The sequence below is a fragment of the Rhizobium centroccidentale genome, from assembly GCF_030182565.1.
Lineage (GTDB): Bacteria > Pseudomonadota > Alphaproteobacteria > Rhizobiales > Rhizobiaceae > Rhizobium.
On record NZ_JAQJCG010000021.1, the window covers coordinates 1 to 55,591 of the forward strand.

Consider the following 55,591-nt stretch of genomic DNA (forward strand, 5'->3'; position numbering starts at 1 on the left):
TCGCGGTTTACGCTGGTGACGCGGGGTGGAGCAGCCCGGTAGCTCGTCAGGCTCATAACCTGAAGGCCGCAGGTTCAAATCCTGCCCCCGCAACCAATCCTTCCCCTGAAATCAATTATCGCTGAAACCAAGCATAAGCGCCAATCGCCATCCGTAGCTCTCGGTCGTCCTGCCTCTCACCCTTCAGGCTTCAGAATACAGCATTGCTCCGGCACCGGCACCAGCACCGCGCTGCTTCCGCCAGCCATCGGCTCCGACAAGGCGCCATTGGCGACAATAGCGCCGGCCGCCGTCTCGCATTGATACTGATACGCACGGCCCAGATAGGTACGGGTTCCCAGAACCGCCGGCAACCCATCACCTTCCCCCCGAACCGAAAGACCATCCGCACGGCAGCCAAGAACAAAATTGTCCGCAAGCGGTCCGAAATCTTCCTGCGATACCGTAATGCGCCCGCCGCCTAAAGACCCAGACCGACAAAATTGCGAATGCCGGAAAGCGCAATGCTGCCGTAATCCGTGAGACGTACCTCTGCCTGCAATCTCCCTTCAGTTGCAAAGGACGTTCTGATGGCTATCACTCGCACGAAGCGCCTCCCTGGCGGAATTGCCGCGCTTACAGGCCTGCTGATCCTGTCGGCCTGCGCCTCGCAGATCATGAAGAGCTATATCGGGGCGCCGATCGGCAGCGTGATGCTGGACTATGGTCCGCCGGATAATGTCTATGATCTAGGCCCGGGCGCACGCGCCTATCAATGGCGCAAGCAGAAGACGCAGGTGGTGCCAGGCCAATCCAGCGGCGAAATCCGGGATACGCGTCGCGGCAAGCGTTATGACGTCATCGAAACGCCTGGCTACGTCGAGCATACGGAATGCTTCTACACCTTCTACACTCGCGGCGCCGGTTCCGATCGGTATGTGACGAGCTTCCGTCAGCCTTCGCTTGAATGCGAATGATCTCTTCGGCGACGGAGGATGTGGAGCGCAGTTTCGCGACTATGGCCGCTTTTGCGGGCCTATCGTCCCATGACATCCCATTTGAATGCATAGAAAATTGGATCACGGCGCGCCGGTCTCATCTCAGTTGTCGACAGCCCTCGCAACCCAAACTTGGAGGCAGCGGTCTTCGACGGTCCTATGCTGAGCGTCGACGAGCTGGCTGAATAAAACCGTTGATGCGGATTTCCCGCCGGTAGGTCCGCGATGCACCCGCGTTACTTGGGAGCGACTTCGACTGTCTTCATCTTGATGCTTTGCCATCTGGTCGACATTCAGCGGATCATTGCGGGCCGGTGCCATATCACCACGCCTGCAATTCCCAGTGCCGCCAGCACGAGGGCGACCGTTATCTTCGAAACACGCTCATCACAGCACCCAAAATTATGCTTTCATTTCATGAGCGAGAGCGGCGAGAGGATGGAAGCGGGGTTTCAAAGCCATCCTCCGCCGCTCTCCGTCGGGCACGCCTGGCTTGAAAAGGCGTGCCGACCTCTGCAAATCGGCGATCAGAAGCGATAATTCAGGCCGGCCTTGATGACGTGATCGCGCAGATCGGTCTTCGACTTGCCGCTCGATGTCGTCGTGGAGACGTCGTTGGTCATGACGTAGTTGTATTCGATCTTGGCCGACAGGCCGCCGCCGAAGCCCTGTTCGACGCCACCGCCGACAAGGTAGCCCTGTTTCCAGCCGCCGGAGGTGGAAACGCCCTTGCCGCCTTCGAACTTCGTCATCGTCAGACCGGCCGTGCCATAGACGAGCGTACGGTCGAAGGTCAGGCCGGCCTTGGCCTTGGCGGCGCCGCGGAAGCGTTCTTCCACCCTGCCGTTCGGTACGCGCAGCTCGTTGTTTCCGAGATAGGAGCCTTCCAGTTCGGCGCCGACGATGCCTGGACCCGCCTGGAAATTGTAGCCGGCTTGCACGCCTCCGGTCAGGCCCTTGCCGCTGGCGAAAGGGTTGAACTTCGATGAGGCGATACCGCCATGGGCGCCGAAATAGGCGCCGCTCCAGTGGAAGGCCGGCGGGCTGTCATGCGCGGAATCCGGGGCCTGGTAGGTGGTGAGATCGGCGGCTGAGGCATTGGTCGCGGCCGCCATGGCCAGAGCCGCGAGCAGAATCGATTTTGCGCTGAGTGACATTGCTAACTCCATACGAAACCCATGCGCCATCCCTCGGCGCTCGCAAGGTCTCTGTTGCGTTGGAGAACCGGACATCGGTTCCTGCTGCTCTCCGGGACCTACCGTCTTGTGGAGCGGGTTGTCTTCAGGAGATGGAGGTCATTTTGCCGGTGAGAATTGCGGGTACATTGCAGGGTTTTGAAATATCAAAAAATTATCAAGTAATTTTAGATAATCGAATGGATTTATTTAACTATATTTTAAGAAAGAGCATTAGCAGGCTTGGCCGTCGATCGCAATGGTATTGTCGAAGGCACGCCGATCGACATCATCGCATCAATCCTGCGCAACCGAACTCTGCGGCATCCTCAATCCTTCGCCTACTGATTTCGACGATCATTCTGGATGCATTCCAGCCAGGCCGCGGCGATGACGGCCGCCGGCGACAGCAGGAAGACCAGGAGGATACTGGTGGTGCGGAACGAGGTCAGGCTGATCGCGGCATCCGTCGGCATGTATTCCAGTGACAGAAACAGCAAACACGACCGAATAGGGAATGGACGGCGGCCGAAGACAGCTTCGAAAGACGTGCAATTTCCGACGCCTTCGCTTCGGTGGCGATGGTCGCCGGCCCATCGAGGATCAAGGTGATCATATGTCTGGGTTGAAAGGCCTATTCGCAGCGCTGACCGGTGGCACGATCGAAGAGATGCAGCGCGCTGGCGTCGAAGCCGAGCTTGAGGCTCTGCCCTTCGGCAATCGCGGTGCGCGGCGGCAAGCAGGCCATCAGCCGCTGCGAACCTGCCTTTGCGGTCACGATCAACTCGGGGCCGGTCAGTTCCGCCACTTCGCAGATGGCTTCGAGCTTGCCGCCCTCATCGAGATGCAGAGTTTCCGGCCGGATGCCGATGACCATCTCCTGGCCTTGGTTAATCTCGGTTTTCGTCGACGGCATCGGCAGAATGATCGAGGTTCCGTCGATGCGCAGCGAACCCTGATCGGCAGTCGCGTTCAAAAGGTTCATCGGCGGCGCACCGACGAAGGTCGCGACATAGAGTGTTGCCGGATGATTGTAGATCTCGTCCGGCGTGCCGAGCTGTTCGATCCGGCCGTCGCGCATCACGGCGATCCGGGTCGCGAGCGTCATCGCCTCGATCTGATCGTGCGTCACATAGACGACCGTGGTCTTCAGCATCTGGTGCAGGCGCTTCAGCTCGGTGCGCATCTCCATGCGCAATTTGGCATCAAGGTTGGAGAGCGGCTCGTCGAAGAGGAAGACTTCCGGCTTGCGTACCAGGGCACGGCCGATCGCTACCCGCTGACGCTGGCCGCCGGAAAGCTGACTCGGCTTGCGCTCCAGCAGTGCTTCGATCTGCAAAAGCTTCGCCGCTTCTCGCACCGCCTTGTCGCGCTCGGCGGCAGGCACCTTGCGCATCTCCAAGCCGAAGCCGATGTTGCGGTGGACCGAGAGGTTCGGATAGAGCGCATAGGACTGGAACACCATGGCGATGTCGCGATTCTTCGGATGCACGCCGAGCACGGAGCGATCGCCGATGCGGATATCGCCGCTGGTTGCCTCGGCAAGCCCGGCGATGATGTTCAGAAGCGTGGACTTGCCGCAGCCGGACGAGCCGAGCAGCACCAGGAATTCGCCGCTTTCAAGCGAAATATCGATGCCTTTCAGCGTCTCCACGTCGCCGTAGCTCTTGCGGATGTTCTGGATTTCGAGCGCGCTCATTGAACGGCCTCCTCGGATGCGTTGACCGGGCCATAGCTGCGCGGCAGAGTGGAAATGGCGCGGGACGCGACCGCGGTCCCGGCCGAAAGGCAGGCTGCAGTCGGCTCGCCGCGGACAAGGGCGGCCAGGAAGCCGGCATTGAAGACATCGCCGGCGCCGATCGTATCGACCACCGTAACTTTTGGCGCTGTAGCCGAAACGAGCTTGCCGTCGGCATCAATGGCGATCGCACCATCCGGACCGCGCTTGACGACGAAGATGGCGCCTTCTGGCATCAATGCATGGAGTGCGCGGGCGGCTTCAGCGGGATCGTCCATGCCGGCTAAGGTCGTCGTTTCGACCTCATTCATGAGCGCCACGCCGCAGCGGGAAAGCCACTGTCGCGTGGCATCGCAATTCTCCTTGGTCCAGCCGTCGAGCGGCCAACCGGTATCGAGGGCGACGGTGATTCCATGCTTGTCGGCCCAGTCGAACAGGACGTCGTAATCCCGGGTGAGGTCCTCGGTAAGAAAGGCCCCGCACAACAGCACATAGCCGTCGCTGAGCCTGTTACCATCGAGCACCGCATGCACGTCAGCGAGATTGAAGCGCGGCAGGTGGCCGCGCGTCGTGAAGAATGTGCGTTCGCCGTCGGGATGGGTGATGCCGACCGAGAGCGTCGTCCCTTCCGGCCGCACCGGCCACTTGCTGCTGCGCGCGCCGAAGGCTTCGCTGAGCCAGCGTCCGAACTGGTCGCTGCCGACATTGGCCGCAATTTCATAAGCGATACCAAGACCTTCCCAGGCAAGCGCGCTGTTGCCCGCCTGGCCGCCGACGCGCAGCTCGTCGTGATCGACGATGATCTCGGTGCCGGCTTTCGGCCATGGTGTCGCCGGCCCGAGGATCAGGTCGATATTGACGTTGCCGATGACTGCAAGCGGCTTCATTCATTCGCTCCGGGTAATCTTGGTCGAGCGCACCGGCGTGCCGGCATTCTCCACCCGCTCGTCGGCAAAGGCGATCATCAGCGATTGCGCGACGGGCAGCATCTGGAAGATGGCGGCAAGGCCGGTTTCCGGCTTGAAGCGCAGGGTGACGCAGCCGGGCACCGGCTCTTCTTCGGAACCATCGAAGACGATAACCGGCGCGCCGGTTTCGAGCGCGGAAACGGCCATGGCCGTCACGAGGCCGGCCGTCGCATCATTGCCACGGAACAACACGACGCCGATCGAGGGACCAAGCATTTCCATCGGACCATGGCGCAGCTGGCCGCCTTCAAGCGAGAAGCAGGGACGACGGGAAAGTTCGGTGAGACCGAGCGCCAGTGCCTCGGCAACGCCTTGAAGACGCCGACCGGAGGTGACGACCGTCGCGACATCGGCGAGGGCCGTAAGTGCCGGCTTGATATCGAACGCTTCGGGCGCGCGAAGAACGGCGAGCGCCGGTCCAGGATTTTGCCCGAGGGCGGCGAAAATCGCCAGATGCAGCGCGAAGCTGACGGTAAGGCTGCGGGTTGCCGCAAAGGCAAGCTCGGTGCCGCCGGCGCCGACGAGCGAAGGCACGGTTCTGGCGAGGAAGGAGCCGCCTTCCAGCGTCAGGCCGAAGGTATCGGCGGTGCCGCCAGTTTCCTTGAACCAGCGCACCACCTCGGCGCTCTCGCCGGATTGCGAGGTCATGAAGACGGTGCGGCCCTCCAGCGACAGCGGCTGGCCGAGCTGTTCGGAGAGCGGCAGTGCTATCGCATCGATGCCCGCTGCACGATAGAGCGGCTCGACGGCGCGGTTGACGGCATGCGAGCCGCCCATGCCAAGCAGCAAGAGCTTACCGGTGCGCTTCAGCGAGGCTGCGGCCTTGGCGGCCATATCGGCAGCGGCCTCGAAGGAGGCAAGCGCATCGGCATGCTGGCGGGCCATTTCGCGGTCGATGGCGGCAAGGCCGTCGGGGCGTGTTTTCTCTTGGGTCATGGTCATCCCTTGACGCCGCCATTGGTCAGCCCAGAGATCAGGGCACGTTGCATGACAAGGCCGATCAGCACCGGGGGCAGGGCGGCCAGCACACCGGCAGTCGCGATCAGTCCGTAATCCGAGACACGGCCGCCGGCGAGATCCGCTATGGCGACGGTGAGGGTTTTTGCGCGCTGGTCCGAGGTAAAGAGCAGCGCATAGAAGAATTCATCCCAGGCAAGCAGGAAGGCAAAGAGCGCCGAGGTCGCCATGACAGGCATGGCCAGCGGCAGCGTGATGATCTTCAAGGTCTGGAACAGCCCGGCGCCGTCGATCATCGCGGCGGCCTCGATCTCCTTCGGAATGGAATCGAAGCCGGATTTCATCAGCCAGGTCGTGAATGGTGCCAGGATTGTCAGATAGACGAGCGCCAGGCCGAAGACGTTGTTCAACATGCCGAGATAGGCAAGACCCATATAGAGCGGCACGGCAAGAGCGACTGGCGGCAGCATATAGGTGGCGATGACCATCGAGAGCGACCACCCGACGGACGGCGTGCGCGACACGGCCCAGCCGGCAGGGATAGCGAGCGCGATTGCCGCGATGGTCGCCATGCCTGCGACTTCGATGCTGTTGCGCAGCGACGAGGTGAAGGCGGCACCCTCGCTGTTTTCCAGCGTCGACAGCAGCAGCTTGTAGCGCGAGAAATCCGCCGTCTGCGGCCACCAGCGCAACGGCTTGGCGGCGAGATCCGCAGCCGGCGAAATGCTCATGATGAAGAGCCAGGCGATCGGCGCCAGGATGACGATGGCGAGCAGGATGGCGCAGACATAGATGAAGCAGGTGAAGAGCGGGCTCTTGCGTTCCATCAGGCAGCACTCCCCGCGGTTTTACGGACAAGGGCGGCATAGGCGGCGGCAAGCACCGTGACCAGCAGCGTGACGATGAGGGCAAGCGATGCGCCCGATCCCGCCCGCTGGAAGGAAAAGGCTTCCTGGTAGACGAGGATGGAGAGCGTGCGCGTGCTGTTTGCCGGGCCGCCGCGGGTCATCACCCAGATGATGTCGAACACTTTGAAAGCCTCGATGGTGCGCAGCACCAGCGCGACCATCAATGGCCCGACAAGATATGGAAGGATCACGAAGCGGAAGCGCTTGAAGGGGCCGGCGCCGTCAACCAGCGAGGCGGCGGTGATATCGCGCGGCACGGCTTGCAGCGCGGCGAGCGCAATCAGCGCCACCAGCGGGAAATTCTTCCAGCAGTCGGCGACGATGAGTGCCGTCAGCGCCGTACCCGGCTCGCCAAGCCAGGAGCGGTAGGCGTCGATGAGACCGAGCTGGGTGAGGGCGGCATTCAGCGCGCCATATTCGGGATTGTAGATCAGCCGCCAGAGCGTTGCGTTGACGACGGTCGGCAGCGCCCAGGGCAGGATCATCAGCGCGCGCAGCACGCCACGACCTTTGAAGTCCTGGTTCAGCAGCAGGGCGGCCAACACGCCGAGCACCATTTCGGCGGCAACGGAGACGATTGCGAACCAGGCAGTGGTGATCAGGGTGCGCTGGAAATTGGAGTTCGCCAGCATCTTCGCGTAGTTGTCGATACCGACGAAATTACCGCCGGTTCCCACAAGCTTCGCATCGGTGAAAGAAAGGCCGACCGTGTCGACGAGAGGCCAGCCGATGACGGCGATCATCACCACAAGCAGCGGCAGCATCAAAAGCCAGGCGCGAGTTGTCATAGAGGTGCCGGACATGGCAGGCCCCTTCTTTCATTCTTCATGGAGGAGGTAAGAGGCGGGCGGCGATTCGCGCCGCCCGATGAGATTATCAGAGCCCGCTATTGTCGGCAGCAGACTTCAGCGCATCTTCCGGAGAAGACTGGCCGAGCAGCGATTCCTGGATCGCCTGCTGCAGTGCGGTCGACAGTTCCTGATATTTCGGTGTCGTCGGACGCGGATACATGGCTGCGAGGCCAATCTTTGCGGCCGCGATCAGTTCTTCCTGGCCCTTGGTCACGACCGGATCGCTATAGGACGATGCCCAGATCGGCAGGCTGAGCTTGGCATACTGGTTCTGCGTCGCCTGCGAGGTCATGAAGGTGATATATTTCCAGGCTTCGTCCGGATGTTTGCTGGCCGAGGTGATGCCGAGGCCCATCGAGCCGTTGACGGCAGACGCCTCGCTCTTGCCGGCAACGCCCGGTGCCGGCACGACGCCAACTTTGCCCGCGACCTTGCTGTCCTTCGGGTCGTTCGCCATGTTGTACATGTAGGTCCAGTTCAGCGCGAAGGCGGCATCGCCGTTTTCGAAGACCTTGCGGACATCCTCTTCGAGGAATTCCTTGGAGTTCGGGTTGGTGAGGCCGGACTTGTAGCTGGTGACCATGTATTTCAGGGCATCGAGACCGCCGCCGGTCTGGAAGTCCGGCTTGCCGTCCTTGATGAAGTCGCCTTTGTAGGCGCTGACCAGCGTGGCGTAGTCGCAGATCGCGGCTTCGGCCTGCGACCAGCTCCAGGCGATCGGGGTGGCGAGAAGGCCCTTGTCCTTGATGGCCTTCGCCTGCTCGTTCAGCTCGTCCCAGGTCTTCGGCGGCGTCTTGATGCCGGCCTTTTCCAGGATTTCCTTGTTATAGAACAGGTATTTGGTATCGAGGATCCACGGCATGCCGTAATACTTGCTGTCATACTGAACCGTCGTCCAGGCGCCCGGCAGCACGTTCTTCTTCGTGTCATCGGAGATGCGCGAGGAGACGTCGACCAGAACCTTGTTGGTCGCGTATTCGGCCGGCCAGATCACGTCGAAGAGCACGACGTCATAGCCGCCGCCGGAGCCTTGAGCGAGCACGGTCTTATCGTGCAGGCCTTCATAAGGGACGAATTCAAGATTGACCTTGATATCGGGATTGGCCTTGGAAAAGGCATCCGTCATGGCGCGTACATCGGCTTCGCTATAGGCAGCCTGCGCCATGAAGAGGGCATTGATCGTGGTTTCGGCAAAGGCGTGCGAGGCGAAGGATACGCCGATCAACGCTGCGCCGAGCAATGTCTTGTTCAATGATTTCAACATTCCAACCTCCAGTTTTTTGACACTTACGCGATTTTTCCGATGGCGGCCGAGCGTCGCCATGGTCGTCGAGCAGGCAATTGGCCGGGCTGGTCGCCGAATGTGGAACGGCGCGTCTTCGGAGCCTTACGGCTTCCAATGTTCCCGCGAAACTCTGTGGTTTCTTTTAAGTCAATTGTCTTGACTAATTTGTTCTTCAATATTCTATTGCTGTCAAGAGGCAAAAACAGATGAACGATATTCGCCCGATCAGGGCTACGAGCGGAACGAACCACGAAGGCACCAGCGCCCATAACCGGCGGGTGATCATCGATGCCCTCAGGCTGAACGGAGCGCTCTCCCGCGCCGATCTTGCGCGCGCCACCCGCCTGACGAAACAGACGGTCTCCAACATCATGGAGGAGCTGGAAAATGACGGGCTCGTCACATCAAGAGAAACGGTGCGCCGCGGTCGCGGCCAGCCTTCGACGCCCTATGGCCTCGTGCCGGAAGGCGCTTTCGCCATCGGCCTGCAAATCGACCGGCACATCACCCGCGCCATCGCCGTCGATCTTGTCGGCAATGTGCTGATCCGCAAGGAAGCGAACCTGCCGGCCGGCGGACCCGCGACGGGCACACCCGTCGTCCTACAGCTGATAGAGAATGTGCGCAGCGAACTGAAACAGCGCGTGGCGCAGGCGGAGAAGCGCCTGGTCGGCCTCGGTGCGGCGATGCCTGGTCCCTTCGGCATCGAGCAGGACGATGCCGACAATCCCTGGATGATGGGTGCCTGGCAACGCTTTCCCTTGCTCGAAACACTGTCGGCCGGAACCGGTCTCAATGTGACCCTTCAGAACGACGCCGCCGCCTGCGCGACCGCCGAGCGTATGGTTGGCGCGGCCCATGGCCTCGACCATGCCGTCTGCCTTTATGTCGGCTATGGCATCGGTGCCGGGCTGATCCTCGGCGGCGAGCTCTATAGTGGTGCCCATGGCAATGCCGGCGAAATCGGCATGGCGTTGCTGACATCAGGCGGAAAACAGACCCAGCTGGAGCATCGCGCGTCGCTGGCTTCGCTCTACGATCACCTCGGCGTCGATCCGATGGCGCCTGATATTTACTCGCTGATCAATGATCGAGCTGCCGCCGACGATCCGGATATTCTCACATGGATCGAAAGGGCGGCGATCGATCTGCGCTGGAGTGTCCAGCTCATCGAAACCGTCTTCGATCCGCAAACGGTGATTCTGTGCGGCGGTGCCCCCGTCGCGTTGGCAACACGGCTGATCGCCGCCATGCAGCCGCTCCTGCCCTCCAATGCCGATCGCCCGAGTCGATTGTTGCCGCGTCTGCAGCTCGGCATGACCGATCCCTGGGCGGTGGCGCGCGGCGCGGCGGCTGAGCCGATCGGCCATGCCTTCGATCCGCGTTTCCAGGCGATCTTGAAATCCTAATATTCAGGGATGTCTCGGGCTGGCGCCGAGCCGCGCGAGCACCTTGTTCGGAATGCCATAGCGCTGGATAACATCGCGGCCGTTGCGCAGGCCGCAGATCTCGCGATGAATGAACATGGCCCAGACGGCTTGCGCCGCGGTATCCACCAGCCGCTCGTGCTCGACGCCCTCCTTGCCCTTGGCTTCGCCCTCCTGCAAGGCGGCAAGCGCCGCTTCCACCTTCATGCCATGATGGCCGAGCGTGCTGGCGCGTTCCGACATCATCTCATATTCGAGAATGCCGAGCCCGGTTTCTTTGGTTTGCGATGAATTGAAGTTGCTTGGCGGGCGAACTGTCATATCGGGCTCCGCATGCTTGACGATCTGGCTTTCCGCGATTCTACACAATTCCAGCCCATTCCCCAAGCGCGCACATGGAGGCTGCGTTATCTTGCGGCTGAGCAAATGAATCAGGAAATGCCGGGATTTTCTTGCCCGCCGTCCGTTTTCGGGTGGTTGCGAACGCTCATTTGAGGTCCAATACGGACATCAGCGCTCCATCAGAGGCAATCTCGCCCGATGCCACGAGCGCAATTCAAAGAAAGGATATCGGCATGACCAAAACTCCGAAAAATGCGGAAAAGCAGTATGTCTATCGGATTGTGAATTCGCCCGTTGGCACCTTGAAGCTCGTCGGCAGCGATGATGGCCTTGCTGCGATCCTCTGGGATAACGACCGGCCCGGCCGCGTGCCCTTGCTGATTGTGGCGGAAGACGACAGCCATCCCGTGCTGCTGGAGACAGAGCGGCAACTCCGCGAATACTTCGCCGGCGAACGACAGGCTTTCGATCTGCCGCTCGATTTCGCCGGAACGGAGTTCCAGCAGAAGGTCTGGCAGGCCCTGCTCGCCATCCCCTTCGGCGAGACGCGTAGCTACCGCCAGATCGCAACGGAGATCGGCTCGGCGAAGGCGATCCGCGCTGTGGGCGCCGCCAATGGCCGCAACCCGATCTCGATCATCGCGCCCTGCCACCGTGTTGTGGGATCGGCTGGCGATCTCCGGGGATTTGCCGGCGGTCTCGAGCGCAAGGCCTATCTGCTGCGCCTCGAAGGGGTTGATGCCAAGACATTCGATTTCGCCGCGTGATCTCTCATGCTTGGCACTGTAAACTCCTTCTCCCCTTGGGGAGAAGGTGGCCCGAAGGGTCGGATGAGGGGGTTAACTGCGCTGATTTAATTGGTTTTCATGCTCTTGGCGAATCCCCCTCATCCGCCTGCCGGCACCTTCTCCCCCGAGGGGAGAGGGGTAACAGCGATCTCTTCCCATGTGAAAGCAGCCCATCCGGTTTCCCGGATGGGCTGCTTTCATTTCTCGAGCCCCGCCGGCCGACTGTCTTATCTCAGCCTTCGAGCCACTTCACCTGTTCCGGCGTCAGCTTGATGTCGAGCGCCGAAAGGCTGTCTTCCAGCTCGGCGATCGTGCGCGGTCCGATCAGCGGTATCACAGGGAAGGGCTGCGCGACGACATAGGCAAGCGCGATATGGATCGGGCTGCGGCCGAGCTTCTGCGCCAGTTCGATCGCCCGGTCGCGGCGGCCGAAATTGCGGTCGGAATACCAGACGCGAACCAGTTCCTCATCGTCTCGCTTGTCGCGGCCGGCGCGGTCGGTAAAGAACCCGCGGCCCTGGCTCGACCAGGCGAAGTTCGGGATCTGCTTGGCGTTGAGCCAGGCTTTCCACTCATCGTCGGAGGCGGCAACGCATCCGGCCCAGATCGGGTCGAGCATTTCCGCCAGCGAGAAGTTGTTGGAAAGGGCAGCCGGCGCCGTCTTGCCGTTCTTCTGAGCATAGGCGATCGCCTCGTCGAAACGGGCGCGCGTCCAGTTCGAGCCGCCGAAGATGCCGCGGATGCGGCCGGCCTTCACCTCGGCATCCATGGCATCGACGAACTCGCCGACCGGAACCTCGGTATTGTCGCGGTGCATGAAGTAGATATCGACATAATCGGTCTTCAGGCGATTGAGGGATTGGTCGAGCTGCTTGGCGATCACGTCCGGATAGCAGAGCGGCGAATGCGCACCCTTGCCGATCAGCACGATCTCCTCGCGTGGCACGTTACGGCTGGTGTGCCAATCGCCGAAGATGCTCTCCGTCTTGCCGCCACCATAGACATAGGCCGTGTCGAAGGCATTGCCGCCAGCTTCATAGAAGGCGTCGAGCGTCAGCGATGCGGCTGCGAAATTCGGGAAGAATTCGAAGCCGAGCGTGACGATCGATGCCGGCTTTGAGATACCCGGAATGCTGCGCTTCGGAATGCTGTTGCCCTTGGTGACGGTCGCGCCGGCGATGTTCTGCGTCCGTTTTGCTGCCTTCTCGACGCTATATTCCAGGCCGATCGACGTGCGCCATTGGTCGAGCACCTTGAGGTTTCCGATCGAATCGACCCAGCTGATGCCGGGATATGCGAATTCCTTGTTTCCGGCGCGGATGGCATCGCCGGCCGCATCGACCTCGAAAGAATAGAGCCAGCGATCTTCCTTGACCTCGATCGTCTCTGTCTCGCCACCCTTGATGACGTCGATCTTGCCGATGCCGCCCTTGTGGCCTGAGGCGAACCAGAAGTCCTTGACTTCGATACGGCCTTCGGAGCCGATGATGCGCAGCGTGTTGTCCTGGTTCGCCATGATCGAGCAGGACACTTCGGCGATGATGCTATTGGGGAACTTCAGGACGGCGGAAGCCCATTCGTCAACGCCGGTTTGGCCGAGATGGCCGACGCCGGAGACCTTTTCCGGATCGAGGAACGGCTTGCCGTCGACCGCGCCGGCGATCAGGCGGGCCATCGACACAGGATAGCCGCCGACATCGAGAATGCCGCCGCCGGCCGTCTCATTGGCAAACAGCCGGTGTTCCGGATTGACCTTGCCCATATTGAAACCGAAGGAGGTGCGGATGATGCGCAGCTCGCCGACCACGCCGCTCTTGACGAGCTCGATCAGCTTCGCCGTCTGCGGATGGACGCGATACATGAAGGCTTCGCCGGCGAAGACACCGGCCTTTTTGGCCTGGTAATAGATGGCCTCCGCATCGAAGGCCGAAAGCGCGATCGGCTTTTCGACGAGCACATGCTTGCCGGCGCGGATCGCCTTGATCGCCCATTCGGCATGGCCGGTGTGCGGCGTGGCGATGTAGACGGCGTCGATCTCCTTGTCGGCGAGCAGGGCTTCATAGCCATTGACGATGCGCGCGCCCGGGAAACCGTCGCCGAGACCCGGCTTGTCCGGGTTGCGGCTGGCGATGGCCACCAGCTTGCCGCTGCGGGAATGGGCAATACCATCGGCAAAAGTCTGTGCGATCCTGCCGGGGCCGATGATGCCCCAGCGGATTGGTGTCTCAGTGGTCATGGAACGATCCTTTCCTAAATCTGCATGCTGTCTTGGGAGAATAGGCAGCGCTTACCGCAATCGGTTGCCAGCGCTGTCGAACAGGAATGTCTTGGCGGCCGAAAGCGCCACGGTGAGCTTGTCGCGGTTGCCCGTGTTGCGGGACTCCTCGCGCTCGATGACGATCTGCTCGCCGCCTTCGATATTGGCGTAGATGTAGCTGGTATTGCCGAGATGCTCAGCGACATCGACATCGACGGTCATGTCGACGTCGCCGCGCCCCGCTTCGAGGAAATGTTCCGGACGGACGCCGAGCGTCACCGGCTGGCCGACTTCCACCTTTGCCGAGGAAACGGGCAACGTCAGGCGGATGTTGCGCTGGCCCTTGAGCACGACGGCGATGCGGCCCTGCTGATTGTCAGCCACCTCAGCCTGCAGGAAGTTCATTTTCGGCGAGCCGACGAAGCCTGCGACGAACTGGTTGGCCGGGTCGTCATAAAGGTCAAGCGGCGCGCCTACCTGCTCGATATTGCCGCCGCGCAGCACGACGATCTTGTCGGCGAGCGTCATGGCTTCCGTCTGGTCGTGGGTGACGTAGATCATCGTCGTGCCGAGCTTCTTGTGAAGGCGCGAGATTTCGACGCGCATCTGCACGCGCAGTTCGGCGTCGAGGTTGGAGAGCGGCTCGTCGAACAGGAAGATCTGCGGTTCGCGCACGATGGCGCGGCCAATGGCGACGCGCTGGCGCTGACCGCCGGAAAGCTGCTTCGGCCGACGCTGCATCAGCTCCGTAATCTGCAGGATCTCGGCGGCCTGCTTGACGCGACGATCGGTGTCGGCCTTCGGATTGCCGTTCATGCGCAGCCCGAAATTAAGGTTCTGCTCGACGGTCAGGTGCGGGTAGAGGGCATAGGACTGGAAGACCATGGCGATGCCACGATCGGCCGGTTCCACGTCATTGACGATACGGCCGCCGATCTTGAGCTCGCCGCCGGAAATATCCTCCAGCCCGGCGATCATACGCAGCAGTGTCGACTTGCCGCATCCGGACGGCCCGACGAAGACGACGAATTCGCCGTCCTTCACCTCGAGATTGGCGCCGTGGATGATTTCCAGCGAACCGTAGCGTTTGACGATATTGGTGAGAGAAAGTTCAGCCATACGGATCTCCCGGAATTATTTGATTGCGCCGGCGGCAATGCCGGCGATGAAGTGGCGTTGCAGGAGAACGAAGATGATGAGGATCGGCGCCGTCAGCATTACGGCACCGGCCATGATGCCGCCCCAGGAGACCCTTGTGAGGCCGATCAGCGTTCCGAGCGCCACGGGTGCGGTCATCATCCCCGGCCGGGAGTTGATGAGCAGCGGCCATAGGTAGTTATTCCAGGAGGCCAGGAACAGGATGATGGCGAGTGCCGCCATCGTCGGCCTTGCGAGCGGCAGGGCGATGCGCAGGAAGATCTGCCATTCCTTGACGCCCTCGACGCGGGCGGCGTCAAAGAGCTCGCCTGGCATCATCGAGAAGGCCTGACGCATGAACAGCACGCCGAGCGAATTGAAGAGCGGCGGTACGATCAGCGCAACCCATGTATTCGCCAGCCCGAAATCGCGCGCCACCATGATGAATTGCGGAATGATGACGACTGAGTAGGGGAGCGTGATCGTGCCGAGGATGATGCCGATGACGCCCGAACGGCCGGCGAACTGGTAACGCGCCAGCGCCCATCCGGCCATTGATGTCAGCAGCACCGACAGGAAGGTGTAGACGACCGCAACGACGATGGAGATCGTCATCGCGCCGATGAAGTTGGTGTCGGCCTGCAGGTTCCGGAAGTTGTCCATGAAACCGGTCGACGGTGTCAGGATGATGCCGGGGCTGAAAATGCCGTAATCGGGCATGGTCGAGAAGACGAACATCATCCAGAGCGGAAACAGCCAGATGATGGCGAGCGGCGCCAGCAGGCCGTGCAAGGCGATCGAGCGGATCAGAGTGGATTTGGACTTTGATTTCATTTCGGTTCGCGCCCCACCCAGAGATTGAGAAGAGAGATGGCGACAGCAAGCGCCGCCATCGTATAGGCGATCGCGGAGGCATAGCCGAAGTTGGTCGACTGGAAGGCCTGGCGATAGAGCAGCAGGCCGAGCGTTTCCGTCCCGCCGCCGGGGCCTCCTCTATTGGTGATCAGATATGGTTCGGTGAAGAGCTGCATGGTGCCGATGACGGACAGGACGACGCAGAAGAGAATGATCGGCTTCAGGAGCGGCAGGGTGATGTGGATGAACTGCTTGAAGCGGCTGACGCGGTCGAGGGTTGCGGCCTCATAGACATCCTCCGGGATCGATTGCAGCCCGGAAAGGATGATGATGGCGTTGTAACCCGCCCAGCGCCAGGTGACGGCGATAACGATAAGCACCATTGCGGCGTGCGAGTCGGCGAACCACGACACCGGCGCGATGCCCACGCCGCCGAGCAGCTTGTTGATGATGCCGAAATCGACGTTGAACATGAGGCGGAAGACGGCGGCATAGGCCACTTCTCCGACAACGACGGGCGCGAAGAAGGCAAAGCGAAAAATGCCACGTGCCTTCAACAGCGGTGAATTCAGCAGCACCGCCATGACAGTGGCGAGCGTGATCATGACAGGCACCTGAACGATCAGGATGATCAACGTATTTTCAAGCGCGTTGTAGAATGCCGGATCGCCGAATAGCCGCCCCCAATTGAGCGATAGATTGAAGGTCCACGGATTAACGCGGGTATTCTGGAACGATATCAGGAACGAATCGATGATCGGCCAGACCCAGAAAGCGGCGAATACCAGAAGATAGGGTGCAAGGAACGCATAGGCGCTCCGGTTTCGCAACCGCATGAAAGCCTTCTCCTTTAGCGCAGTGAAATCACGCGTGACATCACACCCCCGCCGCCCTGGAGCGTGACGCCGAAAAGTGTAGGCGGTTTTCGGACGACGTCACGCTCTACTTCTTTGATTTTAGAGCCGGAGGGCGGCGGGGGTGCCGGGCGCGGCTTGGGAGGCACGCCCGGCAGTGTCCCTCATTTCGCGAGCGGCAGACCTGTCGCCGAAGCGATCTGCTGAGCCGCATCGTCGAGCGCGGCCTTGCCGTTCGGATAGCCGCCAGCGAGATATTTCGTCTGGACAGCCTTTATGACCTCGTCGGCGTCACTGAAATACTGGGTGCCCGGGCTCGGGTGGATTTTCGGCAGGGTGGCGAGAATATCGGCCCAGACCTTTTGCCCACCCCAATAGGGCTGCGGTTCGTTGACGAAGGGATCCTTCACCGCCGTCAACAGCGACGGCACGAGACCGAAGGATTTCAGCATGGTCACCTGCCCCTCGTTGGTACCAAGCGTGTATTCGAGGAATTTCCAGGCGGCTTCCTTGTGCTTGGAGCCGCTGGCGATTGCGAGCGACGAACCGCCGAGATTGGCTGCATGCGGGCCGTCGGCCGTCATGCTCGGCATCGGGTAGACGCCCCATTTGCCGGCGAGATCCGGCGAGGTGGAGCGGACGGTGCCTTCATACCAGCCGCCATACAGCTGCGATGCCACTTTGCTTGCAGTGTTCGCCTGAATTTTCTCGTTCCAGTTCGCCGCGGTCATCAGGCCCGCGTCCTTGATCTCCTTCACCTTGTCCAGCGCTTTGACGCAGCCGGGCTGGTTGACGGTGATGCTCTGGCTGTCACTCGAAAAATAACCACAGCCCTGTTCGTTGGCGAGCATGCGGAACCATTCGCTATCGCCGTTGAGATCGGCCTGCGTCATGACGACACCGGGATTGGCGGCGGAGATCTTCTTGCCGGCGGCGATGAAATCGTCCCAGGTCTTGATCGTTGCCGGATCGACGCCTGCTTTTTCATAGAGGTCACGGCGATAGAACATGGTGACCGGGCCGGAATCCCACGGCATCGCGTAGGCGGCATCGCCGACTTCAAGCTCGGCGCGCTTGAAATCCGGAAACTGCTTCTTCAGTTCGTCGTTGTAGCCAAGCTTCGTGAGATCGGTCAGGCAGTCCGGAAAGCGGTTCCAGAAGATCGAAGCCTTGTGGTTTTCGATCGACATGACATCAGGCAGGCCATCCCCACCGGCAGCGCAGGCAGCCAGCATCTTGTCGAAGACCTGTGGGTTGCCGATGTCTTGAACCTCGACCTTGATGTCGGGGTTTTTCTTATTGAACCCCTCGACCGTCGACTTCAGCGCCGACGCGGCGATGTTCCAGCTCCAAACAGTGATGGTGGTTTGCTCAGCAAAGGCAGAACCGGAAGCAAGCAGGGCAGCAAGTGCCGTCGCTCCAGCAAGTTTTAAACGCATTGAAAATCCTCCCTTTTCAATTGCCGTCCTCAGTAGAACACGCTTAAACTATCCGCCGGTACGCTTCTGTCTCCTAAAAAGGGAACATCGACTTGGCGAAAAGTAAGGTAGGTCAACGGGCAGTTTATCAGCCGGGTGCGAGCAGTGTCGAAGGGCTCCCAAACGTCCTGCAGATGTTTCATAACCAGCCGTTGCCGATGGCAAAGCCGCATTGGCACGCGCAGGTGGAAGTCAATTACATTGTCCGCGGGACCGTGCACTACCGCATAGGCGATCACGAGCTTACTTTGCGAGCCGGTGAGATCTGCCTTTTCTGGGGCGGTCAGCCGCATCAGCTGGACGAGCTGTCCGACGATTCGATCTATGCGGGCGCGCATCTGCCGCTCGTGCATTTTTTCCGCCTGCGTCTGCCGCTCGACATCTCCGGCCGCCTCATTCGCGGACAGGCATTGATAAGCTCGGCGACCGATGCCGCCGATGACGAGAACTTCGCCCGATGGCACCGCTATGTCATGTCCGGCGACGGCGCCAAGGCGGAACACGCCGTGGCGGAACTCCTGCTGCGTTTGGAGCGCATCGCTTTCGAGCCATATCGCATGGTGCCGGAAAAGACCGGGAATGCGGCCAATGACCAGGCTCATCCGCAATCTTCACGCAGCCTGGCGCGCATGTGCGATTTCATCGCCGATAATTTCCTGCATGACATCGATACGGTTGACATCGCCAAGGCAGCGAATCTCCATCCGAAGTACGCAATGAACCTCTTCAAGAAATCCACCGGCATGACGCTGGCCAAATATGTGAACCTGCTGCGCCTTTCGCGGGCCCAGGCGATGTTGATGCGCGACGGCGCCAACGTTCTGCAGGTCGCGATGGACAGCGGCTTCGGCTCGATCAGCGCCTTCAACAAATCCTTCCGCCATATTGCCGGGATGTCGCCTTCCGATTTCCGGCGCGACATGCGCGTGCTCTCTGCAGTGAAGGTAGAGGCCATCAAACCTTCGATGCCGCGGCTGCCGCAGCAATATCATCGCTAGCGAGGCTTGCAGTCATGGGCGATCTCGCGCATTGCTCCTGACCGATGAGGGAGGAGGATCTCATGCGGCAGTTTTCGGCTTGTATCGAGTGGTTGTTTGCGCGCGATGGCGACGCTTTTGCCGATCGGGTCAGGCTGGCACACTCGGCCGGGCTCGATGCGGTCGAATTCTGGCACTGGACCAACAAGGATCTGGACGCGATCGCCGCTGTCGTCGCCGAGACCGGCATTGCGGTGTCCGGCATCGTCGCCGAGCCGATGATCGCGCTGACGAATCTAGCAAACAAAGAGGCGTGGCTGAAGGGACTGCGAGAGTCCGTTGCTGTCGCCCAGCACCTTGGCGCACCAGTTCTGATCGCGCAGGCCGGCGATGATCTGCTGGAGTTTTCCCGTGCCGGGCAGCGCGCGGCCATCGTCGCTGCCCTCAGCGCCGGTGCCGATATTCTCGAAGGGTCCGGCGTTCGCCTCGGCCTCGAGCCGCTGAACACGAGGATAGACCATGCCGGCTACTATCTATCCTCGACCGTGGAAGGCCTCGATATTGTCGATGAGGTCGGCCGTCCGGAAGTGGGTATCGTCTACGATCTCTATCATTCGGCGGTCATGGGCGAAGATACGCAGCAGGTGATCGGCGATCGCGTCGACCGCATCGTCCATCTCCATGTTGCCGATCATCCCGGCCGCAACGATCCCGGCACCGGCCATGTTGATCTGGCGGAGCGGCTGGATTGGCTGTACGGCCAAGGCTATCGCGGCAGGGTGGGTCTAGAATACAAGCCGACGACGCAAGATCCGGCGGCCGTTCGCGCTGTCGTGAAATCGCTCGGCGGCTAGACCGGCTCCATCATACCGAAGACGGCGACGAGGGCGATGACGACAATGGCGATAACGATCTCGCCGATGCTTCCGAGCCGAAGGCCCAGCAGCGCGCGGTCGTGATTGCGGCCGATCCAGGGAACGAAGAGGTAGCGGTTGATGATGGCCAGCACGGCCATGACGGCGACCAGCGCGATCTTGATGGCAAGCAGCTTCTGATACGGCGAAGACCAGTCCGTCGGCAGGCGTTTCAGGATCAGCAGCGTGTTGACGATGCCGGAGAAAATGACGAGCGCGACTGCAACGTGACCTGCATTGGAGAACCGGCGCAACGCCATTTGCGCTTCTGCCCGGCATTCCGGTCGGCCGAGAAGCTTGAGGATAGGGAGCAGCGGCACCAGCGCCCCCACCCAGCCGCCGCCGGCAAGCATATGCAAGATATCGTTGGCCCGGTGCGCCTGCTTGAGCCAACCTTCCAGCATCGAGGCGTGCCCGGTCCATGACAGAGAGGCAAGGCCGAGGCCGGCGCCCAAGGCCAGCCCGTGGCGGCGCCAGTTCGGCGGCAGAAACAAAGCGCAAATCATCACGATGGCTGCCAGCGTTTGCGCCTGCCAGGCGACCCCGATCGTGGTTTCGAAAATCACATCATGGAGCATGCCGACATCGAGCGTATCGCTCCAGCCATTGCCGATAGTCGCCGTCGTCACAGGTAGTGCGGCCAGTGCCGTTAAAACCGCAATCGCGACAACCAGCACAAACGGTTTTGCAACCCTGCGCCAAACGGTGTCGGCAAGCGCTCTTGGTACGAGGAACGAAAGATAGGCGCAGGCGCCCCATAGAAACATCAGGGATGCGTCATGCAAAAAGCGGCAGAGTTGGAGCGCTGTCGTCGTATCCATCAGGACTTCACGATAAGTTTACAGTCGCCATGAATGGAACGTTCCCAGTTTGAGGCATGTTGTTTGCGGCGGCAATCCGGCAGCCAATATACCGAAGCTGTCCGGTACCCATGTTTTCTTGGGTTGAACGGCGGGAATTTCTCGCGCCAGTGTGGTTGGCGCGATAAGATTGCGGATACGCACTGTCAACTTTCTCCATGCATAAAGGCGCCGTTCAGGACGCTTTGCCGCAAGGCGGGTCGGTGCCGCAGGTTCGCTGCTGCTGGCAGAACCGTCATCAGCGATGATATCCGCCTTTCTGGCAAAGAATCGTCGCTTTTGAGTCCTTTTTGCAGACACGGTTGAGGCGTTCCGGGGTGTGCGCTCGAAAGGCAGGTTCATGGCGGCGTCCAGAATACGCGAAAAAATGGTCAATGGCTTCGGCCATCGTCGACGCCGGGAATGGCTCGAACATCTCGACATGCCCACCTACGTCATCGGTGACGTTCATGGCCGTTACGATCTGTTGAGCGCGCTGGAACGCAAGATCTTCGCCGATGCCGCCGACCTGCCGGGCCGCAAACTCATCATCATGCTCGGAGATTACATCGATCGCGGCCCCGCCTCTGCTCAGGTCGTCGGCCGCCTGATGGCGCCGCCGCCGAACGGCTTCGACCGCATATGTCTCACCGGCAATCATGAGATGGCGATGCTGTCCTATGTCGACGGCGAGATATCGCTCGAGGATTGGGTGGCGCTGGGTGGAGATGCGACGCTCGCCTCCTATGGCGTGGATATCCCTCGTCTGCAGCAGCTATATCCCAAGCAGAAGAAGCTCGATACTTTCATTCGCACCTGGCTGCCCGACGATCACGTCAATTTCCTGCGCCGAATGCCTATTATGCTGGATACGCCAGAGGTCCTATTCGTCCATGCCGGCATCGATCCTGATCGGTCGATTGCCCATCAGCAAGATGACGACCTCATCTTCATCCGCTCGCGCTTCTACGACAGCGCACAGCCGCTGCCGAAGCTGATTATCCACGGACACACACCAGTCCAGCGGGCCGAAGTCAATGGCCTCAGGCTCAATCTCGATACCGGCGCTTTTTACACCGACCGTTTAAGCGCGGCCCGGCTATGGCAGGGCCGCATTCACATTACGTCAACTTAATAGCCGGCTATAGATTGCCGATGCAGAGATACTTCATTTCCAGATAGTCGTCGGCGCCGTGGCGCGAGCCTTCGCGGCCGAGCCCGGATTGCTTGATGCCGCCGAACGGCGCCGTCTCCGATGACATCAGGCCGGTATTGATGCCGACCATGCCGTATTCCAGTGCCTCGGCCACGCGCCAGACCTTCTTGAGGTCGCCGGCGAAGAAATAGGCGGCAAGGCCGAATTCGGTATCGTTTGCTTGCTCAATAACATCCTCGACGGTGTCGAAGCGGAAGAGCGGTGCCACCGGGCCGAAGGTTTCCTCGCGGGCGACCTTCATGCTTCGGTCGACGCCAGTCAGGATGGTCGGTGCAAAGAAGGTGCCGACACCCTCGATGCGCTTGCCGCCGAGGACGACGCGTGCTCCCTTCGAAACTGCATCCCGAACATGGTCTTCGGCCTTGGCGACACCCTGTTCGTCGATCAGCGGTCCTACGGTCACGCCCGGCTTGAAGCCGTCACCCACGGAAAGTTCGCCCACCTTCGCGGCAAGCTTGGCGGCAAAGGCGTCATAGACATTGGATTGCACATAGATGCGGTTGGCGCAGACGCAGGTCTGGCCGGCATTGCGGTATTTCGAAGCCATGGCGCCTTCGACGGCGGCGTCGAGATCGGCGTCGTCGAAAACGATGAAAGGCGCATTGCCGCCGAGCTCGAGGCTGACCTTCTTGATCTGGTCGGCGCACTGGCGCATCAGGATGCGGCCGACTTCCGTCGAGCCCGTGAAGCTGATCTTGCGCACCTTCGGATTGCCGCAAAGCTCGCGGCCGATGGCGGGGCCGTCGATGCCGACGATGATATTGAGCACGCCGGGGGGGAAGCCCGCCTCTTCGGCAAGCACGGCAAGCGCGATCGCCGTCAGCGGCGTCTGTTCGGCGGGTTTCGAAACCACGGTGCAGCCGACGGCAAGCGCCGGTGCGATCTTGCGGGCAATCATCGCCGCCGGGAAGTTCCAGGGCGTGATCGTGCCGACGACGCCAACCGGCTGCTTGATGACGACCATGCGCTTGTCGTTGGACGGCGCGGGGATGGTTTCGCCATAGATACGCTTGGCCTCTTCCGCATACCATTCGACATAGGACGCGGCGTAGAGGATCTCGCCTTTGGCTTCCGGCAGCGGCTTGCCCATCTCGGCAGTCAGGATTGCCGCCAGCTCATCGGCATTGGCGATCATGAGGTCGAACCATTTCCGTAAGATTGTCGCCCGTTCCTTGGCCGGGCGGGCGGCCCAGGCGGTCTGGGCTATATAGGCTGCGTCGATGGCGGCCGTCGTTTCGGCAGCACCCATATCCGGCAGCGAAGCCAGCACTTCGCCTGACGCGGGGTTGATGACATCGAAAGTCTTCGTCGCCCCGCCGCCGGTCCAGGCGCCGTTGATATAGCCGGCGGCGCGCAGGAGGCGCGAGGAGAAGGGAACATGCTTGGTCATTGCCGTTGTAAAGGACATGCTATGCACTCCGATATTGTTTGGTGCCGCCAGTTCCTTCTCCCCGTGGGGAGAAGGTGGCCCGAAGGGTCGGATGAGGGCGCCGACCGGCTCGGATGCGTGAATTTTGGTGCGCTTGGCACCCCCTCATCCGCCTGACGGCACCTTCTCCCCGAGGGGAGAAGGGGACGCGCGGCAGCGACCTCATTTCATATGCGATTGCCCTTGCCGTCAGCGGGCGGCGCTCGCCTCGATTAGCGATGCCTCAAGAATGTCGAGCGCTTCGCTGAACACGCCGTCCTGAACGGTGATCGGCGACAGGAAGCGGATGACGTTGCCGTAGACACCGCAGGTTAACAGGATCAGCCCCCTGTCGAGCGCGGCCAGTCGCACCTTGTTGGCGAAATCCGCGCTCGGCAGCTTTGTCGCCGCATCATTGAATTCCACCGCGTTCATGAAGCCGGGACCGCGGATATCAGCAATCTCAGGCACTTTGTCGCGCAGCGATTCCAGACGTTGTTTCAGGCGTGAGCCGAGCTGATTAGCGCGATCGCACAGACCCTCGTCGGCGATGACGTCGAGCACGGCATGGGCAGCGGCGATCCCGAGCGGATTGCCGCCATAGGTGCCGCCGAGGCCGCCTGGAGCGGGTGCATCCATGATTTCGGCGCGGCCGGTGACAGCGGCGAGCGGAAAGCCGCCGGCAAGGCTCTTCGCCATGGTGACGAGATCGGCCGCCACCTCATGGTGATCCATTGCAAACATCTTGCCGGTGCGCGCAAAGCCGGTCTGAACTTCGTCAGCGATCAGGAGAATGCCGTGCTGGTCGCAGATTTCGCGCAGCGCCTTCATGAAGGCTGACGGCGCCGGATAGAAACCGCCTTCGCCCTGGACGGGCTCGAGGATGATGGCGGCCACGCGCTGCGGATCGACATCGGCGGCAAAGAGCTTCTTCAGCGTCGCCAGCGACTGCTCGACGCTGATGCCGTGCAGCGGTACCGGGAAGGGCGCATGGAAGACATCGCCCGGCATCGGGCCGAAGCCGATCTTATAGGGCGCGACCTTGCCGGTCAGCGCCATACCCATGAAGGTACGGCCATGGAAACCGCCGCCAAAGGCGATGATCGCGGAGCGGCCTGTGGCGGCGCGGGCGATCTTGACGGCGTTTTCGACCGCTTCCGCGCCCGTCGTCACGAAGATCGTCTTCTTGGCGAAATCGCCGGGGACGATCGCGTTCAGCCGTTCGGCCAGATGCACATAGCTCTCATAGGGCACGACCTGATGGCAGGTATGGGTGAAGCGGTCGAGCTGTTTCTTGACGGCGGCTATGACGCGAGGGTGGCGATGGCCGGTATTCACCACAGCAATGCCGGAAGCGAAATCGATATAGCGATTGCCTTCCTTGTCCCAGATTTCGGCATTTTCGGCGCGATCGGCGTAGATCTGCGTCGTCATGCCGACGCCGCGGGAAATGGCGGCGTTCTTCCGCTCGGTCAAAGTCATTGCAGTGGCTCCAGGAAGGCGTTTCCGAATTATCTTGCAGAAGTTCTGCAAGTTATTTAGAAAACTCCTACATTTTTCCTGCAAGATTTCAAGCGAGATTTTGTGCGGGTGACAAGAATGCGCGAAAGACTCACATGGAGTGCCGCGCGGCTTTTAAGGCGCGCTAAGTCGCATCATCCGTGCTAAACGGATCGAAAACGAAAATCAGGAATCGTGGCAAATGAGCAGCATCGAGCCGGAGCGACACCCGGTGCGCTACAAGGTGGCGGAAGCGGCGCGTCTTGCCGGCGTATCGGCCTCCACGCTGCGGCTATGGGAAAGCCAGGGGCTGGTCGTTCCCTCCCGCTCCGAGACCGGGCACCGCCAGTACAGCGCCGAGGACGTGGCGCGGCTGAAACGCATTGCATGGTTTCGGGCGGAGCGCGGTCTCAATCCGGCTGCGATTCGGGAGGCGCTGGAGATGGAAGAGGGTGGCGCGGCCAGCCTTGAGAATGGCGAGCAACCGGCCTCCTCCGATATCGGCCGCAGGCTCCGGTCACTGCGCCATGCCGCCGGCAAGACGCTGGAGCAGGTCGCCGCCGACATCGGTATGACGTCGTCGACGCTCTCGACCCTGGAACGCACCTCGCAGGGTGTCAGCTTCAAGACGCTGCACGACCTCGCGGATTATTATGGCACGACGGTATCGCGCCTGTCTGGTGAGGAGCGGGAGGATGTTCCCGCACTCATCCGGTCAGGCGAATGGCGTTCCTGGCCGGCGACGACGCCGGGCGTCACTGTCCAGCTTCTCGCCGAAGGACGGACGATGATGGACTGCCATCGCTTCGTGCTCGAACCCGGTGCGGCAAGCGAGGGTGCCTATCGCCACGAAGGCGAGGAGTTCATCCATGTCCTTGCCGGTCACCTGGAACTGGTGCTCGACAGCGATCAGTTCTTCGATCTCCTGCCCGGAGATTCCCTTTATTTCGAAAGCCGCCGTTATCATTCCTGGCGCAATCGCCATGACGGTGAGACCATATTGCTCTGGATCAATACGCCGCCGACTTTTTGACGGGCGCCGGTATGGTTCTCATCCCGTCTATTCTGTAGAACGGACAAAAAGCGAATTCAGAACGACAGAGCCGGGAGAATCTCATGGCTGCCACCATCCGTTATCACGAAGGCGATATTTCCACTGAGGATGCCGCCCGCTATACCGGCGCCATTGCCATCGACACCGAAACCCTCGGCCTCGTTCCACGACGCGACCGACTTTGCCTCGTGCAGCTTTCGCCGGGAGATGGCACTGCTGACATCATCCGCATCGCGGCTGGCCAGAAGCAGGCCCCCAATCTCGTTGCCATGCTCGCCGACCCGACGCATCAGAAGATCTTTCATTACGGCCGCTTTGATATCGCCGTGTTGTTCCATACGTTCGGCGTTACCACGACGCCGGTCTTCTGCACCAAGATCGCCTCGCGTCTCTGCCGTACCTATACCGACCGTCACGGCCTGAAGGACAATCTCAAGGAGATGTTGGACGTCGATATTTCCAAGGCGCAGCAATCGTCAGACTGGGCGGCGGAAACGCTGTCGCCGGCGCAGCTCGAATATGCCGCCTCCGACGTACTTTATCTGCATGCGCTACGGGAAAAGCTGACGCAACGCCTGCTGCGCGATGGCCGCATGGACTATGCGGATGATTGCTTCGCCTTCCTGCCGACGCGCGCCAAGCTCGACCTTCTCGGCTGGGAAGAGGCGGATATCTTCGCGCACAGCTGATTGCTTCGCTTGCAGGGCGAAATCCAGGGGCCGGCGTCGCGGAAGTGGCATCGGCCCTTTTATTTAGTGATCTGTTAAGGACTAGACTGCTATTTTGCGGATGATTTCCAGTTCTGCGCGTTCGCGCCTCGCCAATTCGGTTATCCGGCGCTAGGAAATCCATAGGCCGCATGAGCGGACCTCGATTGAACCTGCTTCCCGCTTCCATCGTCGCCTTGCCAGACAAAGGAGCATGTCATGTTGCTTCCCGTTGGTGCCGTGTCCGCTGTGGGTGTGTCCATTGAGAAGCCGATCGCCGCAACGGCCGAGACCTCCGGGCTTCAGACGACAGCAACGCCGCTCGCCGTCCTGTCGAGCACCGTCAATGCCAACGTCGAGGGCAAGCTGAACATGCTGCTGGTCGCGGCCCGCGAACGCATGCTCGACAGTCTGCTTTCCGCGATCGATGCCGCCAGCAAGGTGGTGAATGTTTCCCGTGAGCCGGGTGAAAGCAATACTGCCTATGCGCAGCGTGTTGCCGCCGCAATCCGCAGCCTGACGCCACCGCAGCTCGCCGCCGCGCAGCAGCGAATGGATATGCAGATGAGGACGCCAGTGCCACTGCCGCTTCTGACAGCGGCATTGGAGAATCCGGAAAGCCCGCAGGCGGTACAGCTGGCTCTCAGCCTGGAGCAGGCGTCGGTCACCGAGCCGGACGCTGTCCTGAAGGCGGTCGTCAATTCCTATGGGCAGAATGCCGGCGAAGCGGAAACGCCAGCCTCCCAGGCACCTGTTTCAGCCCCGCTGCAGAAGGCGGCCGATCTGGCCACCCTGGCAACGGCGCTTGCCGCTGCCGCAGAAGAACCGGCTTCCGCCATGTCGACACCTGCGTCTACGACCGCGGCCACACCAGCGACGGCTCAGCCTGCCGCCCAGCCGGCACCTGCGGCGCAGCCGACGCTGCAATCTGGCATTCCCGTCCAATCTCAATCGGCGCCGGCTGCTGCCCAGACGACTCAAGCGCAGACGGTCGCGCAAAACGGTATCGCCGCGACCCCGCAAGCCGCGCTTGCCGGCAGTGGTGCCGCCGCAACTGCCACGGTCCAGCCTTCCGCGCTCGCGTCTCTCGTCGATGATTTGACCGCGAGCGTACTGCTGACGGCGATCGCCGCCGAGGCCGAACTGCCGACAGAAGTCGCATTGATCCGGTCGCCGCTGACGCCGCCACCGGTGCCGCGCGATATCCAGCAGATAGAAGCCGACATCAAACAGGGCCTGCAGGTCATCATCAGTCCGCCCGCGATGGCGACCGGTTCCGATCTTCTTCAGATCATCAACAATCCCTCCTCTTCCGCAGAGAAGATCATCGCCCAGGCGCTGACCGGCAATACCGCGGCGCAGGCATCGTCCACGCAGCCGCCGGCCGTCAATGAAGGTGCCAAGAGCCCGGTCGCAGCGGCGGCCATGCCGGTGTCATTGGCGGAAGGACCCGAAACACCCGACGTTCTTCCCGCAGCTTCCGGCAAACCATCGCTGCAAACATCATCCGCCGTGCCGATGGTAGCCTATGAGGCCGCGGAACAGGCGGGAATGCAGGCATTGCCACCGCTCGGCGTTCCCTTCGTCGTGGCGAATTATCTGCCGGTCGATACCCCGATTAAGAATGACGAATCGAAGCTGCTCAATCGCGTTGACCCCGTCGGCGATGAGGAGGGCGGGCAGGGTCAGGATGAGGAGACCCCGCAAGGCCAGGATGAAGAGGAGGCCCATGCCGAGGAATTATCGGCACAAGCAGAGGGCGAGGCATCCGACGAAGCGGAAGCTGGCCCGGCCTCCGCGGAGGACGATAACGTCATGCCGGAGCTCGTTGCCTTGCCGCAGCCTCTGCGCGATCCGCTCCACGACCACGCCTTCGATTTCTATCGACGCATGGTGGCCTGGGAATAGACTGCCCGAAGAGGCAGCAGACATAGGCATGACACTCCAGACAAAGAAAAACCCGCCGGATCGCTCCGGCGGGTCTTTTGTTTCCAGGCGTCTACCGAAGATTATTCGGCGTTGCGGTTCTTCAGAGCCGCACCCAGGATGTCGCCGAGCGAAGCGCCCGAGTCGGACGAACCGAACTGAGCAACGGCTTCCTTCTCTTCTGCGATTTCCAGAGCCTTGATCGACAGCATGATCTTGCGGTCCTTCTTGGAGAAGTTGGTGACGCGGGCGTCGACAACCTGACCAACCGAGAAACGCTCCGGACGCTGTTCGTCACGGTCACGCGACAGATCGGCGCGGCGGATGAACGAGGTGATGTCTTCGTGGTTGACGAGCTTCACTTCGATGCCGCCGTCGTTGACTGCGATGACTTCGCAGGAAACGACTGCATTCTTGCGCAGGTCGCCGGAAGCTGCTGCTTCGCCGACTGCGTCCTTGCCGAGCTGCTTGATGCCGAGCGAGATGCGTTCCTTCTCGACGTCGACGTCGAGAACGACAGCCTTGACGACGTCACCCTTGTTGTACTCTTCGATGACCTGCTCGCCCGGACGGTTCCAGTCGAGGTCGGAGAGGTGAACCATGCCGTCCACATCGCCGTCGAGGCCGATGAACAGGCCGAATTCGGTCTTGTTCTTGACTTCGCCTTCGACTTCGGTGCCGGCCGGATGGTTGCGGGCGAATGCTGCCCACGGGTTTTCCAGCGTCTGCTTCAGGCCGAGAGAGATACGACGCTTGGTCGGATCCACTTCGAGAACGACGACTTCGACTTCCTGGCTCGTGGACAGGATCTTGCCGGGGTGAACGTTCTTCTTGGTCCAGGACATTTCCGAGATGTGGATGAGGCCTTCGATGCCCGGCTCCAGCTCGACGAATGCACCGTAGTCGGTGATATTCGTGACGGTACCGGAAATCTTCTTGCCTTCCGGATACTTGGCCTGGATGCCATCCCACGGATCGCTCTCGAGCTGCTTCATGCCGAGCGAGATGCGGTGGGTTTCCTGGTTGATGCGGATGATCTGTACCTTGACCTGCTGGCCGATGGACAGGATTTCCGACGGATGGTTCACACGGCGCCATGCCATGTCGGTGACGTGCAGCAGGCCGTCGATGCCGCCGAGGTCAACGAACGCACCGTAATCGGTGATGTTCTTGACGACGCCGTCAACAACCTGGCCTTCTTCGAGGTTCTGAACGATTTCAGAACGCTGCTCGGCACGGGACTCTTCCAGAACCGTACGACGCGAAACGACGATGTTGCCGCGGCGCTTGTCCATCTTGAGGATTTCGAAGGGCTGCGGGTTGTGCATCAGCGGGGTCACGTCGCGGATCGGACGGATGTCGACCTGCGAACGTGGCAGGAAGGCGATAGCGCCGTCGAGATCGACGGTGAAGCCGCCCTTGACCTGGTTGAAGATAACGCCTTCAACGCGCTCGCCAGCTTCGAACTTGGCTTCGAGCTTGATCCAGCTTTCTTCGCGGCGAGCCTTTTCGCGCGAAAGAACAGCTTCGCCAAGCGCGTTTTCGATACGCTCGACATAGACTTCGACTTCATCGCCAACCTTGAGCGTGCCGTCCTTGGCGCGTGCACCGAATTCCTTCAGCGCGATGCGGCCTTCGACCTTGAGGCCGACGTCTACAACGGCGACATCCTTTTCGATGGCGGTGATGATGCCCTTGGTGACATAGCCTTCAGCCAGATCGTTCTTGGCAAAGGATTCTTCGAGAAGGGCCGCGAAATCTTCGCGAGAGGGGGAAGTTACAGACATAAAATCTCCTGGCGTGTCCCGATCATGCAATCTGGACACTGATGCGCCGGTGGTTCGCGTTGAACAGGCCTGACCCCAGTCCGCCTCCCTTCGGGAAGCTATCCGGCGCTTGGACGGAATGTCAGGCTATCTTGAAATCGGCGGTTTCCGGCGCGAGGCGCGCGAAGGCCGCTCAAATTTTCAGGCATTTCGGCTCAGAGCGGCGTCGATGATCGACTTTGCCGTCTGAAACGCCGCTTCTATACTCATTTCTGAGGTATCTAGCAAGTATGCCTCTTCAGCTGGTTTCAAAGGGCTGTCGGTGCGGCCCATATCGCGCTCGTCGCGGCGCTTCACATCCTCGAAAATGGCGTCGTAATCGGCGTTGCCACCGGCTTCGATGATTTCTTCGTAGCGCCGTTTCGCCCGGACTTCGACCGAAGCCGTCACATAGAGTTTTACCGGCGCATCCGGGCAGACCACGGTGCCGATATCACGACCGTCGAGCACGGCGCCCGGCTCCTTCTGCGCAAAACGACGCTGCGCTTCGACCAGAGCGCGGCGCACGGCCGGCATGACTGCGATCTTCGAGGCGGCCTCGCCGATCTCGTGCCGGGAGAGAACGGCCCGGTCGAGCCCGGCGAGATCGACCTTGCGCGCCATACCTTCGGCAATCGTCTCGTCGTCAAGCGGCAGTCCGGCGTCGAGCAGGGCCTTGGCGGTGGCGCGGTAGGTGAGGCCGGTATCGAGATGATGATAACCATAGGCTTCGGCGATCCGGCGCGCCAGAGTTCCCTTGCCGGCAGCCGCTGGTCCGTCGATGGCGATGATCATGTCTTCTTCCGTCCCTACCCGATATCTCGTTATTTGCTGTAGCGACGCACCAGATCGGCCATCTCGGCGGCGTCCGTTCGATCGATTGCGCCAAGACCTCCGGCCACGCCCTGTCGGTCAGCCAGCGGCCGGTTCTGGCTCACCTTCCATTTTCCGTCAATCGTCTCAATGTCGATTTCGATGCCGATGATGCCCTTCAGCTGGGCGGCAATGAACTCCGGCGGCGCATCCTCCACCGCCCAAGGCTGGGCGCGATCGCTCTCGTTCTCGCGCGTCAGCGCGCCGATCTGCGCGAGCAGCCAGGTGGGGTCCTCGATCGTTCGCGCCTTCCCGCGCACCTGTACGATCGCATAGTTCCAGGTCGGCACCACTTTGCCGGTCTCCCGCTTCGTCGCATACCAGGAGGGCGTGATATAGGTATCGGCGCCCTGGAAGACGACGAGTACGGGCGCGCCGGCCGCAATCTCCTTCCATTGGCCGTTCGCCCTGGCCACATGCGCCTGCAGCGTCCCTTTCGGCGAAAGCTCCGCATTCAGGTGGAACGGCACTGCATTGGCGATCAGCCCGCCGTCACCAGCAGTGATGAGCATTCCCAGCGGGTGCGCGCGGATCAGCTGGTGCTGCGTGCCGAGATCGTCTTCGCGGTGATGGGGCGGCTGATACATGGCTTCGGTCCGTTTGCTGTGCCATTCCCAGGGAGCCTTGCCGGGAAACCTTGTGCGATAAGGCTTCGGATGGCCAATGGCGCGGTCTATCAGTCCTGGGTTTCGATCGTCGCGCCCAATCTTGTCATCATAGCAAAAAATTCCGGAAAGCTGGTGGCGATCATGGCCGAATCGTCGATCGTGACAGGATGCTCGGCGGCAAGCCCCATGACGAGAAAGCTCATGGCGATGCGGTGATCGAGATGGGTGCTCACTTTGCGGCCAACGGCATTGCCCAGGCCCTTGCCGTCAGGCCTGCCGCGAACGATCAGCGAATCCTTGCCCTCGCTGCAGTCGACACCGTTGAGCTTCAACCCATCGGCGACGGCCGAGAGCCGGTCGGATTCCTTCACCCGCAGCTCCTCCAGCCCCTGCATGATGGTTGTGCCCTGTGCAAAAGCAGCCGCGACGGCTAGCACCGGGTATTCGTCGATCATCGACGGCGCGCGCTCGGCCGGCACGGTGACGCCCTTGAGCGCAGAGGAGCGCACGCGGAGATCGGCAACATCCTCGCCGCCCGTCATGCGCCGGTCGAGGACCTCGATATCCGCGCCCATCTCCTGCAGCATCAGGATGAGGCCGGTGCGCGTTGGATTCATCAGCACATTGCGGATGGTGATGTCGGAGCCGGGTACGATCAATGCCGCCACCAGCGGGAAGGCGGCGGAGGAGGGATCGCCGGGGACATCGATCGTCTGGCCGGTGAGCTTGCCCTGACCCTCAAGGCGAATGGTGCGGACGCCCGCCGCATCGGTCTCGACCGAAAGTGCTGCGCCGAAACCGGCAAGCATTCTTTCGGTATGGTCGCGGGTCATGACGGGCTCGATCACCGTTGTGATGCCGGGTGCATTGAGGCCCGCCAGCAGCACCGCCGATTTGACCTGCGCCGAAGCCATCGGCACGCGATAGGTCAGCGGGCTTGCCACTCCCGGGCCGCGCAGGGTGACCGGCAGCTTGTCGCCCTCGGCCGCTCTGACCTGTGTTCCCATGAGGCGCAGCGGATGGAGGATGCGCCCCATCGGCCGCTTCGAAAGCGAGGCATCGCCGATGATGGTAGTCTCGAAATCGTAAGCGCCGACCAGGCCCATGGTCAGGCGGGAGCCGGTGCCGGCATTGCCGAAATCGAGCGGTGCCTCCGGCGCCAGCAGCCCGCCATTGCCGGTGCCGCCGACGATCCAAACGTCGCCATCCTTGCGGATCGCAGCACCGAGCGCCTGCATGGCCCTGCCCGTGTTGAGAACGTCCTCACCCTCGAGCAGGCCGGTGATGCGGGTTTCGCCCGCGGCAAGGCCGCCGAACATCAGGGAGCGATGGGAAATGGATTTGTCGCCGGGAATGCGGATCGTGCCGGAAAGGCCGGCCGAGCGGCGTGCCACGGCTGGTTGGGGAAGGGTATCGTGCGGCATGGGCAATTCCTTTGCGATGCCGGTATTCCATCCGCATTCTGTGCTGGCTGCGTTGCTCTTGCGCCAGATGTTCTGCGGTTCACGCCAGCTGGTTAGCACAGGCCCGTTCCCCAGTCATCCCGCCATGCGCAAAAAGCACGTTCGAGGCGGCTTGAACTTTAGCTTTGACAGAAACGGCCGCAACGATTAAGGGGACCGGCTGATATTTCCCTTAAAACGCCGGCTTCCCCGGCATTGCCGAATTTTCATTCGGCCATTCATGAGGCTTTGACAGTGGCGAAAGCGGAACTTGGAACAAAACGTACCGATCCCGATACCGGCAAGAAGTTCTATGACCTGAACCGGGATCCGGTGGTCTCGCCCTATACCGGCAAGTCCTGGCCCTTGTCCTTCTTCGAGGAAACCTCCGCTTCCAAGGAAGTTCCGGAAGAAGACGAAGTGGCTGAAGTCGATACCGAAAACACGGAAGTCGAACTGGTCTCGCTCGAGGATGCCGACGAAGCGGCGGGCGGCGACGACATTCCGGATATCGGCGATGACGATGTCGAAATCGGTGACGATGACGACGATACCTTCCTCGAAGCCGACGAAGATGAAGACGATGACGACATGAGCGACATCATCGGCGTCACCGGCGACGAAGACGACGTCTGATCTGAAAGACAATCGGCCCGGTGAAAGAAAAAATTTCCCGGGCCGAATTTTTCGGCTTGCTATCTGTGAAAACCACAAGTAATAAGCCGCCACCCCGACGGGCGAAGCGCTCGGAAGGGACCCAGGGCCGGTCAAACGGCACCATCTTGATGGGGCTATAGCTCAGCTGGGAGAGCGCTTGCATGGCATGCAAGAGGTCAGCGGTTCGATCCCGCTTAGCTCCACCAGCCTTCGCTCTCCGAGCTTCGGCTCGGCAAGCCAGTAGACGAAGGCTGCCGCGCTGAAGTTGCGCAGCAACGCAAGCGGGCTTTCTCAAATGTTCTCATACAAATTAAATTCGAGAACGAATCGATAGTTTACGAATAGCACATTGATTGTGTTCTTTTTGACGCACACTATTATGCCTCGCATGAAGTACGTCTATATCCTTCAAAGCTGTGATTTTTCTGATCGCCATTATGTTGGCGTTACCGGAGATTTGAAAGCTCGCCTGGCAAAGCACAACGCCAGAGAAGTGCCTCACACGTCGAAATATGCCCCATGGTCGGTCAAAACCTACGTTGCATTTTCAGATGAGGCACAGGCGCTTGAGTTCGAAAAATATCTCAAATCCGGATCAGGGCGCGCATTTGCGAAGAAGAGATTGTAGTTGCGCTTCGGCAAGAAGCGCTGATTCTAACCGACTCTATAATCCTCCGCATCCCGCCAACTTCATGCTAGCCTCCAATCCTCCTTAACCCACCCCGAATCGCCCATGACCAGACAGCGCCGCCGTCGTCTCATCAAGACCCGCCGTACCGTGACGGGGTTTCTGCTTGTTGCCTCGATCGCCTTTCTGGCTGGAATGACCGATGCCGTCGGGCTGATGCTGACGGGCAATTTCGTGTCCTTCATGACCGGCAATACGACACGGGCGGCGATTGCCCTCGGAATGGGCGAGTTCGGTCATGCGGCGGTGCTTTTCTCGGCCATCCTGACATTCATCATCGGCAACGCGCTTGGGATCGTTGTCGCCCATGCGGCGGATCGACGAGCTTTCGTGGTGCTTGCCTGCGTCAGCATCCTTCTGGCCGCTGCAGCGGGCTTTGCGGATCCGTCGCTGCTTCTGGTACAGTTCTATCTCGTGGTGCTTGCCATGGGCATGGTCAATGCCACGGTCGAGCATATCGAAGGCCTGCCGATCGGCCTCACCTATGTTACCGGGGCGCTGTCGCGCTTCGGACGCGGTCTGGGCCGTTTCCTGCTGGGGGATCGCGATTTTCTCTGGACGGTGCAAATCGTGCCCTGGAGCGGCATGATCTCGGGCGCCATCATCGGCGCACTTCTGGCCGGCGCCTTTGGCGCGCACGCGCTCTGGCTGGTGTCGATGGTCGCCCTCGTCCTGGCACTGTCGACGCTTTTCATCCCTCGCCCGCTGCAGCGCCGCTTCAATCAGCGCTTCGTTATTTCGGCGTCCACGGTGCGGCGGACGAAATAGCCACATTGCAGTGCACAAAAATCTGCTAGGGAGAAAAACGAATCGTTTGCCGACAAGCTCAAGGATGTGCCGTGTTCGTTTTTTCGAAACTGGTCTGGATCTTCGGTCAGCCGCTGTCGCTGGCGTTTCTCTTCGTACTGCTGGCTTTCATCGCCGCTCTTCTGCGTTGGCGAGCAACCGTCATCACCTCGACGCTCTTGCCGGCGCTGATCCTGTTCGTCTCGCTCTATACGACGGCCGGCGCTTATGTCGTTCAGGGGCTGGAGGAGCGCTTTCCGCATCCCGCTGCCGATCCCGCCGATCTGAAATGCATGATCGTTCTCGGCGGCGCCACGCAGAATGAGGTGACAACGGCGCGCGGCGGTTACGAGCTTGATTCGGCCGGCGATCGTCTGATTGAATCGCTGCGACTGGCACAGAAATATCCGCAGTCACGCATCGTGATCTCGGGCGGCGATGGCTCGATCGGCGGCACCTATGAGGGCGATGCCGTCATCTCCGAGCGCTTCTTCACCGCGCTCGGCATTCCCACAAGCCGCTTGGTCGAGGACAAGACCTCGCGCACGACCTTCGAGAATGCCGTCAACACCAAGGAGCTGCTGGCGCAGAACGGTCTTTCGGATTGCTTGCTCATCACTTCGGGCTTCCACATGCCGCGCTCGATGGGCATTTTCCGCAAGCAGGGCATCAATGTCGTGCCCTGGCCGGTCGACTATCGGAGCACCGGCAAGGAAAGTCTCGGCTTCGATTTCACCCAGCCCTCGCGCAATGCGCAACTGCTGGCAACCGGCCTGCGCGAATGGGTCGGCTTGGTCGGCTATTACGCCGTCGGGCGCACTTCGGCGCTCTACCCGGGGCCGTAGCTACGTGCCTCGGACCGTAACCAGGTGTCCGGAACCGTGATTTGCGTATCCGCCTTTTCTGAAATTGCTTATTTCTTCGAGATTGTGACGAATTTGACGCCGCGGACCCTGACGGTGATTTCGCAGGCGGCCTCGCCATCCTTGCGGTCGCAGAAGCGCGGATGCATCTTCATGGCCAGAACCATGTTGCCGAAACGCTGGATGAAATCATAGCCGTAGATCTTCGCCGTGGCGATCATCAGGTAGCCGCCTTCGGCCACCTGGACATAGAAATTGTAGGGGCAGCCTTCGTCCGTGCAGTAGGGTCCCTTTTCGCCCTTGCAGGTGATCTCGCCTTCATTGATGACGATATCCATCAGCTTGTCGTTGTTGATGTCCTGCTGGGTGGCGAACTTGTCGCCGAAGCTCACCTGGCCGTCGCAGCTCTTGGTGAAATGATCCTTCTCGAAGGCCACGGGGTCCTGCAGGATCGATTGCTGCGCCTCGGCCACGGCAGGCATGATCACGAGAGCGAAGAGGTTGAGGATTACGATCAGCAGGGATTTCACGGGGGATTCCTTTTCGAAGCGCCGTTACGGCCACGATAACAGCCGCAGCCGCTGCGGCATCTTTGCACGCGCCTGCTTGCGCGGCCCTTGCCGTCGTGATTCATTTCGGAAAAATCGCCGGCCTCCCGTTGGAGTTTTCGATGTCGCTTCTCTCGTTTCTTGATTATGCCGGCGTCGCCCTTTTTGCCGCAACCGGCGCGCTGGCGGCCTCGCGCAAGCAGCTCGATCTGATCGGCTTCCTGTTCCTGGCAGCCGTCACCGGCATTGGCGGCGGCACGCTGCGCGATATCGTCCTTGGCAGGGTGCCGGTCTTCTGGGTGCTGAACCCGACCTATATCATCATCTGCGCCGTGGTCGGCGTCTTGGTCTTCTTCACCGCGCATCTCTTCGAATCGCGCTATCGGCTGCTCATCTGGCTCGATGCGGTGGGGCTGTCGGCCTATTGCGTGATGGGAGCGGCCAAGGGCATGGCGGCGACGGGCTCCCCCACCGTCGCCATCGTCACCGGCGCGCTGACGGCGACCTTCGGCGGCATTTTACGTGATCTCTTGGCAAACGAACCTTCGGTGCTGCTGCGTCCGGAAATCTACGTGACCGCTTCGCTCGTCGGCGCCAGCGTCTTTACCGCCGCCAATGCAACGATGCTGCCGCTTTATGCCTCTGCGGGATTGGGCGTAATCGCGGCCTTCGCGGTGCGCGGCGGCGCGCTCTGGTTCGGCTGGACCTTTCCGACCTATCACCACAAGCCAGGCCGGCATCCGGACGATGTGATGTAGTTGGAGGCAGTGGGGAATAGGCATTAGGCAATAGCGGTCGGCTGGCAGACAATTCTACTGCCTACTGCCTACTGCCTACTGCCTACTGCCTACTCTTGCGCCGCAGACGGATCACCACATCGACATGGGCGATTTCCATGCCCTGCGGCGGCTCGGGCAGATTGTCGATCGTCAGATTGCTGATCGGAATATCCAGCACCTCGTTGTGGCCTTCCACGAAAAAGTGATGGTGATCGGAGACGTTGGTGTCGAAATAGGTTTTGGTGCTTTCGACAGCGAGCACACGGATCAGGCCTGCCTCGGTAAATTGATGCAGCGTGTTGTAGACGGTTGCGAGCGAGACGGGCACGCCTGCGGCAACCGCTTCCTCGTGAAGCTCTTCTACAGTCAGGTGGCGGTCGCCCTTGGCGAAAAGGAGGTCTCCCAGTGCGATCCGCTGCCTAGTCGGCCTTAGGCCCACATTGCGCAGCCTGGTTTCGATCGCGATTTCGGCATGTTCTGCCATTCAGGGACTCCGGATTCCTGATCTCTATAATTCTTTACTAAGCCATATAACTTTTGCCTTGATTGCTTTCAATAGTTTCCATGGGGTGGGAAGGCGCTCAAAAGCCGGAAAAATCGGGCTTTTGCCGCATTTGGCACTGGTAGCGGCTCTGGCGTTCCTGTATGCGACCACCACATAAGAGCTACTGCGTTCGATCGAACGGCTGAATGAGAGTGTGATGGTTACGCTTCATTTTCTGTCGATCTTGCACTAAAGCTTCACATCCATCGGCATTCATGCGGGGGAAACGGAATTTTTATGACGACGAGACAATCCAGCTTCAATTACGAGGAAATCCTGTCCTGTGGCCGCGGCGAGCTGTTCGGCCCGGGCAACGCACAGCTTCCCCTGCCACCGATGCTGATGGTCCATCGCATTACGGATATTTCCGAAACGGGCGGAGCCTTCGACAAGGGCTATATTCGCGCCGAATACGACGTGCGCCCCGATGATTGGTACTTCCCCTGCCATTTCGCCGGCAATCCCATCATGCCGGGCTGCCTCGGCCTCGACGGCATGTGGCAGCTGACCGGCTTCTTCCTTGGCTGGCTCGGCGAGCCCGGACGCGGCATGGCGCTTTCCACGGGCGAAGTGAAGTTCAAGGGCATGGTTCGTCCGGACACGAAGCTTCTCGAATACGGCATCGACTTCAAGCGCGTCATGCGCGGACGCCTCGTCCTCGGCACCGCCGACGGCTGGCTGAAGGCCGATGGTGAGACCATCTATCAGGCGATGGACCTGCGCGTGGGCCTGTCCAAGGACAAGGTTGCCTGAACCGCGGCATCGCCGCCTCCACAAAGACAGATGTTTTAGAAAAGGTCATCGACATGAGACGGGTAGTTGTTACGGGTCTGGGTATTGTCTCTTCGATTGGAAACAATGCTCAAGAAGTGACCGCCTCGCTGCGCGACGCCAAATCCGGCATTTCCTTCTCCCCCGATTTCGCCGAGCATGGCTTCAAGTGCCAGGTCTGGGGCGCGCCGAAGATCGATACGACGGACTTGGTAGATCGCCGCGCCATGCGCTTCCTGTCGCAGGGCGGCGCCTGGAACCACGTCGCCATGAAGCAGGCGATCGCCGATAGCGGTCTCGAGGAAGGTGATATCACCAACGAGCGCACCGGCATCATCATGGGCTCCGGCGGCCCGTCGACCCGCACGCTGATCGAAGCGGCCGACATCACCCGCAAGAACAACAGCCCGAAGCGCATCGGCCCCTTCGCGGTGCCGAAGTCGATGTCGTCGACGGCCTCGGCCACGCTTGCGACATGGTTCAAGATCCACGGCGTCAACTACTCCATCTCGTCCGCATGCTCGACCTCGGCGCACTGCATCGGCAATGCCGCCGAAATGATCCAGTGGGGCAAGCAGGACGTCATGTTCGCCGGCGGCCACGAGGATCTCGACTGGACCATGTCGAACCTCTTCGACGCCATGGGCGCCATGTCCTCCGACTTCAACGAAAATCACCCGGAAACCGCCTCGCGCGCTTATGACGCCAAGCGTGACGGCTTCGTCATCGCCGGTGGCGCCGGCGTGCTGGTTCTGGAAGAGCTTGAGCATGCCAAGGCCCGCGGCGCCAAGATCTATGCCGAGATCATCGGCTACGGCGCCACCTCGGATGGTTACGACATGGTGGCGCCGTCGGGCGAAGGTGCCGTGCGCTGCATGCGCCAGGCGCTCGCCACGGTGAAGGGCGATATCGACTACATCAACACCCACGGCACCTCGACGCCGGTGGGCGACAGCAAGGAAATCGGCGCGATCCGCGAAGTCTTCGGCGCCAAGATCCCGCCGATCCAGTCGACCAAGTCGCTGACGGGCCATTCGCTCGGCGCAGCGGGCGTTCAGGAATCGATCTACTCGATCTTGATGATGCAGGAGCGTTTCATCGGCGAAAGCGCTCATATCACCGAACTCGATCCGGAATTCGAAGGCGTGCCGATCGTGCGCAAGCGTATCGACAATGCCAGGTTCGATATCGCCCTTTCGAACTCCTTCGGCTTCGGCGGCACCAACGCCACGCTCGTATTCCAGCGCTACAACGGATAAGGCAATGACGGGAATTATGCAGGGTAAGCGCGGCCTCATCATGGGCGTCGCAAACAATCACTCGATTGCCTGGGGTATTTCAAAGGCGCTGGCAGCCGAAGGCGCGGAACTGGCTTTCACCTTTCAGGGGGAAGCGCTCGGCAAGCGCGTCAAGCCGCTGGCAGCCGAAGTCGGCTCGGATTTCCTTCTGCCTTGCGATGTTGAGGATCTCGCTTCGGTCGATGCCGTTTTCGCGGCGATCAAGGAGCGCTGGGGCAAGCTGGACTTCATCGTTCACGCCATCGGCTTTTCCGACAAGAACGAGCTGAAGGGGCTCTATGCCAACACCACGCGGGAAAATTTCACCCGCACCATGGTGATTTCCTGCTTTTCCTTCACCGAGATCGCCAAGCGCGCCGCCGATCTGATGACCGAGGGTGGCAGCATGTTGACGCTGACCTATAACGGTTCGACGCGCGTGATCCCGAACTACAACGTCATGGGCGTCGCCAAGGCGGCCCTCGAGGCCTCCGTTCGCTATCTCGCTGCGGATTACGGCCCGCGCGGCATTCGCGTCAACGCCGTCTCGGCCGGTCCGATCCGCACACTCGCCGGTGCCGGCATTTCCGATGCCCGCGCCATCCTGTCGTGGAACCAGCGCAACGCACCGCTGCGCAAGTCCGTCACCATCGATCAGGTCGGCTCGTCGTCGCTCTACCTCCTGTCGGATCTTTCGGCTGGCGTGACCGGCGAAATCCACTTCGTCGATGCCGGCTATAACATCACCTCGATGCCGACGCTGGAAACGCTGTCGAGCGCAGATACGGAGTAAGCTCCCGATCTCAGTCGTCCTCCCGGTTTTGGCCGGGAGGATCGAATTTCCGGATATCCTTCCAGAGGATTCCCGATGACGTCCAACGACACAGAACCTTTGGCATCGACCGACCGTCTTATCCTCCGCCGCTTTGTGCCGGAGGATTTTGTCGCCTACAGCGCCTATCGCTCCCTGCCGGAGATCTATCGTTTTCTCTACCGCGATCCTCCCTCGCCCGAAGTGATGAGGGAGCGTTTCGATATCCGCCTGAATTCCCCTTTCTCCGAAGATGGGGATACGCTGCTATGCGCCGTCATTCGGCGGGAGGATGGCGCTTTGGTCGGTGATGTCAGCCTGACATTCGCAAACAAGGCGGCACTTCAAGCCGAGCTCGGCTATACCTCCAACCCAGCCTATGCCAGGAAGGGCTATGCCACCGAGGCGGCGCAAGCCATGATTACCCTCGGCTTCGAAAGGTTCGGCTTTCACCGGATTTTTGCACGGCTGGATGCGAAAAATGTCGGATCCGTGGGCGTCGTCGAACGGCTCGGCCTGCGCCGTGAGGCGCTTTTGATCGAGAACGATCGCTTCAACGGTATATGGGGCGACGAATGCGTCTACGCCGTGCTGAACCGCGAATGGGCCGCGGGAGCACCGCGTGAGGCGTGATCTGTTTGCCACCCCAGCGTACCCATACTTCGTCATCCTCGAGTTAAGCCCGAGGATGACGGTAGAGATAGTGGAGGAAGAGCCTCGGGGACTCTGCGGCGCCAGGCAGCGCGGGCTGAGTCTCGTATAAGAAGGGCGGGCGATGGCCGCCTTTGTCGCTTACTTCTTGGCCCAGAGCACCTTGTAGCGGGCATTGCGGCAGGTCTCGCCGAATTCTTTGAAATTCTCCGCCAGCACCGGCTCATAGGGCAGGCCGCGATTGGCGACCAGCATCAGCCGTCCGCCGCCGCGCAGTGCCGAAGCGGCGGTCTTGATCATCGCCTGGCCGAGCGAAGGTTCGGCGGCATGACCCTCATGGAAGGGCGGGTTCATGATGATCAGGTCGTACTTGTCCTTGACCGGCTCGCTTGCCAGATCGTGCCAGAAGAAGCGCTGGGCGACCTTCGGGCAGTGCGACAGCAGATTGGCGCGTGCGGCCTCCAGGGAGCCGTAATGGGCCTCGTAGAGGTCGATACGTTCGATCCTCGGCGACTTCATTGCCAGCTCGACGGAGAGGTAGCCCCAGCCGGCGCCGAAATCGGCGGCATCGCCGGCAAAATCGGTTGGCAGGCGCGAGGCGAGAAGTTCGGAGCCGGCATCGACACGGTCATGGGAGAACATGCCGGGCGCCGTGGTGAAACTGTCATCGACCAGCGTCGCCGGCTTTGCGAGCTGCGCCGTCAAAAGCTTGATATCGGCAGGCCGCGCAAACCAGAAGGCCACGCCGTGATATTTCGGCATGTGCTCGATTTCGAGACCGAAGGCCTCGACGCGCTTGCGCAGCGGCTGGATGCCGTCTTCCTTGCCGCCGGCAACGACGATAAGGCCGCCTTCCTTCACCCGCGACAGCGCTTCGGCGATATGATCCTCATTCTCGCCCTTGTGCTTGCCACAGAGCACCAGGGCGCCGTCGTAGCCTTCGCTTTCGATCTCCGGCGTCACGTTGATGCGCTGCGCCTGCAGCTGGCGATAGAAGGGGCGGAAGCCCTGGACGGCCGAAAGCTCGGCAGCAAATCCCTCCGGCAGCGCAAAGCCTGCCTCGGCGCCGAGAAACAGGATCCGCTCGCCCTCGCCGGGCGCGTCGACAGTGCCGGAGGCAAAGGGATGGAACAGGGTCTTCAGGGCATCGCGGCTCATGGGCGTGGTCTCGTTATTGTTTCGTTTGTTGGGCCTGCGGGCAGATGTCTGGCCTTATGCTTGCCCCTCACCCTAGCCCTCTCCCCGTTGGGACGGGGAGAGGGGACGACGGAGTAAGACAACATGCCTCAGCTTGGAAGAAGAGGATGATCTAGCACGGTCGTCATCCCCTCTCCCCGCGTGCGGGGAGAGGGCTAGGGTGAGGGGCCGGGCACATAGCTTCAGCGAAAGCAGGCTAGGCCGACAGCATCAACATAAAAAGGGCGCGGAAAAGATCCCGCGCCCCGGAATTTGGATGAAGGCGCAGCTTATTCGGCCGCGTCGTCCTTCTTCTTGTCGGCAGCGATTTCCTGGCCGGTGGCCTGGTCGACGACCTTCATGGACAGGCGAACCTTGCCGCGCTCATCGAAGCCGAGCAGCTTGACCCAGACCTTGTCGCCTTCCTTGACGACGTCCTGCGTCTTGGCAACGCGCTCGGAAGCGAGCTGAGAGATGTGGACGAGGCCGTCGCGAGCGCCGAAGAAGTTGACGAAGGCGCCGAAGTCGGCGGTCTTGACAACGGTACCTTCGTAGATCTGGCCGACTTCCGGCTCAGCAACGATCGAGTGGATCCACTTGCGGGCCGCTTCGATTTCCTTGCCGGAAGAGGAGGCGATCTTGACGGTGCCGTCGTCCTCGATGTTGATCTTCGCGCCGGTCTTTTCGACGATTTCGCGGATGACCTTGCCGCCGGAGCCGATGACTTCGCGGATCTTGTCGACCGGGATGTTCATGACTTCGATGCGCGGAGCGAATTCGCCGAGCTGACCGCGGCTCTCGGTGATAGCCTTGGACATTTCGCCGAGGATGTGGGCACGACCGCCCTGTGCCTGGCCAAGAGCGACCTTCATGATCTCTTCGGTGATGCCGGCGATCTTGATGTCCATCTGCAGCGAGGTGATGCCGTCGGCAGTGCCGGCGACCTTGAAGTCCATGTCGCCGAGGTGGTCTTCGTCACCGAGAATGTCGGAGAGAACCGCGAAGCGATCGCCTTCCAGGATCAGACCCATGGCAATGCCGGCAACCGGCTTTGCCAGCGGCACGCCGGCGTCCATCAGGGCGAGCGAGGTGCCGCAAACCGTTGCCATCGAGGATGAGCCGTTGGACTCGGTGATCTCGGAAACGACGCGCAGCGTATAGGGGAACTGTTCCGCCGACGGCAGCATCGGGCGGATAGCGCGCCATGCGAGCTTGCCGTGACCGATTTCGCGACGACCCGGGGAGCCCATACGGCCGGTTTCGCCAACCGAGTAGGGAGGGAAGTTGTAATGGAGCAGGAAACGCTCCTTGTACATGCCGGTTAGGCTGTCGACATACTGTTCGTCTTCGCCGGTGCCGAGCGTGGCGACGACGATTGCCTGCGTTTCACCACGGGTAAACAGCGCCGAACCGTGCGTGCGCGGCAGCAGGCCGACTTCCGAAACGATCGGGCGAACGGTCGACAGGTCGCGGCCGTCGATGCGGCTGGACGTGTCGAGGATGTTCCAGCGAACGATCTTCGCCTGCAGGTGCTTGAAGATGGCGCCGACTTCTTCGGCCGTGTACTTGGCTTCGCCTTCTTCCGGCAGGAAGTGTGCCTTCACCTTCGCCTTGACGGCGTCGACGGCAGCGTAGCGATCGGCCTTCTGGGTGATCTTGTAGGCGTCGCGCAGTTCGGCTTCGGCGAGGCCGAGCATTTCCTTCTCGAGCTCGGAATAATCTTCCGGTTGGAAGTCGCGCGGTTCCTTGGCAGCGACTTCGGCGAGCTTGATGATCGCATCGATGACAGGCTGGAAGCCGCGATGACCGAACATGACGGCGCCGAGCATGACGTCCTCAGGCAGTTCCTTGGCTTCGGATTCAACCATCAGAACGGCGTCCTGCGTCCCGGCAACGACCAGGTCGAGGCTCGATTCGTCCATCTCGTCGAGATGCGGGTTGAGCACGTATTCGCCGTTGATGTAGCCGACGCGAGCGCCGCCGACCGGGCCCATGAAGGGAACGCCCGAGAGCGTCAGGGCAGCCGAGGTTGCGACCATCGACAGGATGTCGGGATTGTTTTCGAGGTCATGCTGGATGACCGTGACGACAACCTGGGTGTCGTTCTTGTAGCCTTCCGGGAAGAGCGGGCGGATCGGGCGGTCGATCAGGCGCGAAACGAGGGTTTCGTTTTCGCTCGGACGACCCTCACGCTTGAAGTAGCCGCCGGGGATCTTGCCGGCTGCGTAGGTCTTTTCCTGGTAGTTGACGGTGAGCGGGAAGAAGTCCTGGCCCGGCTTCGGCGCCTTGGCGGAAACGACGGTCGCAAGCACCACGGTCTCGCCGTAGGTGGCGACAACGGCGCCGTCGGCCTGACGGGCGATCTTGCCGGTTTCGAGCTTCAGCGGGCGGCCTGCCCACTCGATTTCGACGGTATGGATATCGAACATATCTTGTCCTTGCATGATGCGGGAAAAGGCGCCGTCGCCGACGAATTCGGCAGGGCACATCTTCGACCGCACGAAGTGTGACGCATCACGGGCAAGACAACGAGAGGCTTTCGAAGATCGGCCGAAGCGCTAGGCTTCGGCTGAAAGCATCCGGCAATCCTGCCCCATGACAGGTCAACGGTTGTTGTTGGCAGCACCGGCCCATCCGGCCTGCCGTCGGTCTCGCATCGCACCGGCATAAGGCGCGAGGGAAACTGGTCTCAAGGGTTCATACCCTTCATAAGCATCCGGCGGACGTTCAGGTGAACGCCCGCCGGAGATTCCGTTAGCGGCGGATACCGAGGCTGGTGATCAGCTTGGTATAACGGCCTTCGTCCTTCTTCTTGAGGTAGTCAAGAAGCGAGCGCCGGCTGGAAACCATCGTCAGGAGGCCACGACGGGAGTGGTTGTCCTTCTTGTGGTCCTTGAAGTGTTCCGTGAGGTTGTTGATGCGCTCGGTCAGGATCGCAACCTGGACTTCCGGAGAACCGGTGTCGCCTTCGGCGGTAGCGTATTCCTTGATCAGCGCAGCCTTGCGCTCAGCAGTGATCGACATCGGATGGTCCTTTCTATGAGAGGAGATTGAAGTCGCCAAACGCCGGGATGTCGTCCAGCATTGGCCGCGAATGCAATCAGGCATGCCTGATGCTGGCGCTGCCTATAAACCAAATGAGCGCCAATTGAAAGAGGGTTCTCCTTGGGCGCCTTTCAGCGCCCCGCCATGGCGTCCCGGATCATGGCATCGTAGCCTTTCGGATCCTGCAGCATGGCGAAATGGCTGGCGTCCTTCAGGATGACGAGCTTGGCGCCCGGGATCTCCTTCGTCATCATCTCGGTATGATCAAGCTTCACCGCCTCGTCATGGTCGCCGATGGCAAGCGTCACCGGCACCGTGATCTTGCCGAGGTCCGCGGCAGTCCATGCCGGCTGCGTCGCCCACATCTGCGAGATCTGGTTGACGAAGGCCTCATATTCGTTCGGGGTCGGCGACAGTTTCTTGTAATACTCGCCGGCGACGTTGATGTAGTCGTTGAAAGTCTTGTTGCTCATGACGTCGGGCTTCACGCCGTCTGTCGTGACATTGGCGGCTTGCGCGATCACGCGGGTCAGCTTTTCGGGATGTTTCATCGCCATGTCGATGCCGATGATGCCGCCGTCAGACCATCCGACCAGCGTCACCTTGCCGACCTTCAGATAGTCGAGCAGCGCAACGTAGTCCGAAGTCATCAGATCGTAGCCGAAGGGTTTCTCGCTGCGCGTCGAGCGGCCGTGCCCGCGGCTGTCGGCGACGATGACGAGATGATCTCTCGCGAAATCGGCGACCTGAGCGCCCCAGACGTCGGCATTCCCGAGACCGCCATGAATGAAGAGGATCGGGTCACCCGCGCCATATTCGGCATAATACATCTTGATGTCGTTGACATCGGCCATGCCGCTCGCCTTCGGCTGCGGCATTGGCGGAAATGGCGGTAGCCCGGCCCACCGCTCCGCGGATTGGGCATTCGTTACCGTCAGGAACAGGGAAAGGAATGCAACTATTCCGAATGCAACTCTGCGCATGTTTGCCCCCTTTGAACGAGCCATGAGGGCCCGTCGGGGAGCATATCGCATCGCCATTGCCCTGCAATAGCACTATTCCCGATTGATTGAGGTCAGCCGAACACGCGCTTGGGGCGGAATTCGCCCTGGCCGATCTCGCCGATCGCAATCAGCTTGCCGCGGGCCGTGGCGTAGGCCTCGGTCTCGGCAACCGGCGCATCGCGGCCGCGCACCAGGATCGGGTTGCCCATCTTCAGGCGGTGTGCCTGGTCGTCGCTGATGACGAGATGCGGCAGCGAAGACAGCGCTTCGGCCGTGTCGATCAGAAGCGCATCGAGGGCTGCGAGCCGCTCGTCCGCGTCCTCGATCTCTTCCAGCGCCACGAGATCGGCAAGCGGCACCATCGCTTCTTCGGCGAAGGGGGCAACGAAGCTGCGGCGCAGACCGGAAATATGGCCGTAGCAGCCGAGATCGCGGCCGAAATCGCGGGCAAGCGCACGCACATAGGTACCCTTGCCGCATTCCACTTCGAAATGTGCCGTGTTGGCATCAGGGCAGGCGAGCAGCGTCAGGCGGAAAATCTCGACTTCGCGCGAGGGGATCTCTACCGTCTCGCCTTCGCGGGCAAGGTCATAGGCGCGCTCGCCAGCGATCTTGATGGCCGAGAACTGCGGCGGGATCTGGTTGATGACGCCGGTATAGTTCGGCAGCAGTGCGCGAATATCCTCTTCGCTCGGACGCTTGTCGGAGGTGGCGGTTACCGCGCCCTCGAGGTCGTCGGAAGCGCGTTCTTCGCCCCAGGTCACGGTGAATTCATAGATCTTGCGGCCATCCATGACGTAAGGAACCGTCTTGGTGGCGTCGCCGAGCGCGATCGGCAGCATGCCGGAGGCGAGCGGATCGAGCGTGCCGGCATGGCCGGCCTTCTGGGCCTTGAACAGCCACTTGATCTTGGAAACGGCTTCGGTCGAGCCGAAGTCGATCGGCTTGTCGAGGATGAGCCAGCCCGAAATCGGACGGCCCTTGGGTTTGCGTGGCTTGGACATTCTCTGTCTCTGTTATTGATCTTGGTCGTTGTCGTCGTCGAGATCGCGGCTGACCTCGGGCGAGCGCAGAAGCGCATCGATCTTCTTGTAATTGTCGAAGCTCGTATCATCGCGGAAACGAACTTCCGGCATGTACTTCATCTGCCGAAGCTGCGGGCCGAGACGGCCGCGGATATATTTCGCATGGCGGTTCAGCGCCTCGATGACGGCGCCATGGTCGGAAACGCCGAGCGGGGTCACGAAGGCCGTCGCGATCTTCAGATCGGGCGACATGCGCACTTCGGAAATGGAGATCACGGTGCGCTCGATCAGGTCGTCGCGCACTTCGCCGCGCTGCAGAACCTGCGTGATCGCTGAGCGCACCTGCTCGCCGACGCGAAGCATGCGCTGCGAAGGCGCGGAAGAAGTTGGTCTGGTCATGGTTGTTCCGTTAGCAGCGTCCTTTGGACGCGATAAAGCGGGTCAAATGACTCGATCCGGCTCAAAGGTCAAGGCTGGACAGGGTTTGCGGCCCGCCAGAAGCCGAGAATCCTTGCGAAAGCCGTGTCCTGCTCATAATGCGCAAGAAAAAACCGCCGGTTTTGGCCGGCGGTTTTGATATCTCGCAAATCGAAGATTGCTTACAGCGTACGGGTGATATGCTCGACGCGGAAGCACTCGATCGTGTCGCCGGCGCGAATATCTTCGTAGTTCTCGAAGGCCATGCCGCATTCCTGGCCGACATTGACTTCCGACACTTCGTCCTTGAAGCGCTTGAGGGTCTTGAGCTTGCCTTCGTGGATGACGACGTTGTCGCGCACCAGGCGGACGCCGACGCCACGCTCGACCTTGCCTTCGGTAACGCGGCAACCCGCGACCTTGCCGACCTTCGTGATGTTGAACACCTCGAGGATCTCGGCATTGCCAAGGAAGGTTTCGCGGCGCTCCGGAGAGAGCAGGCCCGACATCGCCGCCTTCACGTCATCCACCAGGTCGTAGATGATGTTGTAGTAGCGGATCTCGATGCCCTGACGCTCGGCGAACTGACGTGCCTGCGCGTTGGCGCGGACGTTGAAGCCGATGATCGCCGCATTGGAGGCTTCCGCCAGCGAGACGTCCGACTCGGTGATGCCGCCTGCGCCCGAATGGACGATGCGGGCCCGGACTTCGTCGGTGCCGAGCTTGTCGAGAGCGCCGGCAATGGCTTCGATCGAGCCCTGCACGTCGCCCTTGATAACAAGCGGGAATTCCTTCACGCCGACAGTCTGAAGCTGGGTCATCATCTGCTCGAGCGAACCGCGCTGGCCGGACAGGCGGGCAGCCGCCTTGTCGCGGGTGAGGCGCTGGCGATATTCCGAGATCTCGCGGGCGCGGCTCTCGCTTTCGACGACGGCGAACTTGTCGCCGGCCTGCGGTGCGCCGGAAAGGCCGAGCAGTTCGACCGGCATGGCCGGGCCTGCTTCCTTCACATGCTCACCCTTGTCGTTGACGAGCGCACGAACGCGGCCCCACTGATCGCCGGCAACGACGATCTGGCCGGGACGCAGCGTGCCCTTCTGCACGAGCACGGTGGCGACGGAGCCGCGGCCGCGGTCGAGCTGGGCTTCGATGACGGTGCCTTCCGCCGTGCGGTTCGGATTGGCCTTGAGGTCAAGGATTTCCGCCTGCAGCAGGATGGCTTCGAGCAGCTTGTCGAGGTTGGTGCGATTCTTCGCGGAGACTTCCACGTCGAGCACTTCACCGCCCATCGATTCGACGAAGACTTCGTGCTGCAGCAGTTCCGTGCGGACCTTCTGCGGGTTGGCTTCGTGCTTGTCGATCTTGTTGATCGCCACGATGATCGGAACACCCGCCGCCTTGGCGTGGTTGATCGATTCGATCGTTTGCGGCATCACGCTGTCGTCGGCCGCAACGACCAGGATCGCGATATCGGTCGCCTGGGCACCGCGAGCACGCATCGCCGTGAAGGCGGCGTGGCCGGGGGTATCGATGAAGGTGATCTTCTGACCGTTCTGCTCGACCTGATAGGCACCGATATGCTGGGTGATGCCACCGGCTTCGCCGGCGACCACATTCGCATGGCGGATGGCGTCGAGCAGCGAGGTCTTGCCGTGGTCGACGTGGCCCATGATGGTGACGACGGGCGGACGCGAAACCAGTTCGCCTTCCTCGTCGGCAACGTTGAAGATGCCCTGTTCGACGTCGGATTCCGAAACGCGCTTGACCGTGTGGCCGAATTCGCCGGCGATGAGTTCGGCCAGATCGGCGTCGATGACGTCGCCGGGCTTCATCATCTGACCTTCCTTCATCAGGTACTTGATGACGTCGACGGCGCGTTCGGACATGCGCTGAGACAGTTCCTGAATGGTGATGGTCTCGGGCAGCACGACTTCACGCGAGATTTTTTCGCGCGTTTCCTGCATCTGGCTGCGGCGGAACTTTTCCTGACGGCGGCGCATGGCCGAAAGCGAACGGCCGCGTGCGTTGCCATCTTCGTCGACATCGGCGGTGGTGACCGTCAGCTTGCCGCGGCGGCGCTCTTCGTCTGTCTTCGGACGCGTGGTGACAGGCTTTGCCGGTTCGGGCCGGGTAACCTTGCCACGGATCGGAGCACCGCGTGACGGGCCACGGCTTTCCTCTTCCTCATTGCCCGGGCGACGGCGATTGGCCGGCGCTTCCGCGGCGGCTGCGCCGGGGCGGGCGGACTGAGGAGCAGAAGCATCCGGGCGGCGCGCAACGGCCGGCGACGGAGCTGGCTGTGCAGCCGGCTTCGGAGCTTCAACCTTCGCCTCGACGGGAGCGGCCGGAGCCTGGTCGGCGACCTTGGCTGCTTCCGCGGCCTGAGCAACCTCTTCGGCGGCACGGCGAGCGGCTTCGGCCTGTTCGGCAACGCGGCGTGCTTCTTCTTCTTGGCGGCGTCGCGCTTCTTCCTCGGCACGACGCACGGCATCGGCGGCGTCGCGAACCTGGGCTTCGGCGAGCGCACGGCGTCGAGCATCCATTTCGCCGGCCGACAGATGATTCAAGACCACCGGTCGCGACGAACGCTCCTGCTGCGGGCGCTGCTGGTTGTTCTGGCTGGACTGCTGCGGCCGTTGCTGCTGGCCGCCCGGCTGATGAATGCGCGGAGCCGGCTGCGGGGGGCGCGGCGGCTGCGGCGTCGGTTCTGCGACGCGCGTCACTGATGGCGCTGTCGTCGGCGTGATTGGCTTTTCGTCTTCAGGACGTAGCGGGCGGCGCTTACGGGTCTCAACCACGACCGCCTTGGTGCGACCGCGGCCCATGTCCTGGCGCACGGTGCCCTGGTTTACGCCTGAAGGCTTCAAGGTGAGGGTCTTCTTACCCGAAACACTCAGCGTCTTGTCGTCTTGATTGTCGGTCATTCCGTTCCTGTTCCTTCGGACAGGGCTCGGAAACGTCCGTTAGACCCTGTCGTTCAATGCATGTACCTTAATGAGGCGTCCGGCAAAGGCCGGTGACCGCGTCATTGTTTTCGCCGGCCAGCGCCGCCCGTTGCCCGGGACTGACCGCCGTTGCGGTACCGTTCGAGCAGGTTTGCGCGCTTCACTACACCCTCACCCGCCTGCCCTGCAAGCGCTGCGGCATGGATAAAAGCATTCTGGCCCATCAGTTCGTCCATTTCCGCCTCCGTAAAGACACGGAAGGACGGTATTTCCGCTTCTGTCTCCATGCCGAGATGCCAGGCCTTCCTTGCCTGATCGATCTTGCGCACGCCATCGGCAGCGGCGTTTATCGCATGGAACACGGCACGTGCCGAGCCGTTGCGAACGGCGCCATCCACCTTCGACGAGCCGGATACGAACTGGCCCGCCTTGCGTGCCATGTTCATCATCCCGGCCAGTTGCGCCGCAAGAAGGCGGTCAACGATAGCGCCGAGATCGCTCGGCGCGGTCACCTCCGCCTTCAGGGCGCGGGAGAACAACTTCTTTGCCACTGCCTTGTCTACGAGCGCCCGGTCGACCTTGACCCAGCATCCGCGTCCCGGCAGCTGCCGCTTCAGATCCGGAACGACGGTTCCGTCCGGAGCGGCGACGAAGCGGATCAGCTCATCCGGCGATCCGCTTTCGCGTGTTACGATGCACATACGGCCATTTGCGCCGTCACCCGCAAGATCGTCGTCCTCGGGTACGGCCTTCGGCCCCTCTGCGCTCATCATGCTTCCTGCTCGGCCTCGCCTTCACCTTCCGATACCTCTTCGGCTTCGGTAGCGAGATCGGCTTCGGTGATCCAGCCGGCCAGCAGGCGGGCCTGCACGACCATCTGTTCGGCTTCGACGCGCGAGACTTCGAGCTTCGAAAACAGGCCTTCGAACTTCTTCGTTTCGCCGTTCTTGCGTTCGCTCCAGCCGACGAGATCGTCGGCGGCGCAGCCGGCGAAGTCCTCGATCGTCTTGATGCCGTCCTCGCCGAGGGCAACCATCATCTGCGCTGTCATGCCGTTAATCTCACGCAGCTCGTCGGAAACGCCGAGAGCCTTGCGCTTCTCGTCCATCTCCGCCTCGAGCTTCTCGAGATATTCGCGGGCACGGGTCTGGATTTCCTGGGCGGTATCTTCGTCGAAACCGTCGATCGAGGAGATTTCGTCGAGATCGACGTAAGCCAGTTCCTCGACAGCGGCAAAGCCTTCCGAGGCCAGAACCTGGCCGACCATTTCATCGACGTCGAGCGCGTCCATGAACAGGTTCGTACGCTCGTTGAATTCCTTCTGACGGCGTTCCGATTCTTCGGCTTCGGTCATGATGTCGATATCCCAGCCGGTCAGCTGCGAAGCGAGGCGGACGTTCTGGCCGCGGCGGCCGATGGCGAGCGAAAGCTGCTCGTCCGGCACCACGACTTCGATGCGCTCGGCGTCCTCATCGAGAACGACCTTGGCGACTTCGGCCGGCTGCAACGCGTTGACGACGAAGTTCGCCGGCTCGCTGGACCAGGGAATGATGTCGATCTTTTCGCCCTGCAGCTCGCCGACGACGGCCTGGACGCGCGAACCGCGCATACCGACGCAGGCGCCGACCGGATCGATCGACGAGTCGTTCGAGATGACCGCGATCTTGGCGCGCGAACCCGGATCGCGGGCAACCGACTTCACCTGGATGATGCCGTCGTAGATTTCGGGCACTTCCATGGTGAAGAGCTTGACCATGAACTGCGGATGCGTGCGCGACAGGAAGATCTGCGGGCCGCGCTGTTCGCGACGGACGTCGTAGACATAGGCGCGGACGCGGTCGCCGTAGCGGAAGTTTTCGCGCGGGATCATTTCGTCGCGGCGGATAATGCCTTCGCCACGGCCGAGGTCGACGATGACGTTGCCGTATTCGACGCGCTTGACGGTGCCGTTGACGATTTCGCCGACACGATCCTTGAATTCGTCGAACTGGCGGTCACGCTCGGCTTCGCGCACCTTCTGCACGATGACCTGCTTCGCCGACTGGGCGGCGATGCGGCCGAAATCCATCGGCGGCAGCGGATCGGCGATGAAATCGCCGAGGGCTGCGTCCGGATTGCGGTCGCGGGCCAGTTCCAGCGGGATCTGCGTGGAATAGTCCTCTGCCTTTTCGACCACTTCGAGCAGACGCTGCAGGCGGATTTCACCCGTCTTCGGGTTGATGTCGGCGCGGATGTTCGATTCCGTGCCGTAACGCGAGCGCGCGGCCTTCTGGATCGCATCCGCCATTGCGGCAAGCACGATCTCGCGGTCGATGACCTTTTCGCGCGCCACTGCATCTGCGATCTGCAGAAGTTCTAGCCGGTTCGCACTGACTGCCATTGTCTTTAGTCTCCGTCTTCCTGCCTTCTGGTTTCCCGTTCCGTCAGGCGGTTCGTTGATCGGTTATTCCTGGTCGTCCGCTTCGTTCTGGTTCGCTGCCTCGGCTTTCGCCAGCTTGTCGGCGCGCAGCGCGTCGCGGATGAGATCGTCCGTCAGGATCAGCTTGGCTTCGGCCAGTGTGCTGAACGGAATGGTCACCTTGGGCTCCTCGCCATAGGCGACCTGGTCGCGTTCGATCGTGAAGCCGTCATTGTCAACGGCGGCGATCTTGCCGCGGAAACGCTTGCGGCTATCAACGAGGATCGACGTCTCGCACTTGACGATATGGCCGATCCAGCGCTGGAAATCCGACTTTCGCACCATCGGGCGGTCGATGCCGGGCGACGACACTTCGAGATGATACGCCTTATCGATCGGATCTTCCACATCCAGGACCGGAGAAATGGCCATGGAGACCTCTTCGCAGTCCTCGACGGTCATGGTGCCGTCGTTGCGCTCGGTCATCACCTGCAGCGTCAGGCCGTTCAGATTGAGGAGGCGCACGCGCACCAGGCGGAAGCCCATGCCCACAAGGACGGGCTCGATGATGGCGGCGACGCGCTGGTCAAGGCCGGTTTCGACGATCAGCCGGGGTTCATTGGTATTGTCTGCGTTTGTCACGTCCGACAAGCATTCACTCCTGCATTGTTCATGCATTGGGAGATCGCGCTAATAAAAAAGAGCGGGTCCTTGCGGCCCACTCTTCATCACACGATCAAGAATTTGATGCGGATATAAGCCTCTTTCAGGCAAATTGCAAGGCATTCGCGCCGAAAGCCTTTTCGCAGCTATTTCAGCACGCCCAGCATCGAACTATCAGGATAGCAGGTGGGCTTCATGCCGCTCTTTTCCTGCCACTGGCCGATCGAGCGCCTAGTCTTGTAGCCCGGCAGGCCGTCCGTGCCGCCGACGTCATAGCCCTTGCGCTCGAGGGCCTTCTGCATGTTGGCGACGTCGGAGCGCAGCATCTTGCCGACATCGCCCCATTTTTCCTGGAAAGCGCCGCTGCCATTGGCAATGCGATCGGCGAGATTGCCGATATAGAGGCCGTAGAGGTCGGAATTGTTGTATTCCTTGATAACGTAGAAATTCGGCGTGACGATGAATTCCGGCCCATCGCGGCCGGCCGGCACCAGCATCATGCCGCTGGCGCGCATTTCGTCCGCCGGAAGGTCCTTGCCAGAAACCGGCTTGATCCCGAGCGAAGCCCATTGCGAAATCGGCTTGGCAAGATCAGGCCCTTCCTGCGCGCAGGACACGTTCTGCGGGATGGTCACTTCGTATCCCCAACTCCGGCCGCGCTGCCAGCCCTTCTGAACCATATAGTTGGCGATGGATGCCAGCGTATCCGGCACGGAAGTCCAGATGTTGCGATGGCCGTCGCCATCGAAATCGACGGCATATTTCAGGTAGTTGGTCGGCATGAATTGCGGCTGGCCGAGGGCGCCGGCCCAGGAGCCCTTGAACTGATCCGGCGTGACGTCGCCATGTTCGAGGATGCGCAATCCAGCGATCAGCTCGTTACGGAACATGTCCTTGCGCGTCGACATGAAAGCCTTGGTCGCCAGCACCTGCATCGCCGAATTCGGCAGCTTGGCGATGCCGAAGCCGGTCTCGCGGCCCCAGATGGCCAGCAGGATCGGTCCGGGTACGCCGTAGGTCTTCTCGATCCGCCGCAGCACCGGCCCATATTGGGAGGCGAGGCTCCGCCCGGTTACAGCCAGTTTCTGTAACCGTCCCTCATTGAAATAGGGGGCGGGAGAGGAGAATTCGGCCTGGCTCTGCGCCTGTTGTTTCGGCTTCGGGAAGCCCGGCGGCTCGAGGTCAGGCAGATCCCAGTTCAGCGTCACGCCGGCGAAAGCGGCCTGGAAGGTCTTTTCCGAAATCCCGGCCTTTCGCGCCTCCGGCCAGAGATCCTT

General features: G+C 61.2%; 53 protein-coding genes, 2 tRNA genes and 1 pseudogene (1 of these 56 cut by a window edge). 20 read left to right on the top strand and 36 right to left on the bottom strand.

Features of this window, described 5'->3' with window-relative positions; translation table 11 throughout:
• Positions 1-19: 19 nt before the first annotated feature.
• Positions 20-96: transfer RNA gene (locus tag PH562_RS23555), tRNA-Met, on the top strand.
• Between the two features lie 80 nt (positions 97-176).
• Here PH562_RS23555 and PH562_RS23560 read toward each other — a convergent pair.
• A pseudogene (locus PH562_RS23560) lies at positions 177-446 on the bottom strand (TOBE domain-containing protein); the annotation flags it as partial.
• 123 nt (positions 447-569) lie between these two features.
• Between PH562_RS23560 and PH562_RS23565 the strand changes: the two are divergent.
• Positions 570-956 (top strand): hypothetical protein, encoded by a 387-nt coding sequence (locus tag PH562_RS23565; protein ID WP_285176074.1) that lies wholly within the window; start codon positions 570-572, stop codon positions 954-956.
• Positions 957-1,504: 548 nt separating this feature from the next.
• Here the strand turns inward: PH562_RS23565 and PH562_RS23570 are convergent.
• From PH562_RS23570 to PH562_RS23605, 8 genes are all read right to left on the bottom strand, one after another.
• Positions 1,505-2,134 (bottom strand): outer membrane protein, encoded by a 630-nt coding sequence (locus PH562_RS23570; protein WP_285176075.1) that lies wholly within the window; start codon positions 2,132-2,134, stop codon positions 1,505-1,507.
• A 359-nt stretch (positions 2,135-2,493) separates the two neighbouring features.
• Positions 2,494-2,628, bottom strand: a complete 135-nt coding sequence (locus PH562_RS23575; RefSeq protein ID WP_285176076.1) for a hypothetical protein — start codon at positions 2,626-2,628, stop codon at positions 2,494-2,496.
• Between the two features lie 158 nt (positions 2,629-2,786).
• Positions 2,787-3,851 carry an ABC transporter ATP-binding protein gene (locus tag PH562_RS23580; protein WP_285176077.1) on the bottom strand — a complete coding sequence of 355 codons (1,065 nt, stop codon included), beginning with the start codon at positions 3,849-3,851 and terminating at the stop codon, positions 2,787-2,789.
• Entirely contained in the window at positions 3,848-4,777 is a 930-nt protein-coding gene (locus PH562_RS23585; RefSeq protein WP_285176078.1) for a PfkB family carbohydrate kinase, read from the bottom strand. The genes PH562_RS23580 and PH562_RS23585 overlap by 4 nt, the downstream gene beginning before the upstream one ends.
• On the bottom strand, positions 4,778-5,800 hold the full coding sequence (locus PH562_RS23590; protein ID WP_285176079.1) for an SIS domain-containing protein: 1,023 nt from the start codon (positions 5,798-5,800) through the stop codon (positions 4,778-4,780).
• Positions 5,797-6,642 carry a carbohydrate ABC transporter permease gene (locus PH562_RS23595; RefSeq protein ID WP_285176080.1) on the bottom strand — a complete coding sequence of 282 codons (846 nt, stop codon included), beginning with the start codon at positions 6,640-6,642 and terminating at the stop codon, positions 5,797-5,799. Before PH562_RS23595 ends, PH562_RS23590 begins: the two co-directional genes overlap by 4 nt.
• A complete protein-coding gene (locus PH562_RS23600; RefSeq protein ID WP_285176081.1) occupies positions 6,642-7,526 on the bottom strand; it encodes a carbohydrate ABC transporter permease in 885 nt (294 codons plus the stop codon). Before PH562_RS23600 ends, PH562_RS23595 begins: the two co-directional genes overlap by 1 nt.
• 73 nt (positions 7,527-7,599) lie before the next feature.
• Entirely contained in the window at positions 7,600-8,838 is a 1,239-nt protein-coding gene (locus PH562_RS23605) for an extracellular solute-binding protein (protein ID WP_285176082.1), read from the bottom strand.
• A 227-nt stretch (positions 8,839-9,065) separates the two neighbouring features.
• On the opposite strand from PH562_RS23605, the gene PH562_RS23610 reads away from it, so the two are divergent.
• Entirely contained in the window at positions 9,066-10,268 is a 1,203-nt protein-coding gene (locus PH562_RS23610; RefSeq protein WP_285176087.1) for an ROK family transcriptional regulator, read from the top strand.
• A 3-nt stretch (positions 10,269-10,271) separates the two neighbouring features.
• Here PH562_RS23610 and PH562_RS23615 read toward each other — a convergent pair whose 3' ends face one another.
• The gene (locus tag PH562_RS23615; RefSeq protein WP_285176090.1) at positions 10,272-10,607 is read right to left on the bottom strand and encodes a DUF6665 family protein; all 336 of its coding nucleotides are present in this window, start codon (positions 10,605-10,607) and stop codon (positions 10,272-10,274) included.
• A 254-nt stretch (positions 10,608-10,861) separates the two neighbouring features.
• Here PH562_RS23615 and PH562_RS23620 point away from each other — a divergent pair, with 254 nt between their 5' ends.
• On the top strand, positions 10,862-11,395 hold the full coding sequence (locus tag PH562_RS23620; RefSeq protein ID WP_285176091.1) for a methylated-DNA--[protein]-cysteine S-methyltransferase: 534 nt from the start codon (positions 10,862-10,864) through the stop codon (positions 11,393-11,395).
• Between the two features lie 253 nt (positions 11,396-11,648).
• Here the strand turns inward: PH562_RS23620 and PH562_RS23625 are convergent, their stop codons facing one another.
• From PH562_RS23625 to PH562_RS23645, 5 genes are all read right to left on the bottom strand, one after another.
• Positions 11,649-13,652: an aldo/keto reductase gene (locus PH562_RS23625; RefSeq protein ID WP_285176093.1), complete on the bottom strand. Its 2,004-nt coding sequence runs from the start codon at positions 13,650-13,652 to the stop codon at positions 11,649-11,651.
• A 51-nt stretch (positions 13,653-13,703) separates the two neighbouring features.
• Positions 13,704-14,792, bottom strand: a complete 1,089-nt coding sequence (locus PH562_RS23630) for an ABC transporter ATP-binding protein (protein ID WP_112722951.1) — start codon at positions 14,790-14,792, stop codon at positions 13,704-13,706.
• Positions 14,793-14,807: 15 nt separating this feature from the next.
• The gene (locus PH562_RS23635; RefSeq protein WP_285176095.1) at positions 14,808-15,644 is read right to left on the bottom strand and encodes a carbohydrate ABC transporter permease; all 837 of its coding nucleotides are present in this window, start codon (positions 15,642-15,644) and stop codon (positions 14,808-14,810) included.
• Positions 15,641-16,501, bottom strand: coding sequence for a carbohydrate ABC transporter permease (locus PH562_RS23640; protein ID WP_112338865.1), 861 nt, complete (start codon positions 16,499-16,501; stop codon positions 15,641-15,643). Before PH562_RS23640 ends, PH562_RS23635 begins: the two co-directional genes overlap by 4 nt.
• Before the next feature lie 182 nt (positions 16,502-16,683).
• Positions 16,684-17,958 carry an ABC transporter substrate-binding protein gene (locus PH562_RS23645; RefSeq protein WP_113232669.1) on the bottom strand — a complete coding sequence of 425 codons (1,275 nt, stop codon included), beginning with the start codon at positions 17,956-17,958 and terminating at the stop codon, positions 16,684-16,686.
• An 86-nt stretch (positions 17,959-18,044) separates the two neighbouring features.
• Here PH562_RS23645 and PH562_RS23650 point away from each other — a divergent pair, with 86 nt between their 5' ends.
• Both PH562_RS23650 and PH562_RS23655 read left to right on the top strand, forming a co-directional pair.
• On the top strand, positions 18,045-18,995 hold the full coding sequence (locus PH562_RS23650; RefSeq protein WP_285176178.1) for a helix-turn-helix domain-containing protein: 951 nt from the start codon (positions 18,045-18,047) through the stop codon (positions 18,993-18,995).
• Between the two features lie 62 nt (positions 18,996-19,057).
• Positions 19,058-19,828, top strand: a complete 771-nt coding sequence (locus tag PH562_RS23655) for a TIM barrel protein (RefSeq protein ID WP_285176098.1) — start codon at positions 19,058-19,060, stop codon at positions 19,826-19,828.
• Here the strand turns inward: PH562_RS23655 and copD are convergent.
• Complete coding sequence (copD, locus tag PH562_RS23660) at positions 19,825-20,709, bottom strand: copper homeostasis membrane protein CopD (RefSeq protein ID WP_285176100.1); 885 nt, start codon at positions 20,707-20,709, stop codon at positions 19,825-19,827. The two genes, PH562_RS23655 and copD, sit on opposite strands and share 4 nt — an antisense overlap.
• Before the next feature lie 18 nt (positions 20,710-20,727).
• Entirely contained in the window at positions 20,728-21,090 is a 363-nt protein-coding gene (locus tag PH562_RS23665; RefSeq protein WP_162738180.1) for a hypothetical protein, read from the bottom strand.
• Here PH562_RS23665 and PH562_RS23670 point away from each other — a divergent pair.
• Positions 21,089-21,862 carry a metallophosphoesterase gene (locus PH562_RS23670; RefSeq protein ID WP_113232673.1) on the top strand — a complete coding sequence of 258 codons (774 nt, stop codon included), beginning with the start codon at positions 21,089-21,091 and terminating at the stop codon, positions 21,860-21,862. The genes PH562_RS23665 and PH562_RS23670 overlap by 2 nt on opposite strands.
• A gap of 7 nt (positions 21,863-21,869) precedes the next feature.
• Here PH562_RS23670 and PH562_RS23675 read toward each other — a convergent pair whose 3' ends face one another.
• Both PH562_RS23675 and PH562_RS23680 read right to left on the bottom strand, forming a co-directional pair.
• Positions 21,870-23,351 (bottom strand): NAD-dependent succinate-semialdehyde dehydrogenase, encoded by a 1,482-nt coding sequence (locus PH562_RS23675; RefSeq protein ID WP_285176102.1) that lies wholly within the window; start codon positions 23,349-23,351, stop codon positions 21,870-21,872.
• 210 nt (positions 23,352-23,561) lie between these two features.
• Entirely contained in the window at positions 23,562-24,833 is a 1,272-nt protein-coding gene (locus PH562_RS23680) for a 4-aminobutyrate--2-oxoglutarate transaminase (RefSeq protein ID WP_285176104.1), read from the bottom strand.
• A 220-nt stretch (positions 24,834-25,053) separates the two neighbouring features.
• Between PH562_RS23680 and PH562_RS23685 the strand changes: the two genes are divergently transcribed.
• The 3 genes from PH562_RS23685 to PH562_RS23695 all read left to right on the top strand — a co-directional run bounded on the left by PH562_RS23685 (position 25,054) and on the right by PH562_RS23695 (position 28,520).
• A complete protein-coding gene (locus PH562_RS23685) occupies positions 25,054-25,884 on the top strand; it encodes a MerR family transcriptional regulator (RefSeq protein ID WP_285176106.1) in 831 nt (276 codons plus the stop codon).
• Positions 25,885-25,967: 83 nt separating this feature from the next.
• On the top strand, positions 25,968-26,594 hold the full coding sequence (locus tag PH562_RS23690) for a ribonuclease D (RefSeq protein ID WP_095433486.1): 627 nt from the start codon (positions 25,968-25,970) through the stop codon (positions 26,592-26,594).
• Positions 26,595-26,831: 237 nt separating this feature from the next.
• Positions 26,832-28,520 (top strand): hypothetical protein, encoded by a 1,689-nt coding sequence (locus PH562_RS23695; RefSeq protein ID WP_285176109.1) that lies wholly within the window; start codon positions 26,832-26,834, stop codon positions 28,518-28,520.
• Positions 28,521-28,621: 101 nt separating this feature from the next.
• Here the strand turns inward: PH562_RS23695 and rpsA are convergent, their stop codons facing one another.
• From rpsA to aroA, 4 genes are all read right to left on the bottom strand, one after another.
• Positions 28,622-30,325, bottom strand: a complete 1,704-nt coding sequence (rpsA, locus tag PH562_RS23700; protein ID WP_092720370.1) for a 30S ribosomal protein S1 — start codon at positions 30,323-30,325, stop codon at positions 28,622-28,624.
• A 180-nt stretch (positions 30,326-30,505) separates the two neighbouring features.
• A complete protein-coding gene (gene cmk / locus PH562_RS23705) occupies positions 30,506-31,138 on the bottom strand; it encodes a (d)CMP kinase (protein WP_285176111.1) in 633 nt (210 codons plus the stop codon).
• A gap of 29 nt (positions 31,139-31,167) precedes the next feature.
• Positions 31,168-31,803, bottom strand: a complete 636-nt coding sequence (locus PH562_RS23710; protein ID WP_285176113.1) for an FMN-binding negative transcriptional regulator — start codon at positions 31,801-31,803, stop codon at positions 31,168-31,170.
• Positions 31,804-31,892: 89 nt separating this feature from the next.
• Complete coding sequence (aroA, locus tag PH562_RS23715; protein WP_285176115.1) at positions 31,893-33,248, bottom strand: 3-phosphoshikimate 1-carboxyvinyltransferase; 1,356 nt, start codon at positions 33,246-33,248, stop codon at positions 31,893-31,895.
• 273 nt (positions 33,249-33,521) lie between these two features.
• On the opposite strand from aroA, the gene PH562_RS23720 reads away from it, so the two are divergent.
• From PH562_RS23720 to PH562_RS23740, 5 genes are all read left to right on the top strand, one after another.
• A complete protein-coding gene (locus tag PH562_RS23720; protein ID WP_113232731.1) occupies positions 33,522-33,902 on the top strand; it encodes a TIGR02300 family protein in 381 nt (126 codons plus the stop codon).
• 151 nt (positions 33,903-34,053) lie between these two features.
• Positions 34,054-34,129, top strand: a tRNA-Ala gene (locus tag PH562_RS23725).
• Between the two features lie 182 nt (positions 34,130-34,311).
• Positions 34,312-34,551 (top strand): GIY-YIG nuclease family protein, encoded by a 240-nt coding sequence (locus PH562_RS23730; protein ID WP_285176116.1) that lies wholly within the window; start codon positions 34,312-34,314, stop codon positions 34,549-34,551.
• 105 nt (positions 34,552-34,656) lie between these two features.
• Positions 34,657-35,379: a YoaK family protein gene (locus PH562_RS23735; protein ID WP_285176117.1), complete on the top strand. Its 723-nt coding sequence runs from the start codon at positions 34,657-34,659 to the stop codon at positions 35,377-35,379.
• A 71-nt stretch (positions 35,380-35,450) separates the two neighbouring features.
• Entirely contained in the window at positions 35,451-36,242 is a 792-nt protein-coding gene (locus PH562_RS23740) for a YdcF family protein (RefSeq protein ID WP_285176119.1), read from the top strand.
• A gap of 68 nt (positions 36,243-36,310) precedes the next feature.
• Here the strand turns inward: PH562_RS23740 and PH562_RS23745 are convergent, their stop codons facing one another.
• A complete protein-coding gene (locus PH562_RS23745; protein WP_285176121.1) occupies positions 36,311-36,790 on the bottom strand; it encodes a hypothetical protein in 480 nt (159 codons plus the stop codon).
• A 140-nt stretch (positions 36,791-36,930) separates the two neighbouring features.
• Between PH562_RS23745 and PH562_RS23750 the strand changes: the two genes are divergently transcribed.
• Entirely contained in the window at positions 36,931-37,566 is a 636-nt protein-coding gene (locus tag PH562_RS23750) for a trimeric intracellular cation channel family protein (protein WP_112338929.1), read from the top strand.
• An 82-nt stretch (positions 37,567-37,648) separates the two neighbouring features.
• Here the strand turns inward: PH562_RS23750 and irrA are convergent, their stop codons facing one another.
• Positions 37,649-38,071, bottom strand: a complete 423-nt coding sequence (irrA, locus tag PH562_RS23755) for an iron response transcriptional regulator IrrA (RefSeq protein WP_113232685.1) — start codon at positions 38,069-38,071, stop codon at positions 37,649-37,651.
• Positions 38,072-38,368: 297 nt separating this feature from the next.
• Here irrA and fabA point away from each other — a divergent pair, with 297 nt between their 5' ends.
• The 4 genes from fabA to PH562_RS23775 all read left to right on the top strand — a co-directional run bounded on the left by fabA (position 38,369) and on the right by PH562_RS23775 (position 41,623).
• Positions 38,369-38,884: a 3-hydroxyacyl-[acyl-carrier-protein] dehydratase FabA gene (gene fabA / locus PH562_RS23760; RefSeq protein WP_285176124.1), complete on the top strand. Its 516-nt coding sequence runs from the start codon at positions 38,369-38,371 to the stop codon at positions 38,882-38,884.
• A gap of 53 nt (positions 38,885-38,937) precedes the next feature.
• Entirely contained in the window at positions 38,938-40,161 is a 1,224-nt protein-coding gene (gene fabB, locus PH562_RS23765) for a beta-ketoacyl-ACP synthase I (RefSeq protein WP_285176125.1), read from the top strand.
• 4 nt (positions 40,162-40,165) lie between these two features.
• Positions 40,166-40,972 (top strand): enoyl-ACP reductase FabI, encoded by an 807-nt coding sequence (fabI, locus tag PH562_RS23770; RefSeq protein WP_285176127.1) that lies wholly within the window; start codon positions 40,166-40,168, stop codon positions 40,970-40,972.
• A 75-nt stretch (positions 40,973-41,047) separates the two neighbouring features.
• Positions 41,048-41,623: a GNAT family N-acetyltransferase gene (locus PH562_RS23775; protein ID WP_285176129.1), complete on the top strand. Its 576-nt coding sequence runs from the start codon at positions 41,048-41,050 to the stop codon at positions 41,621-41,623.
• A 159-nt stretch (positions 41,624-41,782) separates the two neighbouring features.
• Here the strand turns inward: PH562_RS23775 and PH562_RS23780 are convergent, their stop codons facing one another.
• The 11 genes from PH562_RS23780 to PH562_RS23830 all read right to left on the bottom strand — a co-directional run.
• Complete coding sequence (locus PH562_RS23780) at positions 41,783-42,799, bottom strand: class I SAM-dependent methyltransferase (protein WP_285176131.1); 1,017 nt, start codon at positions 42,797-42,799, stop codon at positions 41,783-41,785.
• Positions 42,800-43,107: 308 nt separating this feature from the next.
• The gene (pnp, locus tag PH562_RS23785; protein WP_112398691.1) at positions 43,108-45,246 is read right to left on the bottom strand and encodes a polyribonucleotide nucleotidyltransferase; all 2,139 of its coding nucleotides are present in this window, start codon (positions 45,244-45,246) and stop codon (positions 43,108-43,110) included.
• A gap of 325 nt (positions 45,247-45,571) precedes the next feature.
• Positions 45,572-45,841, bottom strand: coding sequence for a 30S ribosomal protein S15 (rpsO, locus tag PH562_RS23790; protein WP_069613589.1), 270 nt, complete (start codon positions 45,839-45,841; stop codon positions 45,572-45,574).
• Positions 45,842-45,993: 152 nt separating this feature from the next.
• Positions 45,994-46,845, bottom strand: a complete 852-nt coding sequence (locus PH562_RS23795) for an alpha/beta fold hydrolase (protein WP_285176136.1) — start codon at positions 46,843-46,845, stop codon at positions 45,994-45,996.
• A 92-nt stretch (positions 46,846-46,937) separates the two neighbouring features.
• Positions 46,938-47,870 carry a tRNA pseudouridine(55) synthase TruB gene (truB, locus tag PH562_RS23800; protein ID WP_113232690.1) on the bottom strand — a complete coding sequence of 311 codons (933 nt, stop codon included), beginning with the start codon at positions 47,868-47,870 and terminating at the stop codon, positions 46,938-46,940.
• Between the two features lie 12 nt (positions 47,871-47,882).
• Positions 47,883-48,290 (bottom strand): 30S ribosome-binding factor RbfA, encoded by a 408-nt coding sequence (gene rbfA, locus PH562_RS23805; protein ID WP_069613592.1) that lies wholly within the window; start codon positions 48,288-48,290, stop codon positions 47,883-47,885.
• Between the two features lie 200 nt (positions 48,291-48,490).
• On the bottom strand, positions 48,491-51,232 hold the full coding sequence (gene infB, locus PH562_RS23810) for a translation initiation factor IF-2 (RefSeq protein ID WP_113232691.1): 2,742 nt from the start codon (positions 51,230-51,232) through the stop codon (positions 48,491-48,493).
• A 101-nt stretch (positions 51,233-51,333) separates the two neighbouring features.
• Entirely contained in the window at positions 51,334-52,026 is a 693-nt protein-coding gene (locus PH562_RS23815; protein WP_113232692.1) for an RNA-binding protein, read from the bottom strand.
• Positions 52,023-53,633 (bottom strand): transcription termination factor NusA, encoded by a 1,611-nt coding sequence (gene nusA / locus PH562_RS23820; RefSeq protein WP_113232693.1) that lies wholly within the window; start codon positions 53,631-53,633, stop codon positions 52,023-52,025. Before nusA ends, PH562_RS23815 begins: the two co-directional genes overlap by 4 nt.
• Before the next feature lie 63 nt (positions 53,634-53,696).
• Entirely contained in the window at positions 53,697-54,302 is a 606-nt protein-coding gene (gene rimP, locus PH562_RS23825) for a ribosome maturation factor RimP (RefSeq protein WP_285176139.1), read from the bottom strand.
• Positions 54,303-54,460: 158 nt separating this feature from the next.
• A protein-coding gene (locus PH562_RS23830) for a lytic murein transglycosylase (protein ID WP_483315375.1) crosses the window boundary here: on the bottom strand, positions 54,461-55,591 show its 3' portion. 252 nt of this gene lie beyond the right edge of the window; only the last 1,131 of its 1,383 coding nucleotides appear in the window; the start codon falls outside the window, past its right edge — the gene reads right to left on this strand; its stop codon occupies positions 54,461-54,463.

What these genes read in the sequence shown, in the direction of transcription:
- PH562_RS23580 (WP_285176077.1), bottom strand. Translation starts at nt 3,851, where the DNA reads ATGAGCGCGCTCGAAATCCAGAACATCCGCAAGAGCTACGGCGACGTG.
- PH562_RS23625 (WP_285176093.1), bottom strand. Translation starts at nt 13,652, where the DNA reads ATGACCACTGAGACACCAATCCGCTGGGGCATCATCGGCCCCGGCAGG.
- PH562_RS23730 (WP_285176116.1), top strand. Translation starts at nt 34,312, where the DNA reads ATGAAGTACGTCTATATCCTTCAAAGCTGTGATTTTTCTGATCGCCAT.
- fabI (WP_285176127.1), top strand. Translation starts at nt 40,166, where the DNA reads ATGACGGGAATTATGCAGGGTAAGCGCGGCCTCATCATGGGCGTCGCA.
- cmk (WP_285176111.1), bottom strand. Translation starts at nt 31,138, where the DNA reads ATGATCATCGCCATCGACGGACCAGCGGCTGCCGGCAAGGGAACTCTG.
- PH562_RS23750 (WP_112338929.1), top strand. Translation starts at nt 36,931, where the DNA reads ATGTCGCTTCTCTCGTTTCTTGATTATGCCGGCGTCGCCCTTTTTGCC.
- fabA (WP_285176124.1), top strand. Translation starts at nt 38,369, where the DNA reads ATGACGACGAGACAATCCAGCTTCAATTACGAGGAAATCCTGTCCTGT.
- rpsA (WP_092720370.1), bottom strand. Translation starts at nt 30,325, where the DNA reads ATGTCTGTAACTTCCCCCTCTCGCGAAGATTTCGCGGCCCTTCTCGAA.
- rbfA (WP_069613592.1), bottom strand. Translation starts at nt 48,290, where the DNA reads ATGACCAGACCAACTTCTTCCGCGCCTTCGCAGCGCATGCTTCGCGTC.
- PH562_RS23595 (WP_285176080.1), bottom strand. Translation starts at nt 6,642, where the DNA reads ATGGAACGCAAGAGCCCGCTCTTCACCTGCTTCATCTATGTCTGCGCC.
- aroA (WP_285176115.1), bottom strand. Translation starts at nt 33,248, where the DNA reads ATGCCGCACGATACCCTTCCCCAACCAGCCGTGGCACGCCGCTCGGCC.
- PH562_RS23590 (WP_285176079.1), bottom strand. Translation starts at nt 5,800, where the DNA reads ATGACCATGACCCAAGAGAAAACACGCCCCGACGGCCTTGCCGCCATC.
- irrA (WP_113232685.1), bottom strand. Translation starts at nt 38,071, where the DNA reads ATGGCAGAACATGCCGAAATCGCGATCGAAACCAGGCTGCGCAATGTG.
- PH562_RS23670 (WP_113232673.1), top strand. Translation starts at nt 21,089, where the DNA reads ATGGCGGCGTCCAGAATACGCGAAAAAATGGTCAATGGCTTCGGCCAT.
- truB (WP_113232690.1), bottom strand. Translation starts at nt 47,870, where the DNA reads ATGTCCAAGCCACGCAAACCCAAGGGCCGTCCGATTTCGGGCTGGCTC.
- PH562_RS23630 (WP_112722951.1), bottom strand. Translation starts at nt 14,792, where the DNA reads ATGGCTGAACTTTCTCTCACCAATATCGTCAAACGCTACGGTTCGCTG.
- rpsO (WP_069613589.1), bottom strand. Translation starts at nt 45,841, where the DNA reads ATGTCGATCACTGCTGAGCGCAAGGCTGCGCTGATCAAGGAATACGCT.
- PH562_RS23610 (WP_285176087.1), top strand. Translation starts at nt 9,066, where the DNA reads ATGAACGATATTCGCCCGATCAGGGCTACGAGCGGAACGAACCACGAA.
- copD (WP_285176100.1), bottom strand. Translation starts at nt 20,709, where the DNA reads ATGGATACGACGACAGCGCTCCAACTCTGCCGCTTTTTGCATGACGCA.
- PH562_RS23675 (WP_285176102.1), bottom strand. Translation starts at nt 23,351, where the DNA reads ATGTCCTTTACAACGGCAATGACCAAGCATGTTCCCTTCTCCTCGCGC.
- PH562_RS23710 (WP_285176113.1), bottom strand. Translation starts at nt 31,803, where the DNA reads ATGTATCAGCCGCCCCATCACCGCGAAGACGATCTCGGCACGCAGCAC.
- PH562_RS23795 (WP_285176136.1), bottom strand. Translation starts at nt 46,845, where the DNA reads ATGCGCAGAGTTGCATTCGGAATAGTTGCATTCCTTTCCCTGTTCCTG.
- PH562_RS23685 (WP_285176106.1), top strand. Translation starts at nt 25,054, where the DNA reads ATGAGCAGCATCGAGCCGGAGCGACACCCGGTGCGCTACAAGGTGGCG.
- infB (WP_113232691.1), bottom strand. Translation starts at nt 51,232, where the DNA reads ATGACCGACAATCAAGACGACAAGACGCTGAGTGTTTCGGGTAAGAAG.
- fabB (WP_285176125.1), top strand. Translation starts at nt 38,938, where the DNA reads ATGAGACGGGTAGTTGTTACGGGTCTGGGTATTGTCTCTTCGATTGGA.
- PH562_RS23570 (WP_285176075.1), bottom strand. Translation starts at nt 2,134, where the DNA reads ATGTCACTCAGCGCAAAATCGATTCTGCTCGCGGCTCTGGCCATGGCG.
- PH562_RS23635 (WP_285176095.1), bottom strand. Translation starts at nt 15,644, where the DNA reads ATGAAATCAAAGTCCAAATCCACTCTGATCCGCTCGATCGCCTTGCAC.
- PH562_RS23655 (WP_285176098.1), top strand. Translation starts at nt 19,058, where the DNA reads ATGCGGCAGTTTTCGGCTTGTATCGAGTGGTTGTTTGCGCGCGATGGC.
- PH562_RS23640 (WP_112338865.1), bottom strand. Translation starts at nt 16,501, where the DNA reads ATGCGGTTGCGAAACCGGAGCGCCTATGCGTTCCTTGCACCCTATCTT.
- PH562_RS23735 (WP_285176117.1), top strand. Translation starts at nt 34,657, where the DNA reads ATGACCAGACAGCGCCGCCGTCGTCTCATCAAGACCCGCCGTACCGTG.
- PH562_RS23585 (WP_285176078.1), bottom strand. Translation starts at nt 4,777, where the DNA reads ATGAAGCCGCTTGCAGTCATCGGCAACGTCAATATCGACCTGATCCTC.
- PH562_RS23645 (WP_113232669.1), bottom strand. Translation starts at nt 17,958, where the DNA reads ATGCGTTTAAAACTTGCTGGAGCGACGGCACTTGCTGCCCTGCTTGCT.
- PH562_RS23665 (WP_162738180.1), bottom strand. Translation starts at nt 21,090, where the DNA reads ATGAACCTGCCTTTCGAGCGCACACCCCGGAACGCCTCAACCGTGTCT.
- PH562_RS23780 (WP_285176131.1), bottom strand. Translation starts at nt 42,799, where the DNA reads ATGAGCCGCGATGCCCTGAAGACCCTGTTCCATCCCTTTGCCTCCGGC.
- PH562_RS23815 (WP_113232692.1), bottom strand. Translation starts at nt 52,026, where the DNA reads ATGATGAGCGCAGAGGGGCCGAAGGCCGTACCCGAGGACGACGATCTT.
- PH562_RS23775 (WP_285176129.1), top strand. Translation starts at nt 41,048, where the DNA reads ATGACGTCCAACGACACAGAACCTTTGGCATCGACCGACCGTCTTATC.
- PH562_RS23575 (WP_285176076.1), bottom strand. Translation starts at nt 2,628, where the DNA reads ATGCCGACGGATGCCGCGATCAGCCTGACCTCGTTCCGCACCACCAGT.
- PH562_RS23600 (WP_285176081.1), bottom strand. Translation starts at nt 7,526, where the DNA reads ATGTCCGGCACCTCTATGACAACTCGCGCCTGGCTTTTGATGCTGCCG.
- nusA (WP_113232693.1), bottom strand. Translation starts at nt 53,633, where the DNA reads ATGGCAGTCAGTGCGAACCGGCTAGAACTTCTGCAGATCGCAGATGCA.
- PH562_RS23565 (WP_285176074.1), top strand. Translation starts at nt 570, where the DNA reads ATGGCTATCACTCGCACGAAGCGCCTCCCTGGCGGAATTGCCGCGCTT.
- PH562_RS23680 (WP_285176104.1), bottom strand. Translation starts at nt 24,833, where the DNA reads ATGACTTTGACCGAGCGGAAGAACGCCGCCATTTCCCGCGGCGTCGGC.
- PH562_RS23695 (WP_285176109.1), top strand. Translation starts at nt 26,832, where the DNA reads ATGTTGCTTCCCGTTGGTGCCGTGTCCGCTGTGGGTGTGTCCATTGAG.
- PH562_RS23690 (WP_095433486.1), top strand. Translation starts at nt 25,968, where the DNA reads ATGGCTGCCACCATCCGTTATCACGAAGGCGATATTTCCACTGAGGAT.
- pnp (WP_112398691.1), bottom strand. Translation starts at nt 45,246, where the DNA reads ATGTTCGATATCCATACCGTCGAAATCGAGTGGGCAGGCCGCCCGCTG.
- PH562_RS23605 (WP_285176082.1), bottom strand. Translation starts at nt 8,838, where the DNA reads ATGTTGAAATCATTGAACAAGACATTGCTCGGCGCAGCGTTGATCGGC.
- PH562_RS23615 (WP_285176090.1), bottom strand. Translation starts at nt 10,607, where the DNA reads ATGACAGTTCGCCCGCCAAGCAACTTCAATTCATCGCAAACCAAAGAA.
- PH562_RS23620 (WP_285176091.1), top strand. Translation starts at nt 10,862, where the DNA reads ATGACCAAAACTCCGAAAAATGCGGAAAAGCAGTATGTCTATCGGATT.